A 57,671-nucleotide genomic window follows, 5' to 3' on the forward strand; every position below is an offset into this window, starting at 1 on the left:
CTACGGACCACCGTGCCACTGCTCGCCGACGAGTACCGACGCAACCGCACCACCGGCGGTTTCATCATCATCGACGAGACCACGAACCGCACGGTCGGCGCCGGCATGATCGTCGAGGCCGGCTGAGTCGGTCGCCGGTCGGTCAGTCCGACCGGTTGCCGACCGACAGGCTGGTACGGGCGGCGAGGCGACTCCAGATCCGGTAGCCGAGCCAGCGGACCGCCGGGGCGGCCCGGCGCTGCAGTTGGCGCCAGCCGCGGAAGGCGAAGACCAGGTAGCCCGGGACGAGCAGCAGCCAGCCGAGGACCGGGACGAGGCTGCCGAGGACCAGCCCGGCGGCGACGGCGAGGCTGAGTAGCAGGCAGGTCAGGACCGGGGCGGACCGCGCCTGTCGGCGGAGTTGCCCGCGCAGTGGTGCCGGCTGTCGCCGCCAGGTCAGTGCGGCCCAGCCGGCGACGGCCAGCGGCACCGCCACCGCGACGGCCAGCCGGGCGGGCCGCCGCGCGTCGCCGAGTGCGTCGCCGAGCAGCGCGAACAGCAGCAGGTGTCCGAGACCGACCAGGGCCAGCATGTCGAACAGCCGCCAGCAGAGGGCGGCGACGATCGCCTGGTACGTCGGCGCGGCGGCGTCGGCCCGCTGCGGGTCGACGGTCAGCGCGGCGGTGAACTGCCGGGCGGCCCGCCCCGCCCGGTCCTGACCGGCGTCCAGCAGCGCGAGCTGGCGCAGCGCCGGCTCGTACCCGGGTTCGAGGGCGAGGGCCTGCCCGCAGGCGGCGCGGGCGGCCCGGAGCCGGCCCATCCGGGCGTGCAGCCGGGCGTCCAGCAGGTGCACCTCGGGCACCTGCGGGGCGAGTTCCAGGGCGGTGTCGGCGTGCCGCCGGGCGAGGACCACCCGGGTCGGGTTGCCGAGGGCGAGCAGTGCCTCCGCCAGCAGCCCGTGCGCCGACCAGGAGCGCGGGTTCTGCTCCAGCGCGCGGTGGGCGGCGCTGGCCGCGTGTTCCGGGTGGCCGGCGGCGAACAGGATCCGGGCCTTCTCGGCGAGCAGATGCTCCTGGGCGGTGGCGACACCGAGCGCCCGGTCCACCAGACGCATGGCCTCGGCGAGCTGACCGAGTTCCCGGTGGCACCGGGCCAGCTGGAGCATCACCCCGACGTGTTCGGGCCGCTCGGCGAGCAGGCCGCGGAGCAGGTCGGCCGCCTCGACGTACCGGCCGACCTGGGCCAGCGCCAACGCCCGCTGTTGGACGGTCACCTCGGTGTCGCTCACGTCGCCTCCCCCGGTCCGGGCGACACCCTATCGATCACGGGCGACACCCGTGCACAGCTGCCCGACCGGCCGCCAACCCGAACCGGTCGTCAGGCCAGGCGTTCGACGCCGGGGCCGGGGAGGGCGGTGAAGCAGTCGGGGGCGGCGAAGCCACGCTCGGCGTACGCGTCGGTGACGGCGGAGGTGACGGTGCCGGTGGCCGCCGCGTCGACCAGGGCGAGGACGCAGCCGCCGAAGCCGCCGCCGGTCATCCGGGCACCGTACGCCCCGGCGGTCAGGGCCGCCTCGACGGCGGTGTCCACCTCGGGCACGGTGATCTCGAAGTCGTCGCGCATCGAGGCGTGCGAGGCGGTGAGCAGCGGCCCGATCTCGGTCAGCCGGCCGGTGCGGAGCAGGCCGACGGTCTCCCGCACCCGCTGGTTCTCGGTCACCACGTGCCGGACGCGTCGACGTACCACCGGGTCGTCGAGCCGGGCGAGCGCGGAGTCGAGCTGGTCGACGGAGATGTCACGCAGCGCCGGTACGCCGAGCGCGGCGGCGGCGGACTCGCAGGCGGCGCGGCGGGCGGCGTACTCGCCGCCGACGTGCCGGTGCGGTGCCCGACTGTCGATCACCAGGATGGCGAGCCCGGCGGCGTCGAGGTCGAACGGCACGTGCTCGACGGCGAGCGAGCGGCAGTCCAGGAAGAGCGCGTGGTCGGCCCGGCAGCGGATCGCGGCCGACTGGTCCATGATCCCGGTCGGTACGCCGACGTAACCGTTCTCGGCCCGCTGGGCCAGGCCGGGGCGGTCCGCCACCGGCACGGTGAGTTCGCCGAGGTCGAGCAGGGCGGCCTGGACCGCCGCCTCCAGCGCCGCCGACGAGGAGAGCCCGGCGCCGAGCGGCACGTCGGAGGCGATCGCCAGTCGGGCGACCGGTACGTCGAGGTCCGCCTCACGCAACGCCCAGACCACGCCGGCGACGTACGCGGCCCAGCCGGTGACCCGGCCGGGCTCGGCGGCGTCGGCCCGGCCGAACGAGACCCGCTCACCGGCCTGCTCCGACCAGACCGTCCAGCGGCGTCCGGTGTCCGGGGCGGCGGCGACGACGGTACGCCGGGGCAGCGCGAAGGGCAGCACAAACCCGTCGTTGTAGTCGGTGTGCTCGCCGATCAGGTTGACCCGGCCGGGCGCCGACCAGACGCCGGCGGGCTTCTCGCCGTACGCCTCGACGAAGCCGGCGGTGGCGCGAGCCGTGACCGACGTCTCCGACCAGCCGGTCGCGGCCTGTTGCTCTGTCACGGCTACCCTTCCATGATCGTTCGTTGCTGACCGGATCGGTTTGTCTGGTTCCGGGGCGGTGGGGTCCGGGGCGACTGCCCGGAGCATTCCACCATGTTCCGCCAATTCTGAACAGAGCCGCACATCGACCCGTGACCGGGTACCCCCGGGTTGCCGGCGCCGGACGCCGCGGCTGTCTACCATTTCTGACATGCGGGAGTCCGGCAGTACCGGGCCCCGGCGCAGGCCGCCGGGGCGCCCACGAAGGCAACCAGGGCCGCTGGCCCGCGGCCTGGCCCGGGTCGTGGTGCGGGCCGCGGACGCGTCGACCCGGTTGGTGACCGCGCTGCTCGGCGCGAGCCCGACCGCCGGCCGGGAACGGATCAGCGAGGCGGAACTCCGGGATCTGGTCGCGGCCAACACCCTGCTCGATCCGGTCGAGCGGCGGATCATCGACGAGGTGCTGGTCTCCGGGGCCAGGATGGTCCGCGAGGTGATGATGCCCCGCACCGAGGTCGTCTTCCTCGACGCCCGGCTCTCCCTCAAGGAGGCCGCCCAGGTCGTCCGGACCGAAACCCACACCCGGTATCCGGTCGTCGACGGCACCCACGACGACGTGGTCGGCTTCGTGCACCTGCGGGACGTGCTGCTGCGGCCCGAGGACGACCCGTACGGGACGATCGGCGAACTCCGCCGCGAGGTCAAGACGGTACCCGGCACCAAACGGGTGCTCGCCACCCTCACCGAGATGCGCCGGGAGGGCCACCACCTCGCGGTCGTCGTCGACGAGTACGGCGGCACCGCCGGGATCGTCACCCTGGAGGACCTGATCGAGGAACTCGTCGGCGAGATCCACGACGAATACGACGTCGTACCGGAACCGACTCCGGTGGGCCGGCCGGCGGAGGTGGACGGACGGCTCAACCTCGCCGACTTCGCCGAACGCACCGGGGTTGTCCTGCCCTCCGGCCCGTACGAGACGGTCGGCGGGTTCGTGATGGCGGCGCTGGGCCGGCTGCCGGTCACCGGTGACGAGATCACCGTCCCCGGGGAGACGGTGACGGCCGCCGTCCCGGCCCGGGGCACCGGGGGTCCGGACAACAAGCGGTCCGAGGGGGGCTGGCTGTTGCGGGTGTTGGCGGTCGAGGGACGGCGGGTGGCCCGGGTGGCCGTCGTCGGGGTTCCCGGGCCGGAACATCCGGTCAGCGTGCCCGCAGCCCGTGGCACCGGGGTCGACAACAGCGGAGGACCGGCCGGCTGAGCGAAGACCCCGGGCGAGTTCCCGTACCCGGATCGTCACGTCGTCCAGTTCAGCCCCCCGATCCGGTGCGACGGTAACGGGCAGGTCCGACCCGGCCACCAGGTGGGCGGGGCAGCGGGCCGGGGAGCGCCGTGGCGGGGGCGACCCGGGCTGCTCAGTTGATCTGGAGTTTGCGCCAGGTGGCACCGTCGGAGGAGTAGGCGGCCCAGTTGGTGCCGAAGAGGTCGTAGGCGACGTACCCGGCCGGGGTGTGGGCGAGCCGGCCGACGCTGGGCAGGCTTCCGCCGGCCCGGGTGAAGGTGGCGCCGTCGTCGGAGCTGACGTACCAGTGCCGGTCGCCGCCGGTGAGCAGCAGCCGGCCGTCGAGCAGCGGGACCGCCGCCCCGGCCAGCCGGTCCGGCCCGCCGGTGGCGGCCACCCGGGCGAAGCTGCGGCCGCCGTCGGCCGAGTGGTACAGCGCCCGCAGGCTCCGGTCGGCGCCGAGGACGGCCGCGTACGCCTGACTGCCCAGGCCGGTCACCTCCACGGTGCCGGTCGCCCCGGCCGGGACGGCCGCGCCGGGCAGTTCGACGGTGCGCCAGTGTGCCCCCCGGTCCCGGGTCATCGCGACGGCCGGCCGCCCGTCGCGGACGCCACCGGCCCACCAGGCACCGTCCGGGGTGGCCGCCGGGGCGACCCAGCAGATGTCGAGGCCGGGTCGGGCCGGCGGGACACCGGCCCGGGGCCGGTCCGGTTGCCAGAGTTCCACGCCGAGACCGCACCGGCCGCCGCCCGGCCCGACCCGCAGTTGGCTCTGGGCGGTCGGCGCAACGGGGCCGTCCGCGGTTCCCGGGGCGACGGGAGCCCAGGTCTGGCCGTGGTCGGTGGAGGCGTACCCCCGGTCGGTTCCGGTGACCAACAGTCGCCCGTCGGCGAAGACGCTCAGGTCCAGGTCGGCCCGTCCGGCGCTGTCCGGCGGCAGCGCGACGTGCTGCCAGGTCAGCCCCCCGTCCGAGGTCCGGGCGACGGTGGCCGGGCAGGGGGTTGCGGTCGGGCAGCCGGCCAGCAGCCAGCCGTGGTCCGGGTCGAGGAACTCGACGTCGGCGATCGTGCCGGGGACGTACTCGACGCCGGGGTCGGTGAGCCCGTTGATGGTGAGGCCGGCCCCGGAGTAGACCGGCCCGCCGGTCGGCGTCGGCACCGCGTCCGGCGGCGGTTCGGCGACCGGCGGCGGAACACGGTCCGCCGACCAGGGTTGCAGGACCAGCCCGACCGCGACCAGTACGGAGAGCAGCGCCACGCCGCCACCACCGTTGGCCAGGGCCCGCCGACGCCGACGGCGGGCGGTCGCCCGGTCGTGGATCCGGGCGAGCGGCGGCTGGTCGATGCTCTCCAGCAACTCCGTCCGGCCCCGGGTCAGCCGTACGTCGAGGGGTGTCTGCCGGTCAGCCATGCCGCACCCCGGTTGGCCCCGCCCGGCGTACCCGGTTCGCCGGCCCGGTCCGGTCCGGTGCCGGTTGTCGATCGCCGGGCCCGGGCCGCTCGTCGAGCCCGTGGTAGTCGCCGAGCCGGGCGGCGAGTGCGGCCCGCCCCCGGGACAGTCGGGACTTCACCGTCCCGGTCGGTACGCCGAGCAGGGCCGCCACCTCCTCGACCGGCAGGTCGGCGAAGTAGTGCAGCACGATCACCTCCCGATAGCCGACGGGCAGTCCGGCCAGTGCCTCGCGCAGGTCGGTGCGTTCCGGGCCGGGCGCGGTGGCGACCAGGCGGTTCAGCGGACGGTCCCGGAGCAGGATGGTGTCCAGCAGTTGACGCCGTCGCCACCGTCGCCGTACCACGTTGACCGCGACGGTCCGCAGCCACGCCTCCGGGTTGTCCACGTCGGCGAGCCCGCGTGGCCGGGCGATCGCCCGGGCGAACGCCTCCTGCACCACGTCCTGCGCCTCGGTCAGGTCGGTGGTGAACGCGTAGACCTGCGCGACCAGCCGTCGGTAGCAGGCGTGGTACAGCTCGCCCATCGCCTCGTCCACCGCCGCCCGGTCGGTGCCGCGTCCGTCCCGGTCCCGTGCCAACCGCTGTCCTCTCCGGTCGGGCCGTTTCCGCCCCCGGTGACGTCCGGGCCGGACCCGGCGGGCTGCCCGTGCCCCGACCCGGCCGGCCGACCGTCGTCCCAGGGTACGAGTCGGGACGGCGGGGCCCGGTTCCCGGCGGTCCGGGGAAGTCGAGGCGACCGGGTACGAGTCGGGACGGCGCGACCGGGTTCCCGCCGTCCGGGGAGTTGGTGTGACCGAGCCGGATTTGGCACAGGGCGGTCGGGACAGGCTCCCGGGCGTGCTGTCAGAATTGCCGGCATGTCCGACGTTCCTGCCCGGCCCCGGGTGTTCTCCGGCATCCAACCGACCGCCGACTCGTTCCACCTCGGCAACTACCTCGGTGCGGTACGCAACTGGGTGACGATGCAGGAGACCCACGACACCTTCTACTGCGTGGTCGACCTGCACGCGATCACTGCTGGGCACGATCCGGCGACGCTGCGTCAGCGGACCCGGCTCGCCGCCGCGCAGTTGCTCGCCGTCGGGCTGGACCCGGAGCGGTGCACCCTGTTCGTCCAGTCCCAGGAGCCGGAGCACGCGCAGCTCGCCTGGGTGCTGAACTGCATCACCGGGTTCGGTGAGGCGAGCCGGATGACGCAGTTCAAGGACAAGTCGGCGAAGCAGGGCGCGGACCGGTCGAGTGTCGGGCTGTTCACGTACCCGATCCTGCAGGCCGCCGACATTCTGCTCTACCAGGCGGACGCGGTACCGGTCGGCGAGGACCAGCGGCAGCACCTGGAGCTGACCCGGGATCTGGCGCAGCGGTTCAACAGCCGGTTCGGGGCGACCTTCACCGTGCCGGCCCCGCACATCGTCAAGGACACCGCGAAGATCACCGACCTGCAGGACCCGACGGCGAAGATGTCGAAGTCGTCCTCGTCCCCGGCCGGGATCATCGAACTGCTGGACGAGCCGGCCCGGTCGGCCAAGAAGATCAGGTCGGCCGTCACCGACACCGGACGCGAGATCATTTTTGATCCGGAGCAGAAGCCGGGGATCTCGAACCTGCTGACCATCTACAGCGCGCTGACCGGCCGGACCATCGACGACCTGGTCCAGGCGTACGACGGCAAGGGGTACGGCGACCTGAAGAAGGACCTGGGTCAGGTGGTGGCGGAGTTCGTCGAGCCGATCCGGCAGCGGACGCACCACTACCTGGACGACCCGGCGCAGCTCGACAAACTGTTGGCGGTCGGCGCGGAGAAGGCCCGCGCGGTCGCCGCGGCGACGCTGCGCCAGGTGTACGACCGGATCGGTTTCCTGGCCGGCGTACGACACGACTAGCCGGACACGACGTCGTTCGTCGGGCCGGCGAGCCGTCGACGTGGCGGCCCGGCCGGGGACGGGACGTCACCGGCGGACGTGGTTTCGCCGGTTGGCACCGCCGGCCGGCGGAGTGTGGAGCAGAGGGGTGGTTCTCACGGACGGATCGGTGGATCCCGGCACTCCGATGACCCGGGTCGGGATCGCGGTGGACCTGCCGGAGCCCTGGTGCGGGATCCTCACCCGGCGACGGGCCGAGGCCGGTGACCCGCAGGCGGTGTACGTACCGGCCCACCTGACGCTGCTCGGGCCGACCGACATACCGGTGGCCAGCCTGCCGGCGGTGGAGCGGCACCTCGCCGCGGTGGCCGCCGCGCACCAGCCGTACCTGCTGCACCTGCGCGGGACCGGTACGTTCCGGCCGGTCACCGACGTGGTTTTTGTGGTGGTCGCGGCCGGGATCAGCGAGTGCGAACTGCTGGCGGGCGCGATCGGAGCGGCACCGGAGCTGCGGCGCGAGAGCCGCTTCCCGTACCACCCGCACGTCACGGTCGCCCAGGACGTCGCCCCCGAGGCGCTGGACCAGGTGTACGAGGACCTGGCCGACTTCTCCGCCGTCTTCAAGGTCGAGAAGTTCACCCTCTTCTCGCACCACGGGGACGCCCGCTGGCAGCCCCGTCGGGACTTCCCACTCGGCGGCTGACTCCGTCGGCTGCCCCCGTCGGCCGGTTCCGGCGCCGCACACCCCGGCCGGATGCGGCTTCCCGGTCGCGGCTCCCCCCGAAGCGTGGGCGGATGGGCAAGGATGACGGCGTGAACGCCGTGGAACGGGTGCTCGCCGACATCGACCGCCGGCTGACGGAGCGCCGGCGACGGTCGCCGTGGTTCGACACCCTGGCCCGGGCGGTCGGCCGTTACACGGATTTGCTCGGTGGCCGGCTGGCGGCGGCGATGGCGTACTACGGCTTCTTTGCCGTCTTCGCGCTGGGTCTGGTCTCGTACACGGTGCTCGGCACGCTGCTCGGGGACAGCGCGGAGAGCGGCCAGGTGATCGTGGACTTCATCCACCGGAACCTGCCGTTCGTCGACCCGGAACAGATCCGGCAGGCGAGCAGCCGCCCGGGGGTCATCGGCCTGATCCTGCTGGTCATCACCGGGATCGGCTGGGTGGAGTCGATCCGTTCCTCGCAGCGGTTGATCCACGGGCTGGACCAGCACCCGGGCTACTTCCTGATCCGGCAGCTCATCGACCTGGCGATCCTGCTCGGGATTTTTGTCCTGCTCGCGCTCTCGCTCGGTGCGGTGGACGTGCTGGAGTCGGTGCTGAGCGGGTTGCTCGGGGCCCGGTCGGTCGTCCTCCAGATCGCCAGCTGGTTCATGGCGTTCCTGGTGAACGTGCTGCTCGCCGCGGCGCTGCTGCTCGCCGTACCACGGCTGCGGATGAGTTTCCGGCGCTGGTTGCCGCCGGTCCTGGTGGTGGCGCTCGGCATCACACTGCTCAACTCGGTGGGCCGTTACTACGTGCTGCGGTGGGAGCGCAATCCGGCGTACACGGTGGTGGCTGGTGCCGTCGGTCTGTTGATCTACCTCTATCTGCTGAACCAGTTGCTGGTCTTCGGGGCAGCTCTGGCCGCGACCGGTCCGCAGGGGCGGGTCCTGGACCTGGCCGGCGGCGAACCGGTGATCGACCCGGCGGACCCGGAGCGCCGTCCGTCGGGCGAGGCGCCTGGGCGGCGGGACGACGACGCGGAGTGATCAACACCGCGAGAAGCGATCTCGGGGTGCTATTCCGGCAAAAGGTACGAACTGCCGAGGTGTCACCGGCATGATGAGCCCGTGGGTGCACTCGTGACACTGGAACTGCCGGACGACTCGCCGATCCTCGACCTGCCCTGGATCATCACCTTCGGGCCGCTCGACGACGCGGACGAGTGGGAGCCGGTGGTCTGCGGTCCGTACGAGCGTGACCACGCGCTGGCCCTGGCTGAGTCGGTGGTGGCCGACGAGGAGCTGATGGCGGTGGTCGAGCCGCTGCTGCCGAAGGTCTCCGCCGACGAGATCCGGGCCGAGATCACCACGGCGCAGCGGGCCGCCGAGGAGGAGGCGGCGCAGTTCGACGACGCCGCACTCTACGGCGACTTCGAGGACCTGATCACCGAGTCCGACGTCGGCGAGTCCACCCGGCGGCCGGCGCAGCCGCAACAGCCCCCGTCCGAGGCGGAGGTCCGCGCCGGGTTCGGCCGGATCGCCGCCCTGCTCACCGGGAACCGCTGACCGGCCGCGTCGCCGGTCACTCCCGGCCGGAGGCGCAGGCGCCGGGATGTCGGGCGGGTCTGGTGCAGCGGCGGCCGCCGGGTCCGTCGATCCGGGCGTCACACCAGATCCGGGTACGTCGTGACTGGTCGTCCTCCGGCGGCAGGGTCACCTCGCCGAAGTCGAGTACGTCAACATGCCGCAGCGAGTCCCGCAGTGCGGCGACCGGACCGACGGCGGCGACGTACGAGGTGAGCGTGGTCGGCAGGTGGATCACCCAGCGTGGCCCGGTCGCCAGTGGCCCCCGTTGCGGGGCGCCTGGTCTCGGCCGTGCCGCCCTTGCTGTTCGGGCTGCCGGTTCTGCCGTGGCGGGTCGGCGAAGCGGCAGCCGGTGTGCCGGGTGGCTCGGCGGCGCGGACGGCTAGGCGGCGGCCGCGACGACGAGCCGTGAACCGGGCCGCGCCGGTCAGACGGTGGTGGCCGTCGCGGCGAGGAGCTGGGCGAGCTCGACCGGCCGGGTGAGCATCGGCCAGTGCCCGGAGTCGATGTCGACCAGGTCGAGGTGCTTGGCCCTGGCGAGTTCGGGCAGGTCGCCGGCGTTGATCCAGTCCTGCGCCTGGGCGGGGGTGAACTCGGGGCAGACGAGGGTGACCGGTACGTCGTACCGTCGCTCGTCGGACAGCCGTACCACCCCCTTGGTCACCGTCTCCGGTACGGGGTGTGCGGCGGTGGCGAACGCCTGCCGGGCCTGCTCGTCGAGATCGGCGGCGTCCGGCCCCTCGAACGGGCCCCAACCGGGGAAGGGCACCACACCGTTCTCCACGGGGAAGAAGTCGGCGTAGCGCTTTCCGTCGGCGGCCGGGAATCCGCCGATCATGGCGACCCTGGCGATCCGCTCCGGTCGTGCGTCGACGGCCAGCCAGGCGAGCCGGCAGGCGGCGGAGTGCCCCACCACCATGGGCCGCTCCGGCGCCGCGTCCACGGCGGCGAGCACCGCCGCCACCTGGTCGTCGAGGGTGGCCGACGTCGATCCGTCCCCCTGGCCGGGGAGGGTGACCGGCACCGGGCGGTGGCCGAGTTTTTCGAGTGCCGGCACGACGTCGTCCCAGGCGGATCCGTCGAGCCAGAGGCCGGCGATGAGCAGGATGTCCATGATTATCGGTCTTTCTTCTGTGGGTTGGCCCGGTCGCGGCACACGCTAACGCCAATTCCGGACGATCCACTGCCGGATTTTCGTCCGCATCGACTACGGTTCCCGGGGTGTCCACCGAGTTGAGTCCCACCGCGCGGGCGCTGCGTACCCTCGAGATCCTGCAGAACCGCCCCGGCACGACCGCCGAGGAACTCGCCGGGCGGCTCGGTGTCACCGAGCGGGCCGCGCGGCGCTACGTCGGGATCCTCCGGGAGGCCGGCATCGCCGTCGAGTCCGCCCGGGGCCGCCACGGCGGCTACCGACTTCGGCGCGGGACCCGGCTGCCGCCGGTCGTCTTCTCCCAGGACGAGGCACTCGGCCTGGTCATGGCGGCCCTCGACGGACATCCGGGCGCCGGCGACGTCGACAACCCGGTGGGGGCCGCCCTGATCAAGGTCATCCAGGCGCTGCCCGAGAGCGTCGGGCGGCAGGCCGCCGCGCTGCGGGAGTACGCGTCCGCCGCACCCGACCCGTACTCGGCCCGGCCGGATCCGGCGACCACGGGTGCGCTGGTCGCCGCCGTCGCGGCCCGCCGCCGGGTGCTGGTCGGCTACCGCACCGGAGCCGGTGACGAGTGGGAGTCCGAGGTGGAGCCGTGGGCGGTGGTGACCCGGCACGGGCGCTGGTACCTGCTGTGCCACTCCCGTCGCGCGGACGCGGTCCGCACGTACCGGATCGACCGGATCCGCACGGTCCGGCAGACCCCGGAGGAGTTCACCCCGCCCGTCGACCTCGACCCGGTGATGGTGCTCGAGGAGCACCTGGGTACCGGGTGGCCGTTCGCCACCCGGGTGGTCTTCGACGCGCCGGCGACCGAGGTGGCCCGGTGGGTCCGGCCGCCGATGGGCCGGCTCGAACCGTCGGGGAACGGGTGCGTGCTGGTCGGCAGCACCAACAATCCGACGATGTACGCCCAGGAGTGGCTGGCGGGCCTGCCGTTCGCCTTCCGGATCGAGGGCGGGCCGGAGCTACGGACCGCGTTCGCGGCGCTCACCGCGCGGTTCGCCGCCGCCCTGGGCGACCCAGGTCAGGGCTGACGGAACCAACCGGCCGCGTCGACCGGCAGCAGCGGGCTGTCCCCGTCGCCGTCGACCAGGGCCGCGCTGGTGACCACGGGTACGCCGTACCCGCCGGTCGGCACCGGGGTACTGCCGAGGTTGACCACGCAGACCAGCTCGGGTCCGCCGGCGGTGCCGACCCGGCGGAAGGCGAGCACGTCCGGCTCGGTCGCCAGCCACTCCACCCGGGCCGTCGCCGGCAGTTCACGCCGCAGCCGCAACGCCGTCCGGTAGAGCTCCAGGGTCGACTCCGGCCGTCCGGTCTGGGCGGCGACCGAGAGGGCCCGCCAGGTCACCGGCGCCGGCAGCCAGGCCGGTGCGCCACCGTCCGGCCCGAAGCCGTACGGCGGCACGTCGCCACTCCATGGCAACGGCACCCGGCAGCCGTCCCGGCTCTGCCCGGTACGCGGGAACGCCGGGTCCTGGCGCAGCTCGTCGGGGAGGTCGAGCACCTCCGGCAGCCCGAGTTCCTCCCCCTGGTAGACGTACGCGGCCCCGGGCAGGGCGAGCATCAGCAGGGCGGCGGCCCGGGCCCGGCGCAGCCCGAGGGCGCCGTCGCCGTACCGGGTGACGTGTCGGGGCTTGTCGTGGTTGGACAGCACCCAGGTGGTCGGCGCGCCGACGATCGCCGCCTCGGCGAGCGCGGTGTCGACGACCTTGCGGAACGAGTCGGCGGACCAGGTCGCGTCCAGGAAGTCGAAGTTGAACGCCTGGTGCAGTTCCTCCGGTCCGACGTAGCGGGCGAGCCGCTGCGGGGTCTCGGCCCACGCCTCGGCGACCGCCATCCGGCCGCCCGGATAGCTGTCCAGGATGGGCCGCCAGGCGCGGTAGATGTCGTGCACCTCGTCCTGGTCGAAGTAGGGGAGTTGGCCCCGGCCGAGCAGTTCGATCTGCGGCTGCCCGGTGGTGAGTCTGCCGAAGCCGACGTCCGGCAGCCCTTCGGCCTTGATCATCCCGTGGGCCACGTCGATCCGGAACCCGTCCACCCCACGGTCCAGCCAGAACCGCAGGATCTCCTCGAACTCGGCGCGGACCTCGGGGTGCCGCCAGTCCAGGTCGGGCTGGGCCGGGTCGAACAGGTGCAGGTACCACTGGCCGTCCGGGACCCGGGTCCAGGCCGGACCGCCGAAGATGGACTCCCAGTCGTTCGGCGGCAGTTCGCCGGCCTCGCCCCGGCCGTCCCGGAACAGGTAGCGGGCCCGTTCCGCCGAGCCGGGCGGACTGGCCAGGGCCGCCTGGAACCAGGGGTGCGCGTCCGAGGTGTGGTTCGGGACGAGGTCGACGATGATCCGCAGGCCCAGCGCGTGTGCGTCGCCGATCATCGCGTCGAAGTCGGCGAGGGTGCCGAAGAGCGGGTCGACGTCGCGGTAGTCGGCCACGTCGTAGCCGCCGTCGACCATCGGGGAGCGGTAGAACGGGGTCAGCCAGAGCGCGTCCACCCCGAGGTCCCGCAGGTACGGCAGTCGACTCCGGATCCCGGCCAGGTCACCGACGCCGTCCCCGTCGCTGTCCGCGAAGCTGCGCACGTAGACCTGGTAGACGACGGCGGACTGCCACCAGTCGTCGGCGGACCGGGTTGGCGGGGGGTGCAGGCTCATCAGGGCTGTTCCGTTCCTCGTCGATGCAGGTGCAGTTGCCGCAGCGCGCCGACCCGCGGTGATCGCCAGAGCAGGATGCCGCGCGGACTCTGCAAGAGTCAAGCAAATCTTGCGCAAGGCAGATCGGTGCCGCCGGCGGCTCAGACCGGCAGTGCCAGCTCCGGGGAGGACGGCCGGGGCACCGCCGGGTCGGTGCTTCCAGCCGGACCCGGGGCCTGCCGACCCAGGCCCGGTACGACCGCGGTGGAACCACGGACCACCAACTCGGGGCGGAAGGTGTACTCCGAGTGCGGCGCGGCGTGCCCGTTGATCTCGTCGACCAGGGCGCGTACCGCGGCGACCGCCATCGCGGTCACCGGCTGTCGCATGGTGGTCAGCGGCGGATCGGTGAAGGCCATCAGCGGCGAGTCGTCGTACCCGACGACGGAGAGGTCGGCGGGAACGGACAGGCCGCGCTGCCGGGCCGCCCGGATCGCGCCGAGCGCCATCAGGTCCGACCCGCAGACCAGGCCGGTGACCCCCCGGTCGAGCAGCCGGGCGGCGGCCACCTCGCCACCCTCCACACCGAACAGCGAGAGTTCGGCCAGCTCGTCCAGCTCCTCGTCGGCCAGGCCGAGCAGCCGCTTCATCGCCGCCTTGTAACCGGCGACCTTGCGCTGCACCGGCACGTACCGGGCGGGGCCGGTGATCAGCCCGATCCGGCGGTGGCCGAGCGCGACCAGGTGGGCGACGGCGAGTTCACCGGCCTCCCGGTCGTCGCAGGAGACGAAGGGCGCCGGGATGTTCGGCACGTACCCGTTGACCAGTACGACCGGCAGTGGTCGGGCGATCAGTGTCCGGTACCGGGCGTGGTCGGCGGAGGTGTCGGCGTGCAGCCCGGAGACGAAGACGATCCCGGAGACCTGCCGGTCGAGCAGCATCTCGACGTACTCGTCCTCGGTGACCCCGCCCGGGGTCTGGGTGCAGAGCACCGAGGTGTAGCCGGCCTGGGCCAGTCCGGACTCGATGACCTGGGCGAAGGCCGGGAAGATCGGGTTCTCCAGCTCCGGCACGACCAGCCCGACCAGGCCGGCGCTGCGCTTGCGCAGCCGGGCCGGCCGCTCGTAGCCGAGGACGTCGAGCGCGGTCAGCACGACCTGCCGGGTCTCCGGCGCCACCCCGGGGCGGTCGTTGAGCACCCGCGACACCGTGGCCTCACTCACTTCGGCCTGGGCGGCGATGTCGGCCAGTCGTGCACGCATGGCCGCACTTTAACTTATCGGCAAGTTCTTGCGTAGAGGCTGCAAGCTCTTCCATTGGCTGCAACGTCTTGCTAACGTCCCGGCAACACGCAGCCCCACGTCCCGGCACCACGCAGCAGTCCAGGCAACCTCGCAGCAGCGGTGGTTCATGAACGGCAGCGGCGCGGTCCCGACGCCGGATGGAACAAGTCAAGAGTTTCCCCCACCCGGCCGGTCGCCGCGAGCGGCGGGCCGGACATGATTGACAGGAGTACCGATGCGCATCCGTACCGCGGGTGTGGTCGCCGTCTTCGCCCTGGCGCTGGCCGCTGCCGGCTGTGGCGGTGACGGCGAGCCCGCCACCTCCGAATCCCCGAAGGCCACCGGCGGCAAGCTGGTGATCTGGGCCGACGACAAGCGCACCGCCGCGCTCAAGCCGTTCGCCGAGAAGTTCGGCCAGGACAACGGCGTGACCGTCGAGGTGCAGGCGATCGCCAACGACGTCCTGCAGACCAACTTCGTCACCGCATCGCAGCAGGGCAGCGGTCCCGACGTGGTGGTCGGCGCACACGACTGGATCGGCAACCTGGTCCAGAACGGCGCCATCGAACCGGTGCAACTCTCCGCCACCCAGAAGAACGCCTTCAACCCCGCCGCGATGAAGGCGGTCACCTTCGGCGGCCAGACGTACGGCGTGCCGTACGCCATGGAGAACCTGGCGCTGATCCGCAACACCGCGCTGGCGCCGGAGGCCCCGGCGACCATCGAGGACCTCGTCGCCGCCGGCAAGCGGCTCAAGGCCGAGAAGAAGGTCAGCGAGGTGCTCTGCCTGCAGGTCGGGCAGAACGGCGACGCGTACCACATCTACCCGTTGTACAGCTCGGCCGGCGGCACCCTCTTCGGCACCACCGGGGACGGCGACTACGACCCGAAGAACCTCGGGGTCGGGACCCCGGAGTCGGTCGCCGCGTTCAAGAAGATCGCGGCGCTCGGCGAGAAGGGCGAGGGGGTACTGAAGCGCTCCATCACCCCGGAGAACTCGATCTCGCTCTTCACCGGCAAGAAGTGCGCCTACCTCGTCTCCGGCCCGTGGGCGACCAGCGACGTCAAGAAGGCCGGCCTCAGCTACGACGTCACCCCGGTCCCCGGGTTCGCCGGCGCCGGCCAGGCCCAGCCGTTCATCGGGGTGCAGGCGTTCTACGTGGCGGCCAAGGGGCAGAACAAGGCTGTCGCGCAGGAGTTCGTCGCCAACTACGTCTCCACCCCGGACCTCGCGGTGGCGCTCTACCAGGCCGACCCGCGCCCGCCGGCGCTGACCGCCGCCCTCGACCAGGTCAAGGGAACCGACCCGGACCTGGCGAAGTTCCTCGACGCCGGCCGCAACGGCGCCGTACTGCCGGCGATCCCGGCGATGGCGGCGGTCTGGGACCCGTTCGGCAAGGCCGAGGCCGCGGTGATCGGCGGCGCCGACGTGACCAGCACGATCACCTCCGCCGGCAAGACCATCGCGGGTCAGATCAAGTAGCCAGGCGATGGAGAACCGTGAGTTCAGTGCGGGGTCGGCCGAGCCGGCCCCGCACCACGGGACGGAGCCGGGCCAGACCACCGGCGGCCCGTCGGCCGGCGGCTTTGCCGGCACGTCGGCGGGCGGTCGGCGCGGGGACGCGTCGACCTCGCTGACCGGGCTCCTCGTCAAGGTGGTCCTGCTCGGCCTGACCCTCGGGATCGCCGCCTGGGCGGCCTTCCCACTGGTCGACGCCGAAGCGTGGGTCGGGCTGGCGATCCTGGTCGCCACCACCGCCGGCCTCGGCTACCTCTACCTGACCCGGCGGCACATCCCGGCGAAGTACCTGGTGCCCGGCACCCTCTTCCTGCTCGCGTTCCAGGTACTGCCGGTGCTGTACACGGCGAGCACCGCCTTCACCAACTTCGGCGACGGCCACCGGGGCAGCAAACAGGACGCGATCGTCGCGATCCAGACCGCCTCGGTGACCCAGGTGCCGGGCTCCACCGAATACAGCCTCGCCGTCGCCACCACCGGCGACCCGGCGACCGGCGCACTGGTCTTCCTGGTCACCGACCCGGCGACCGGCGCCGTCTCGGCCGGCGACACCGCCGGACTGCGCCAACTCCCCGCCGACGAGGTCACCGTCGGCCCAGGCGGCCGGGTCACCGCCGCCGAGGGTTACACCCTGCTCAGCATCGGGCAGGCCGGCGCGCGCAGCGAGGAGATCACCAACTTCGCCGTACCGACCGCCGGCGGCGCGATCCGCTCCTCGGGACTCTCCCGCGCCTACGAGGGCCGGGCACTGCGGGCGTACGACGCCGGGTGCGACTGCGTCCGCGACCGCGAGAGCGGCAAGACCTGGACCGCCGACGAGGAACTCGGCGCGTTCGTCGCCGCCGACGGGGAACGGCTGGCCCAGGGCTGGCAGGTCGACGTCGGCCTGCAGAACCTGACCCGGGTGGTCACCGACCCGGACATCTCCGGCCCGTTCCTGCGTACGCTGCTCTGGAACCTCTTCTTCGCGGTCGCCTCGGCCGGCGGCACCTTCGCCCTCGGACTGCTCTGCGCGCTGGTGCTGCACTCGCCCCGGATGCGGGGCCGCAACCTCTACCGGGTGCTGCTGATCCTGCCGTACGCGATGCCGTCGTTCGCGATGCTGCTGGTCTGGCGGGACATGTTCAACGCCGACTTCGGTCTGATCAACAACCTGTTCGGCTGGCACGTGGACTGGTTCGGCGGCACCTGGTCGGCCCGGGCGGCGGTGATCCTGGTGCAACTCTGGCTCGGGTTCCCGTACATGTTCCTGGTGGCGACCGGCGCGTTGCAGGCGATCCCGGCCCAGCTCACCGAGGCGGCCTCGGTAGACGGGGCGTCCCGCTGGCAGTCGTTCCGCCGGATCACCCTGCCGCTGCTGCTGGTCGCGCTCTCCCCGCTGCTGATCGCGTCGTTCGCGTACAACTTCAACAACTTCAACGCGATCTACCTGACCACCAAGGGTGCGCCGTTCCCGGCCGACAACAGCACCATCGGGGCGACGGACCTGCTCATCACGTACACCTACCGGCTCGCCTTCGGCGGGCAGGGCGCCCAGTACGGCTTCGCCGCCGCCATCTCGATCTTCATCTTCGCGCTGGTCGCGGTCATCTCGGCGGTGACCTTCCGGCGGACCCGGCAGCAGGAGGAGGTCTACTCGTGACCACAGCGCCCCCGGCCGACCACACCGTCGCCACCACCGGTCCGGTCCGGCCGTCCGCCGCCACCCGCCGACCCCGCCGGTCGTGGCTGCGCCAGGTCGGCTGGCGGCACCTGGTGGCGCTGCTCGCCGTCGGGTTCAGCCTCTTCCCGATCGTTTTTGTGGTCTCGGCGGCGGTGAACCCGCTCGGCACGCTCAGCTCGACCGGGCTGGTGCCGACCGGTGGAGTCTCCGGGGAGAACTTCGTCAACCTCTTCGACCGGACCGCGTTCGGGCGGTGGTTCCTCAACTCGGTGCTGATCGCCGGGGTGGCGGCGGCCGCCTCGGTCTTCCTCTCCGCACTCGCCGCGTACGCCTTCTCCCGGATGCGGTTCCGGGGCCGCCGGGTCGGGCTGCTGTCGCTGCTGCTGATCCAGATGTTTCCGCAGTTCCTGGCGATCGTGGCGATCTTCCTGATCTTCAGTACGGTCACCGACCTGTGGCCGGAGGTCGGCTTCAACACGCCGTTCGGGCTGATCCTGGTCTACCTCGGCGGTGCACTCGGCGCGAACACCTGGCTGATGAAGGGCTTCTTCGACACCCTGCCGAAGGAGATCGACGAGTCGGCCACGGTGGACGGTGCCACCCACGCCCAGATCTTCTTCCGGATCATGCTGCCGCTGGTGACGCCGATCCTGGCGGTGACCACACTGCTCTCCTTCATCACCACGGTCAACGAGTTCCTGGTCGCCAGCGTCTTTCTCACCGACACCGGGTCGAAGACCCTCGCCGTCGGCATGTACGGGCTGATCGAGGGGGAACGGAACAACAACTTCGGTCTCTTCGCCGCCGGTACGCTGCTGACCGCCGTCCCGACCGTGCTGCTGTTCCAGTTCCTGCAGCGCTACATCGTCTCCGGGCTCGCCGCCGGGGCGGTGAAGGGATGACCGACCCCGGTCGGCGGCCGGACGGGCACAGCCTGCTGCACCTGCCGCACCACGACGGCTCGGCGACGTACGTGCCCGAGCAGGCCCCGGCGCTCGGCGACACCGTTGTGGTCTTCGTCCGGGTGCCGGCGGTCTCGCCGGTCCGGCGGGTCTTCGTCCGGACCACCCCGGACGGCGAGCCACACTTCGCCGCCGCCAGGATCGACCGGCGCACCGACCACGAGGTCTGGTGGCGGGCCGAGGTGCAGGTCCGCAACCCGGTCACCACGTACCGGTTCCTGCTCGACGAGCCGGGCGGCAACCGGTGGCTCACCGCGCTCGGCGTGGTCGGGCACGACGTACCGGACAGCACCGACTTCCGGCTGGTGGCGTACGAGCCGCCGCCGGCCTGGGCGCGGGACGCGATCGTCTACCAGATCTTCCCGGACCGGTTCGCCCGGTCGTCGGACGCTACCCGGGGCGCCGGAGCGGAGTTGCCGGACTGGGCGATTTCGTGCGACTGGGCACGGACCCCGGTGATCGGGCGCGGGCCCGAGACGCCGTACCAGTACTACGGCGGTGACCTGGACGGGATCACCGAACGGCTGGACCACCTGGACCGGCTCGGGGTCAACACCGTCTACCTGACCCCGTTCTTCCCGGCCCGCTCCACCCACCGCTACGACGCGACGAGCTTCGACCGGGTGGACCCGCTGCTCGGCGGCGACGCCGCACTGGCCCGGCTGGCCGACGCGGTGCACGCCCGGGGCTGGCGGCTGCTCGGCGACATCACCAGCAACCACACCGGCGACGGGCACGAGTGGTTCGTCGACGCATCCTCCGACCGGCACGCGCCGGAGCGGGAGCTGTACTACCTCGACGACGTCACCGGCGACTACGAGTCCTGGAAGGGCGTCAAGACGCTGCCGAAGCTCAACTGGGGCAGCACCGAACTGCGTCGCCGGTTCACCGAGGGGCCGGACGCGGTGCTCCGGCGCTGGCTGCTCCCGCCGTACGGACTCGACGGCTGGCGGGTCGACGTGGCGAACATGACCGGTCGGCGCGGCCGGGACGCGTACACCCACGAGGTGGCGGCGCTGCTGCGGGCCGCCGTGGTGGGGACCCGCCCGGACGGGTTGCTGGTGGCCGAGCACGGCCACGACCACACCGGTGACCTGGATCGGGACGGCTGGCAGGGGACGATGAACTACACCGGGTTCACCGATCCGGTGTGGAGTTGGCTGCGCGCCGACAACAGCGGGACCGGCGATGCCGGGGCGGGTGCTGCCGGGGTTGGTGACCTGCCGAACTTCCTCGGGGTGCCGGGCGGGATCCGCCGGCGGGACGCCGGGGCGGTGGTCGCGACGATGAACGCGTTCCGGGCGCTGGTGTCGTGGCGGTCGTACGTCCACTCGTGGCAGCTGCTCGGCTCGCACGACTCGGCCCGGATCCGCACCGTCGTGGGGAGCGCCGCCGGTCAGGAGGTGGCGGTCGGGCTGCTGGCGACGATGCCGGGCACCCCGATGATCTTCGCCGGGGACGAGCTCGGGCTCGACGGGGTGAACGGCGAGGACTCCCGTACCCCGATGCCCTGGCACCGGCTGGAGAGCTGGGACGAGGCGACGCTCGGGGCGTACCGGTCGCTGCTCGCGCTGCGTGCCGCCGAGCCGGAGCTGCGGTACGGCGGGCTGCGCTGGGCGTACCTCGACCCCGACACGTTGGTCTTCCTCCGCGAGGCGCCGACCGGGGCGCTGCTGGTGCTCGCCCGGCGGGTCGCCGGAGTGCCGGTACGGCTGCCCGGCCTGCCGATCGCCGGGTACGCCCCCAACCGGTACGGCGGCGCCCCGACCCTGCGTGCCGACGGCGACGGCGTGGTCACCCTGCCCGGCGACGGCCCGACGTTCCAGGTGTGGCGACTGTCCTGAGTTGACGGTTGTCAGCGGGGCTGACCCGACCGGCCCTCACCGGGCCGGCGGGGCGAGGACCTCGCGCATCCGGCTGACCTCGACGGCCTGTTCGAAGGCGATGTTGCGGGCCAGTTCCCGGATCTGCTGGTTGACGCCGCTGGTCAGCACCTCCTGCGCCATCGCGATGGCGCCCTCGTGGTGTGCGGTCATCATCTCCACGAACCGGCGGTCGAAGTCGGTGCCGGTCATGCCGGCCAGCGCGGCGATCGCCTCCGGGGTCTGCATGCCGTGCATGGCCCCGGGGTCGTGGCCGGTGTGCCCCTCCGGGACCGGGAAGCCACGGTCCCGCAGCCAGCTCCGCAACACCTCCACCTCGGGCTGCTGCGCGGACCTGATCCGGTCGGCGACGGCGATCACGCCGGCGCTGCCGGCCCGCTGCGGGACCAGAGCGGCCATCTCCAGGGCCTGCTCGTGGTGGGGGATCATCATCTGGACGAAGCGGAGGTCGGCGGTGTTGTGGGTCGGTCCGGGCCCCGGGGTCACCTGGCCGGGGTCGAGCACCTGGGCCGACTCGCCGGGCCGGCCGGGTTGCAGGATCGGGGCGCTCGGGTCGCCGGTCGCCGGTGGGGTGGTCGGTGCCGCCGCGCTCGGCGTGGTGGTGGTCGGGCGTGCGGTTGGCGCAGCCGGCTCGTCCGAGGCGCCGAGGAGCAGGGCCGTACCACCGGCCAGCAGCACCGCGACCACCTCGACGAGCACCACGAGCGTCAGCGCCCGCGAGCGACCGTCCCGGATCCTGCTCTTCGGCAACACCACAGCGCGACTCCCGTCCGCCGCCGGCCGGTTCGCGGCGTAGCCGGGGCTTTCTCAAGATCGTATGTTGCGATCCCGGTGGTTGGCCGATGTTAGCCCGGCCGGTTGTGGACCGGAAGCGTCCTGCCCGGTGGGGCGTCGAGGTCAGCGGGCCGGGCCGGCGTGCCCGACGTGCTGGTCCAGCATGGCCCGTAGCCCGGTGAGGTAGGTCTGGCGGTCCGGCCCGGCGGAGAGCAGCCGTTGCAGCGCGTATCCGGGGAGCAAGCCGAACAGGACCGCGCCCACCGCCTCGGGATCCGCGTCCGGGGGCAGCTCGCCGGCCTCCCGGGCGCGTCGGGCGAGGGTCACGAAATGGCCGCGGAACCCGGCGTACATCCGGGAGACGAAGTCGGCCAGCGCCGGGTCGCGCAGCGATTCCGACCAGACCTGTACGGCGAGCCGGAACGCGCCGTCCGGTCCGAGCTGGGAGTCGACGAACTCGAGCGCCCGATCGGCCACCTCCAGCAGGGGCGGTGGGTGCTCGGCCGCGGCGAGTGCGCCGAACAGTTCGTCCGCGCCGTCGAGGACGGACTCGGCGATCGAGGTGACCAGTTCGTGCTTACTGCGGAAGTACCGGTAGACCGCGCCGACGGAGAGTCCGGCCTCGTTGATCACGTCCTGCATGGACGTGGCGTGGAAGCCGTTGCGCAGGAAGCAGCGCCAGGCGGCGTCGAGGATCTGTTGCCGTCGGGCGGCCAGGTGTTCGTCGGAGACGCGTGGCACGCCACACATTGTAAAACGAGGATTCGTTCTTGACGCGTCGATGCCTCCGGGAGGAGCCTGGAGCTTAAAAGAGCGAGTATTCGTTTTAGAGGAGTCCGGAGATGATCCGACCCACCCGTCCCCGATCACCGTTGGCGCTGGCCGCGCTGGTCGCCGTCGCAGTGGTCCTGCTGCAGTCGCTGCTCGTACCCCTGTTCGCCGGTCCCGCCGCCAACCTGGCCCCGCGCGACCTGCCGGTCGTGGTCGCCGGACCGGCACCCGTCGCCGACCAACTCGCCGCGCGGTTGGCCGCCGCCGCCCCGCCGGGCAGCTTCACGGTCATCCGACTGCCCGACGGCCCGGCCGCCGACCGGGCGCTGCGCGACCGCGAGGCGTACGCCGCCCTCGTCGCCGGCCCGGACGGACCGGCCCTGCACACCGCACCCGGAGCCAGTCCCACGGTGGCGGCGCTGCTCAGCCAGGCCGTCGGGCAGCCCCCGACCGGCGCCCCTGTCCGAGTGGTCGAGGTCGTCCCCGCCGATCCCGACGACCCTCGGGGCGGTGGCTTCGCCGCCGGGTTCCTGCCGCTCGCGCTGACCAGCCTGCTGGCCGGAGCGCTGCTCACCCTGCTGGTCGCCGGCCGGACCGCCCGGCTGCTCGGGCTGTTCGGCTTCGGGCTGCTGGCCGGTGTCGCCGGGCCGCTGGTGCTGCAGGGCTGGCTCGGCGTGCTACCCGGCGACCCGCTGCGCAACGGTGCGGCGATCGCGCTGACCACGCTGGCGATCGCGGCCACCGTGACCGGGCTCGGCAGCGCACTCGGTCGGCCCGGACTCGGCCTCGGTGCAGTCCTGGTCTTCCTGGTCGGCAACCCGCTGTCCGCGGTCTCCGCCGCGCCGGAACTGCTGCCGCAGCCGTGGGGCACGGTCGGGCAGTGGCTGCCGGTCGGTGCCGGCGGCACCCTGCTGCGGTCGACCGGATTCTTCGACGGGGCCGGGGCGACCGGACCGATGCTGGTCCTGGTCGGCTACGCCGGGCTCGGGCTGCTGCTCACCTGCGTCGCGCGGACCCGGCCGGTGCCGGACGGCCCCGGCACCGGACGCGACCGCCAGGGACCGGCCCGAGCCGGTCGGTGGGCGGGCCTGGGGGGCCGGGGCCGGATCGCCCGCGACGGGATCAAGCCTGACCGCCCAGAGCGGGTGATCCGGCCCCGGACCCGGCCGTTCCCGTTGGCGCGGGACGGGCCGGATCGGCCGTGGCCCCTGTTCCGGGCGGGCCGGTCGGTGGCGGATGGGGCAGGATGGGCGGCGTGGAACCTCTCCGACTGATACTCCTCTACGCGCACCTGATCGGTTTCGCGCTGCTGCTCGGCGGTGCGGTCGGGCAGTACGTCACCGGCCGGCTGCGGATCAATCCCCTGATGCTCTGGGGTGCGGTCATCCAACTGGTGACCGGGCTCGGCCTCGCCGCGCCGCTGCGGGACGGCGACGAACCGTCGCCGGCCAAGCTGGCCACCAAGCTGGTGATCGCACTGATGATCTTTGTGATGGTGTTCTTCTCCCGTAAGCGCGAGGTGGTCAACAAGGGCCACTTCCTGGCGATCATCGGCTTGACCCTGGTCAACGCGGCGGTCGCGGTCTTCTGGCGCTGAACCCCGGGCGGTACGTCGACCAGGGCCGGACTCATCGGCCCTGGTCGAGGTCATTCCGGGGGCCCCTGTTGGTCAACTGCGCGTCACCTGCGGCCGGCCGGAACAGGCGGAAAAGGGACGCTCCGGTGGACCTGGTCCGGCATCGGGCGGGTCACGAAGTGATCTCGCGCACCCCGAAGTTACGTAAGGGTAACGGGCGTTCAACAGTCAGGCACGATTGTCGGCCGGTGGACTGGTGCGGGCGTACGCTCCCGTCCGTAACGTGGGACGCCGGCGGCAGCGCAGCAGGCCGGCACAAAGGGCAGCCACCGCAGTGGGCGGTGTGCAATGGGAAGGAGACCGTCTTGCGCACTGCGCGTGGGATGCGGATCGTCGGGGTACTCGCGGTAGGCGGGCTCGCGCTCGGTGCCGCCGCGTGTGGCCAGGCTCCGGAGGAGAACAACGCCGGCGGCACGGCGGCCGAGAAGTACACCGCCTGCATGGTCACCGACGTCGGGGGCATCGACGACAAGTCGTTCAACACCTCGGCGTGGGCCGGTCTGGAAGCGGCGAAGGCCGCCGACAGCAATATCGACATCAAGTACGTGGCGTCCAAGGCCGAGGCCGACTACGAGCCCAACCTGACCCAGTACGTCAACCAGGACTGCGACTTCATCCTCGCCGTCGGTGGGCTGATGGGCAACGCCACCTCCAAGATCGCCAAGGCGCACCCGGACCAGCAGTTCGGCATCGTCGACGCCAAGCTGCCGGAGAGCAACGTCTTCCCGATGCAGTTCGACACCGCGCAGGCCGCCTTCCAGGCCGGCTACCTCGCCGCCGGGATGACGAAGACCGGCAAGGTCGGCACCTACGGCGGCATGAAGATCCCGCCGGTGACCATCTTCATGGACGGTTTCGCGGACGGCGTCGCCTACTACAACCAGGCCAAGGGCAAGAACGTCCAGCTGCTCGGCTGGAACAAGGCCAGCCAGAACGGCTCGTTCACCAACGACTTCGTCAAGCAGGACGAGGGCAAGAAGATCAGCGACACGCTGGTCGCCCAGGGCGCCGACATCGTCATGCCGGTCGCCGGCGCGGCGGGTCTCGGCACCACGGCGGCGGCCCAGGCGGCCGGCGGCAAGTACTCGGTGATCTGGGTCGACGTCGACGGCTGCGAGAGCACCCAGAACTGCGCGGCGCTGCTCACCACCGTGGTCAAGAACATCAAGGACGCGGTGAAGGACGCGGTGGTGACGGCGGCCAAGGGCGAGAAGCTGGCCCACGACCCCGGCTACCTCGGCACCCTGGCCAACAACGGCGTCTCGCTCGCCCCGTACCACGAGTTCGACAGCAAGGTCCCGGCGGAGCTGAAGGCTGAGGTCGAGAAGCTCAAGACCGACATCGCCGCCGGCACCGTCAAGGTCAGCTCGGACGCACAGCCGAAGTAACACCACCGGGTCGGCCGAACCGGTGGTCACCGGCGGCCGACCGGGCCGGCGTTGAAAAGGACGATCCGGCCGCTCCGACCCTGGTGGGAAGCATTTTCCACCGGGCCGGGGCGGCCGGTTTTCACGCCACCCACCGGACGGCCGAACAGGCCGTCACGACCGCCGAACGGTCCCCTGTCAACCGGGCCTACCAGCAGCTAGGCTGCAGCATCCCCCCGCACTCCCTGGAGGTTGCGCTGAGACTCGAACTGCGCGGCATCACCAAGCGGTTCGGTGATTTGGTCGCCAACGACCACATCGATCTGACGGTGGAGCCCGGAGAGATTCACGCGCTGCTCGGGGAGAACGGCGCGGGCAAGTCGACCCTGATGAACGTGCTGTACGGACTCCTGCAGCCGGACGAAGGGGAGATCCTGGTCGACGGCCGACCGCTGCGGGCCAAGGGCCCCGGCGACGCCATCGGCGCCGGCATCGGCATGGTGCACCAGCACTTCATGCTGGTCCCGGTCTTCACCGTGGCCGAGAACATCATGCTCGGCGCGGAACAGGTCCGGGGCGGGCTGCTCGGTTTCCTCGACCGGCGGCGGGCCCGGCGCCAGGTGGCCGAGGTGTCCAGCCGGTACAACCTGCGGGTCGACCCGGACGCCGTCGTCGAGGACCTGCCGGTCGGCGTGCAGCAGCGGGTCGAGATCGTCAAGGCCCTCACCCGGGACGTCGACCTGCTGATCCTGGACGAGCCGACCGCCGTGCTGACCCCGCAGGAGACCGAGGAACTCCTCACCGTCATGCGGGCGCTCAAGGAGACCGGCAAGTCGATCGTCTTCATCACCCACAAGCTCAAGGAAGTGAAGGCGATCGCGGACCGGATCACCGTGATCCGCCGGGGGCGGACCGTCGGCACGGCCGACCCGGACGCGAGCGAGGACGAACTCGCCGCGCTGATGGTGGGTCGTACCGTCAACCTCACCGTGGAGAAGGCCGCCGCCGCGCCGGGTGCCCCGGTGCTGGAGGTCGAGGGCCTGGTCGTCGACGACGACCGGTCGGTCCGGGCGGTCGACGGCGTCGACCTGACCGTACGGGCCGGCGAGGTGCTCGGCATCGCGGGTGTGCAGGGCAACGGCCAGACCGAGCTGATCGAGGCGCTGATGGGCCTCCGGCCGCTGCTGAGCGGTTCGGTGACGCTGGCCGGGGAGCGGATCGACGGCTGGCCCACCAAGCGGGTGCTCCGGGCCGGCGTCGGGTACGTTCCCGAGGACCGCAGCGTCGACGGCCTGGTCAAGGAGTTCAGCGTCGCCGAGAACCTGGTGCTGGACATCTACGACCAGCCGCCGTTCGGGGCCGGACTGGTGCTCAGGCCGGAGGCGATCGCCGCGTCGGCCCGGGAGCGGATCCCCGAGTTCGACGTCCGGACCCCGTCCGCCGACGCACCCGTCGGGACCCTCTCCGGCGGCAACCAGCAGAAGGTGATCATCGCCCGGGAGATGTCTCGGCCGCTCAAGCTCTTCGTGGCCGCCCAGCCCACCCGGGGCGTGGACGTCGGCTCGATCGAGTTCATCCACCGCCGGATCATCCACGAGCGGGACATCGGCACCGCCGTACTGCTCGTCTCCAGCGAACTGGACGAGGTGATCGGCCTCGCCGACCGGGTCGCCGTGATGTACCGGGGCCGGATCATCGGCGTCGTCGGTCCGGAGACGCCCCGTGAGGAGATCGGACTGTTGATGGCCGGCGTGACCGGCACCGAGGCGACCGGGTCGGCCGCCGAGGGGGCGGGGTCTGCCGACCCGGCCACGTCGCCGGTCGACGGGGCCGAGTCCGCCGAGGTGACCGAACCGGCCGTCGAGGGGGCCGGCCGCACCGACGTTCCTGGTAGCGAGGAAACCCGATGACCGACGTCAACACGCCCGGGGTACCGTCCCCCCGGGAGAACCCGGACGGCGCTGGCCCCGACACCGAGAAGGTGACCGGGACCGGAGCCGACACCGAGCAGGTGACCGGCACCGCCGAGGCCACCGGCACGGCGGATCAGGCCGGTGCCACACCGGCGACCGACGACGGCACCGAGCCCGCCCGGCGCGGCGGGGACGCCCCGCTGACCGACCGGGACGGCGGCGCCTCGCTGCTGCTGAAGCTCTTCGTCCGCAACCTCTGGTCGGCGAACACGGTGACCGTCACCGTGCTCGCCATCGTGCTGGCGATGGTGATCGGGGCGATCCTGATCATCATCTCCGACCCGGACGTGCTGCACACCTTCAGCTACTTCACCGCCCGGCCCTCCGACGCGCTCAACGCGAGCTGGGCGGTGGTCAGCGACGCGTACGCCAACCTGTTCAAGGGCGCGATCGTCGACCCGGCCGCGGTCACCGGCTGGATCAACGGCACCAACGGCTGGCAGCCGGTCTTCGCCCCGATCTCGGAGACGCTCACCTACACCGCCCCGCTGGTCTTCACCGGTCTGGCGGTCTCGCTCGCCTTCCGGGGCGGCCTGTTCAACATCGGTGCCCAGGGCCAGGCGACGATCGGCGTGATCCTGGCCGCGCTGGCCGGCTTCCTGCTGCCGCTGCCGCCGGTCGTACACCTGGTCGTGGCCCTGGTCGCCGGTGCCCTCGGCGGTGCGGTCTGGGGCTTCGCCTCCGGCTTCCTCAAGGCCCGGACCGGCGCGCACGAGGTGATCACCACGATCATGCTCAACTACGTCGCCACGTACTTCCTGGCCTGGATCATCATGCAGCACGGGGTGCACGCGCCGGACCGGACCGACGCGATCAGCCGCTCCGTCGACGGCTCCGCCCAACTGCCCCGACTGCTCGGCGGCGACCTGCGGGTACACCTCGGCATCGTGCTGGCGGTCGGTGCCACCTGGGCGATCTCCTGGCTGCTCAACCGCTCCACGTTCGGCTTCGAACTGCGGGCGGTCGGCGCCAACCCGGAGGCGGCCCGGACCGCCGGGATCAGCGTCGCAAAGACGTACGTCCTGGTCATGGTGATCGCCGGTGCGCTCTCCGGCCTCGGCGGCGCGAACATGGTGCTCGGCAGCACCGCCACCGCACTCACCCCGCTGGTGGTCGCCCAGATCGGCTTCGACGGCATCCTCGTCGCCCTGCTCGGCCGGGTGAAACCGTGGGGCGTCGCGCTCGCCGCACTGCTCTTCGGCGCCCTGCAGGCGGGCGGCAACCGGATGCAGTCGTACGCCAGCGTCTCGCTGGAACTGGTCACCGTGCTGCAGGCGCTGATCGTCATCTTCATCGCCGCACCGGCACTGGTGAAGGCGATCTTCGGGCTCCGGGCCGCCCGGGCCGCCCGACTCCAGACGAGCATGGCGAAGGGCTGGTGACACACTCCATGTCCACGATGACTGTCGAGGACGTCGCGGTCACCGTACGACCGGGCTTCTGGACCCGCGACCGTAAGGTCGGCGCCGGCGCGATGCTGCTCGGCCTCGTCGCCGCGGTGCTGTTCGGCGCCCTCGCCACCGGCGCGGACGCCCGGTTCACCCTCAGCGAGGACGCCGGTGGCGCCTCGGTGGCGATCAACGGGACCGTCGGTGCGATCCTCTTCGGACTCGTCGCGGCGGCGGCCGGGGCGGCCCTGCTGGCCGGGCTCTCGAAGCGCTGGTTCACCCCGCTGCTCGGCGTCGCCGTGGTCGGCGTGGTGCTCTCGTTCCTGTGCTGGCAGGTCTCGGCCGCGCCGCCGGACCAGAACTTCATGCCGCTGGTCAACATCGTCCGGGGCACCTTCATCCTCGCCCTGCCGCTGATCTTCGGTTCTCTCGCCGGCGTGCTCTGCGAGCGGTCCGGCGTGGTGAACGTGGCGATCGAGGGGCAGCTGCTGATGGGCGCCTTCGCCGGCGCCCTGGTCGGCACCATGGCGGCCAGCGCCTGGCTCGGTCTGGTCGCCGCCGCGCTCGGCGGCGCGCTGATCTCGCTGCTGCTGGCGGTCTTCACCATCCGGTACCTGGTCGACCAGGTCGTGATGGGAATCGTGTTGAACCTCTTCGCGGTCGGCCTGACCGGCTTCCTCTACGAACGGCTGATGCAGCCCGACGCCGCGAAGTACAACCAGCCGCCGAGGTTCGAGGCGTGGCCGATCCCGGTCCTCTCCGACATCCCGGTGCTCGGCCCGGCGCTGTTCAGCGGCAACATCTTCCTCTACCTGGCGCTGATCCTGGTGGTGGTGATCCACGTCGCGCTGTTCCGGACCCGGTGGGGGCTGCGGACCCGGTCGGTCGGCGAGCACCCGACCGCCGCCGACACCCTCGGGGTGAAGGTCCTGGCGCTGCGCTACCGGAACGTGCTGCTGGCCGGCATGGTCGCCGGGGTCGGCGGCGCCTCCTACACCCTGGCGCTCTACACCTTCACCAAGAACATGATCGGCGGAAAGGGTTTCATCGCCCTCGCCGCGCTGATCTTCGGACGGTGGAGCCCGACCGGCGCCCTGCTGGCCGCGCTCTTCTTCGGCTTCGCCGACCAGCTCGGCACCTACCTCAGCGCGATCAACAGCACCATCCCCAGCGAGTTCCTCGCCATGCTGCCGTACCTCGCCACCCTGCTCGCGGTGGCCGGGCTGGTCGGCAAGGTACGGGCCCCGGCCGCCGACGGCAAGCCCTACATCAAGGGCTGACCAGCGGCGGGGCAGGATGGTGGCGTGACGATGGAGATTGACTGGGTGACGCTGCGGGCCGCCGCGACCGAGGCGATGCGGCACGCGTACGCGCCGTACTCGAACTATCCGGTCGGGGCGGCGGCACTCGTCGACGACGGCCGGATCGTGGTCGGCTGCAACGTGGAGAACGCCTCGTACGGCGTCACGCTCTGCGCCGAGTGTGGACTGGTCTCCGCACTGCACGCCTCCGGTGGCGGAAAGCTGGTCGCGTTCTCCTGTGTCGACGCGAACGGCGCGCCGCTGATGCCCTGCGGCCGGTGCCGGCAACTGCTCTGGGAGCACGGTGGCCCGGAACTCCAGGTAGAGGCGGAACCCCGGCCGCTACGGATGACGGAGCTGCTGCCGTACGCCTTCGGGGCGGAGGACCTGGCGGCGATGGCGACCTCGGCGAAGGTGCCGAGCGTGCCGGAGGCGTTGGCGGCCTGGCGGGGGCGGGGCACCGTTTTCCTGCACCCGGACGTCTCCGGCGGCCGGCAGATCTGGACCGGCTACTGGGAGCGGGCCGCCGGTGACGCCGAAGGTGCCCCGACCGGGGTGCTGGAGGAGGCGCCGACCTGGACCGACGTCGCCGAGGCGATCACCTGGGCGCAGGCCCGTACGCCCCGGGTGGTGGTGGTCGACGCGGACGGCGCGATGTTCTGGGCCGGCGAGGGGGAGCCGCCGGCGGAGATCCCGGCGCGCTGGGTGGGCTGAGCCGCCCTCCCCGGCTCCGAGGTGGGGCCGGGGGCGACCGTTCCCGGCTCCGGGCGGTCAGGCTTGATCCCTGCGCCGGGCACGGTCGCCCCCGGTCCCCGGGCGGCCCGGGAAGTCGGCTGCCGTCCGGTTCAACCATGAGGAAGAGGAAACAACGGTGAAAACGTACGCCGCGGTCGACGTGATCCGGACCAAGCGGGACGGTGGGGTGCTCTCCGACGGTCAGATCGACTGGGTGGTGGACGCGTACACCCGGGGGCAGGTCGCGGACGAGCAGATGTCGGCGCTGGCCATGGCGATCCTGCTGCGCGGGATGACTCCCGCCGAGATCGCCCGGTGGACCGCCGCGATGATCGCCAGCGGGGAGCGGCTGGACCTGTCCGGGGTCGCCCGGCCGACCGTGGACAAGCACTCCACCGGCGGCGTCGGCGACAAGATCACCCTGCCGCTGACCCCGCTGGTCGCGGCGTGTGGGGCCGCGGTACCGCAGCTGTCCGGGCGGGGGCTCGGGCACACCGGCGGCACGCTGGACAAACTGGAGTCGATCCCGGGGTGGCGGGCGACGTTCGGCAACGACGAGTTCATCCGGCAGCTCGGCGAGGTCGGCGCGGTGATCTGCGCGGCCGGGGAGGGGCTCGCCCCGGCCGACCGCAAGCTGTACGCCCTGCGCGACGTGACCGGCACCGTGGAGGCGATCCCGCTGATCGCGAGCTCGATCATGAGCAAGAAGATCGCGGAGGGGACCGGGGCGCTGGTGCTCGACGTGAAGGTCGGCTCGGGTGCGTTCATGAAGGCCGAGTCGGACGCCCGGGAGCTGGCCCGCACCATGGTGGAGCTCGGCACCGCACACGGCGTACGGACGGTCGCCCTGCTCACCGACATGTCGACCCCGTTGGGGCTGGCGGTCGGCAACGCGGTCGAGGTGACCGAGTCGGTCGAGGTGCTCGCCGGCGGCGGTCCCGCCGACGTGGTGGAGCTGACCCTGGCGCTGGCCCGGGAGATGCTCGCCGCGGCCGGGCTGCCGGACGCGGACCCGGAGCGGGCGCTGCGTGACGGCCGGGCGATGGACGTGTGGCGGACCATGGTCCGGGCCCAGGGCGGGGACCCGGACGCCCCGCTGCCGGTCGCCGCCGAGGTGGAGGTCGTCCGGGCCGACCGGGACGGTTTTGTCTCCGCCGTCGACGCGTACGGCATCGGGATCGCGGCGTGGCGGCTCGGTGCGGGCCGGGCCCGTAAGGAGGATCCGGTCAGCGCCGCCGCCGGCGTGGTGCTGCACCGCCGGCCCGGTGACCCGGTCCGGGCCGGTGACCCGCTGTACGAGCTGCGGGCCGACGATCCGGCGCGGATTCCGGCGGCCCGGGCCGACGCCGAGGCGGCGGTGCTGGTCTCGGCGCAGCGGCCGACCGTGGCGCCGCTGGTCATCGACCGGATCGCCTGACCGCGTCGCCCGATCGCCTGGCCGCCCCGACCGGACCGGCGATGGTTGCCGACCGGCCCGGCCGGCATCGTCGACGGTGGGCGGGGCGGCCGGTGCGGGTCCCCGCCGAGCGGCTATTCTCCGTCGCCCGGGGGACTTCCACCGGGCCCGGTTCGACATCGGTCCGGGCAGCCACCCGGGGTCACGTCGCGGCCGCACCGGACGGACCCTGACCCGACAGGACCTACCGCTGTGAGCGTGCCCGTTCCCGACCCCCAGGCGGTCCGTGCGGCCAACGTGGCCGAGTTGAGCCGGCTGGGTCTGCCGCTGCCTCCGGAACAGTTCCCGCTGGTGTGGGAGCCGGGGGACACCGTCGAGTTGCGACCCACCGGCGAGCTCGAGGCCCGCGTCGCCGTTCTGCACCTGGTGCTGGCCCGGTGCTTCGGGATGTCGGCCGAGACCGGGATGGGGTGGCTGCTCGGCTCGCACCTGGTGGAGTTGGTCACGCCGCCGGAGTGGCAGTTCGTGGCGGGGGACCGGGGGGACCACCGGTCGTTCGTCCTGCACCACGACGCGGTCTTCGCGCTGGCCTGGGTGCTCGGGCTGAGCCGGCACCTGGACCCGACCGCGCCCTCCGACGACCGGCTCATGGTGCGGCTGCCGAACCTGCCCGCCGGGGAGACCTTCAACGAGTGGCGGGCGCGCTCCCTGGCGGCGCCCCGGGACGCGGTGGAGGTCGCCGGCGTGCTCGACCTTTACTACTGCCTGGACTGGGCGTACCTGGAGGCCGAGCGGCAGGGGCTCCGGTTGCCCGGCATGATCGACAGCAACGCGATCGGGCAGCGGCGGTGGGCGCTGGAGTGGGCGGTCGTCTTCCGGGGGCCGTTCCACGATCCGCCGGCCGGCTGGGAAGAGGTCGACCTTTCGACCTGATCCCGTCGGTCGACCTGATCCTGTCGGTCGACCTGATCCCGTCGGTCGACCTGATCCTGTCGGTCCACCTGACCCCGGCGCCACCGGCCCGGCTGTCCGGGGCGGCGGGTTGTCCCGAGGGGCGGGCTGTCCGGGGGGCGGGATGCTCAGCGGGGTCGGTAGACGGCGATGCGGACCGCGGCGGTGACGGTCACCGGCTCGGAAAGCGCGTCGATCCGTGCGTCGAGCGGTTCCGGGGCGGTGTGCCAGGCGCTCGGACCCATCCCGACCAGGGTGCGTACCTCGGCCCGGGTGAGCCGCAGCGTGTCGCGTCGTATCGTGACGGGCCCCGGCGTGAAGTAGGGCGTCAGGCTGTCGGCGACCCGTTCCTCCTTGGCCGGGTCGACCCGGAGCAGGGCGAGCGCGTCGACCAGTTCGCGCAGGTGGTCGGCGGCCGGGGTGACCACGAGCAGCCGGCCCCGGGGATGCAGCACCCGCCGGAACTCCGCGCCGTTGCGTGGGGCGAAGACGTTGAGCACCAGATCGGCGGCGCCGTCGGCCAGGGGGAGCCGCCGCCAGGTGTCGCAGAGTACGGCGCCGGCCCGTGGGTGCGCCCGGGCGGCGCGGCGCAGCGCCGGCTTCGACACGTCCAGGGCCAGGCCGGTGGCGCCGGGCAGGGCGTCGAGCACCGCGGCGAGGTGCCAGCCGGTGCCGGCTCCGGCGTCGACCACCAGTTCTGGGTACGCCGTCCGAGCGCCGTCTGCCGGCCCGGTGGCGGGGGCGGCCGGTGTGGTGGCGAGCTCGGCGAGGGTGGTCGAGATGAGGTCGTAGTGGCCGGCACCGAGGAACTCGTCCCGGGCGGCCACCATCGCGGCGGTGTCCCCCGAGTGCGGGGCCCGTCCCACCGTCAGGTTCACGTACCCCTGCCGCGCGACGTCGAAGCTGTGCCCGGCCGGACAGCGCAGCGCGGTGGCCCCCGACGCGGCACCGGGCGGCACCGGGGCCAGCGGTTGACCGCAGAGCGGGCAGCGGAGGTGCCGCAGGATCTCGGGAGGCACCAGGCCACGATAGTGGCGCCGGAAGCGACGCCGGCCCGGACCCGGCGTCGGTCGGCGGCAGGGTGTGTGCCGGTGCCGGCCGACCGGCGCCGGTGGTGGTGCCGGGGACGTGGCGGTACGGGGGTCCGCCGGGGGTGCCGGAGGTGGGCCACTAATGTCGGCACATGGCGGTAATCGGTTACGAAGACATCGTCAGGGTGCCCAAGGCGTTGCTGCACGACCATCTCGACGGCGGGCTGCGCCCGGCGACCGTGGTCGAACTCGCCGACGCGGTGGGGCACCCGCTGCCGACCACCGATCCGGAGGAACTCGGCCGGTGGTTCGTCGAGGCGGCCGACTCGGGGTCGCTCGAACGGTACCTGGAGACGTTCGCGCACACGGTCGCGGTGATGCAGACGGCGGAGAGCCTGCGTCGGGTCGCCGCCGAGTGCGCGCTCGACCTGGCCGCCGACGGTGTGGTCTACGCGGAGGTCCGGTTCGCCCCGGAGCAGCACCTGGAGCGGGGGCTCAGCCTCGACGAGGTGGTGGAGGCGGTGCTGGCCGGATTCGCCGAGGGTTCCGCCGCCGCCGCGGCGGCCGGGTCGCCGATCCGGATCGGCACCCTGCTCACCGCGATGCGGCACGCCGCCCGGTCCCAGGAGATCGCCGAACTCGCCGTTCGGCACCGGGACGTCGGGGTGGTCGGGTTCGACATCGCGGGCGCCGAGGCGGGCTTCCCGCCCACCCGGCACCTGGACGCCTTCGAGTACCTCCAGCGGGAGAACTTCCACTTCACCATCCACGCCGGCGAGGCGTTCGGCCTGCCGTCGATCTGGCAGGCGATCCAGTGGTGCGGCGCGGACCGGCTCGGGCACGGCGTACGGATCGTCGACGACATCACCGCCGGCACGGAGCCGGTGCTCGGCCGGCTGGCCGCGTACGTCCGGGACAAGCGGATCCCGCTCGAACTGTGCCCGTCGTCAAACGTCCAGACCGGGGCGGCGCCGTCGATTGCCGAGCATCCCATCGGGCTGCTGCGTGACCTTCGGTTCCGGGTCACCGTCAACACCGACAACCGGTTGATGAGCGGCACCTCGATGTCGCGGGAGATGGCCCTGCTCGTGGAGGCGTTCGGCTACGGCTACGCGGAGCTGCAGTGGTTCACAGTCAACGCGATGAAGAGCGCCTTCATCCCGTTCGACGAGCGGTTGGCCATCATCAACGAGGTGATCAAACCGGCGTACGCCAAACTGCTGTCCTGATCCGTCGGCGGGTTGTCCGAGAAGTTGACGGCCCTTCGGGTGGCGTCGGTACCGGTCCGGTCAGGACGGCCTGGCCGGCCGGTCGCCGGATGGTCCGCACGGAGTGCGTAATCCGGCACTTCGGCCTTGTTGTCGGGGCCGGCGGGCGATGGTCGCCCTGCCGACGGCGGTGTCGAATCGTGCGGCGGCAAGCGACCGGCCGGCCCCGGCTCATTGGATGGACGCGGGGGCGTAGGGTGGCACGGGTTCCGGTACCGTTCGATGCGTTGCGGTGCGGGACCTCGGATCAGGGATCGGGCACGATTTCCGGATCCGAACCGCGGTGACCACGGGGGACGTACGCAGAAACAGTTTGTGACTACGCTGGGTGACACCAAAAAGACGGACCGCTGTCAAAGCGCGGGAACATTTCGGTGCGCTCCCGGTTGGTGACAACCTGGGCTTTCTCTTTGAGTTGTGGCGTGATGGAATCTCGGAGGTCCGACCCGGCCGGGTCGGTTGTTCAGCGGTGCCCTCGATCCACCGCAGGGTGCTGGATGGGAAGGCGGTGACGTGAGCAAGCGGCCCAAGGGACCAGGAACGGTCCTGTCGCGTCTCCGCTCGCCGATCAGTCGGCTCCGCGACATGCCGATCTGGTCGAAGCTCGGGCTGATCATGATCGCGCCGACCATCGCGGTCGTGGTCGTCGGTACGACGGGGATCATCGACCACCTGGAGCGGCTCGAGAACGCCAGTCGCGCCGACCACCTGGCCGCACTCGCCCAGGTCTCCGGCGAGCTCGTGCACGACCTGCAGGACGAGCGGGCCGGCGCGGTCCTGCTGCTCGGCGCCCGCGCGGAGGCACCCCGACAGAAGTACCTGCAGACGTACAACGAGGTACACAAGCGCGTCGACGGCGCCAAAGGGCCGTACTCCGAGCGCCGGGCCGAGCTGGACGACCTGCCCGCCAACTTCGACGCCCTGCTGGGCCGGATCGACCAGGGGCTCAACGACCTGCCCGGCACCCGCAGCCAGGTCATCAACGAGAAGCTCAAGCTGACCGACGCCGCCCAGTCGTACGAGGGGCTGATCAACGAGCTGCTCGACCTGCGGGACCTGGCGTCGCAGCTCGCGGGTGACACCAACCTGGGCGACCGGATGCGGGCCGCCGCCGCGACCTCGCGGGCCAAGGAATACCTGTCGATGCGCCGGGTCGTCGTACACCGCGCGCTGATCGACAACCGGCTGACCCCGGTGCTGCGGACCGACTACATCGCCACCGAGACCGGCCAGCAGCAGGCGCTGCAGAGCTTCGAGGCGGTCGCCAGCCGGGACGAGTCCGAGTTCTACGAGCAGGTGGTCGCCGGCGCCGACCAGCGCGAGGCCGACACCTACAGCGGCTGGATCCGCGGCAAGACCAACGAGACGATGTCGGACGCCCCGTTCGACGCGGACGACTGGGACGCCGCGATGGTCGGCAACGCCCAGCTGATCCGCGAGGTCGAGGCGAAGCTCGACGGTGACGTGCTCAAGCAGGCCGGCGCGCTGCGTGACGACGTACGCCAGCAGGTCTTCGGCGAGACCGCCCTGCTGCTCAGCATGCTGCTGATCGCGATCCTCTTCGCGTACCTGGTGGCCCGCTCGATGGCCCGGTCGCTGCGGGAACTCCGGCAGGGCGCGCTCGCGGTCGCCGAACACGGTCTGCCACACGCGGTCTCCCGGCTCCGTGACCCGCAGTTGACCGCGCAGATGTCCCCGGTCCAGGTCGCCAACCAGATCGCCGAGCCGCTGCCGGTCCGGAGCAAGGACGAGTTCGGCCAGGTCACCGAGGCGTTCAACGCGGTCCACCTGGAGGCGGTCCGGACCGCCGCCGAGCAGGCCGCGCTACGGTCCTCCGTCTCGACGATGTTCGTCAACCTCGCCCGTCGGTCCCAGATCCTGGTCGACCGGCTGATCGGGCACCTCGACCGGCTGGAGCGCGGCGAGGAGGACCCGGACCGGCTGGCCGAGCTCTTCCAGCTCGACCACCTGGCCACCCGGATGCGCCGCAACGACGAGAACCTGCTGGTCCTCGCGGGTGCCGACTCGACCCGCGTGCAGCGCGAGCCGGCGGCCCTGATCGACGTGCTCCGGGCCGCGCAGTCCGAGGTCGAGCACTACACCCGCATCGAGTTCGGGATGGTCGACCGGGACATCGAGGTCCAGGCACAGGCGGTCAACGACCTCGTCCACCTGGTGGCGGAGCTGTTCGACAACGCCACCGCCTTCTCCCCGCCGGATTCACAGGTGCTGGTCGAGGCCCGCCGGGTCGGCGACCGCGCGACGCTGTACGTCGAGGACCGTGGTATCGGCATCACCGCGGAGCAGTTGCACGACCTCAACGAGCGGCTCGCCAAGCCGCCCGCGGTGGACGTCACCGTCTCCCGGATGATGGGTCTGGTCGTGGTGGCGCGGCTGGCGTCCCGACACGGTGTCCAGGTCGAGCTGCGTCCCGGCCACGAGCGCGGGACCGTCGCAGATGTGACACTGCCCGCGGCGATGCTGATTCCCCGGGCGCTCGCCGGCCGGGCCGGTCAGCCCGGGGCCCTGCCGGCCGCGCCGACACCGCAGCCGCCGGCACAGCGTCCCACCTTCGGTGGTGCCCCGCTCGCGCTGGAGAGCGGCGGCGCGTCGTTCACCCGGCCCGCGGAGACGCCCTTCTCTCGTCCGGCGGAGCCGGATCCCGCTCCGCCGGCCCGGCAGTACGAACCGGTCACGAACGGTGGTGGGCGCTCCAGCACCCCGCCGAACTCGGTGCGGAGCATGCCGGCCTGGTCGGACCTGACCGGCGCGCGGACGGGTCTGAACGGGGGCGGGGGCGACCCCTTCACGCCGCGGATCCCGGACGGGCGCGAGGTGGAGCCGCTGCCGCAGCGTCGTGCCACCGAGCAGGGCGCGGAGAGCAGCCCGGCCACCGACACCACCACGATGTCGGGGTTCACCATCCCCCGACAGCGGCAGAGCACCCAGGAGGCGGCGCAGTCCGCGGCGCAGTCGGCCCCGCCGCCGCTGGCGGTTCCGCCGGTCTCCGCTCCGCCGGTGCAGGCGACGCCGACCCCGCAGGCCTCGATAGCACCGCCGGCCACGTCGTCGGTGTCGCCGTTCAGTGCCCCGCCGGCCCCGGTGTCGGCGTTCAACGCCGCGCCGCCGGTCCCGCAGCCCGCACCCACGCCCACGCAGGTGCCCGGCGCCGGTGCGCCTCCGGCGTGGCCGCCGGTCAACACCCCCGACCGGGAGACGACCGCGCCGCCCGTACCGGAACGGTTGGCCGCCGCGCTGGACATGACGGCGGAACTCCCCAGGATGCCTCGGCCCGCGGCCGAACCACCGGCTACTGTGGAGGCTCGACCGAAGTTCGCGGACGAGACCATGGAACTGCCGATCTTCCGCGAGCTGGAGTCGGCCTGGTTCCGCACCCGCCGGACCCCCGAGGAGGCCAGCGCTTCGCCCAGTGGTGCCGCGTCCGCCCCGTCGACCAGCCAGGTCGCCACGGTGGAGGGTGCCGGCCAGGACGCGGAGCGGACGTCAAGCGCACCGACAGGTAATGCAGCGATGGTGAACGTCTCGGCACCGGTGGGGCAGGATCCCACCACCGGCCACAGCAATGGCGCTGGTCGAGCGGGCGAGGCGGTCGGCGGCGGCTGGCGTACGGCGGCCGATGACGGTTGGCGGGCAGCGATGGCGGCCACCTCGGCGGCCAAGGCGCCCGACGCCCCGACCACGTCGACCGGTCTGCCCAAACGGGTGCCGATGGCCCAGTTGGTTCCCGGGGCCGTGGAGAAGCCGACCACCTCGGTGCAACGTCGTACGCCGGAGGCGGTACGAGGACTGCTGTCCGCGTACCACCGTGGGGTGCAGCGTGGCCGCACGCACCCGACGGACGACCAGTCGACCGGGCAGATCGATCTGGGCCCCGCGAACGCAAGCGGCCAGAAGGAGCATGAAGGATGACATCTACGCAGGATCTCGGTTGGCTTCTGGCCAACTTCGCCGATCGTGTGCCCGGCGTCGCCCACGCGATCGCCGTCTCCGCGGACGGCCTGCTCCTGGCGGCGTCACGGGACCTGCCGCGCGACCGGGCGGATCAGCTCGCCGCCATCGCGTCCGGCCTGGTCAGCCTCACCCAGGGAGCGGCGCGCTGCTTTGAGGGTGGGGCGGTGTTGCAGACAGTCGTCGAGATGGACAATGGATTCCTGTTCCTGATGTCCATCTCGGACGGGTCGTCCTTCGCGGTGCTCGCCGCCCGGAGCTCCGACGTCGGGCAGGTCGGCTACGAGATGGCATTGCTCGTCGACCGGGTGGGTGACGCGTTGACGCCGCCGCCCCGGGCCGCGGCGGGGATGCTGAGCTAGGCGGTACCCGGCTGGTGTGTGCTGCCAGCTGGTGCGACGACAATGGAACGACGACGAACTCCATGGTGTGAGTCTCAGCTACGGCGAGAAGGGGGTGAACGGCGATGATGGCCGAACGCGACGAGCCGACCGGCGCGCTGGTACGGCCATACGCCGTCACCCGCGGTCGGACCCGGCCGAGGCTCGACATCGCGCTGGAGGCGCTCGTCGAGACCACGGTGCGCGGTCGGTCCGCCGGTAACGGCAATGGTGGCCAGGGCCGGGAGCATCAATACATCGCCGCGCTGTGTGATGGTCGACTGCAGTCGCTCGCGGAGATCGCGGCGCGGATGCAGTTGCCGCTCGGAGTAGCTCGGGTCCTGATCGCCGACATGGCCGCAGACGGCCTGGTGGCGGTGCACGAGCCGACGATTCTGGACGACTCAAACGACGCGGTGGGCACTGAACTGCTGGAGAGGGTGCTGAGTGGACTTCGCAGGCTCTGACATGTCGCACCGCCCAACCCCCGGGCGCGTGACATCGGCGAAGATCGTCATCGCCGGTGGCTTTGGCGTCGGCAAGACGACACTGGTTGGCTCGGTCTCGGAAATCACGCCGTTGACCACCGAGGCGATCATGACGTCCGCCGGCGTGGGTGTCGATGACACGCGGCAGGTTCCGGGAAAGACGACCACCACGGTCGCCATGGACTTCGGTCGGATCTCGATCGACCGGGATCTGATCCTCTACCTGTTCGGTACCCCGGGCCAGACGCGGTTCTGGTTCATGTGGGACGAGCTGGTGCGAGGGGCGATCGGTGCGGTCGTGCTGGTGGACACCCGCCGGCTCGCCGACTGCTTCGCGGCAATCGACTTCTTCGAGCACCGTCGGCTGCCGTACCTCGTGGCGATCAACTGCTTCGACGGTATGCAGTACCACGACCCGCAGGATGTGCGGGACGCGCTGGCCATCTCCAACGACGTACCGGTCGTCGCCTGCGACGCCCGGAACCGGGAGTCGACCAAGCACGTCCTCATCTCGCTGGTCGAGTACGTGCTGACGATGCGTCGGTCCCGCGCCGTCGCGCCGGCCTGACCGAGGCGGACGTTCCACCGTCGCGCCGGGACCCACGTCCGCGGCCGGCGCCATCCGTCGTGTCCCGGTCCAGGCTGTCCCGGCCCGGCACGTCACCACAGCCACCGGTGTGGCCGATCCGCGCCACCGGTCGCTGACCGCTGCCCGCCGTCCGGGTGGAGGCAACCGGCCGTCGCGCCGGGCATCCTGCGGGCCACCGTCGCTTCCGGACGTACGCCGTGTGGCCGTCCGGACCCGCGGCCGCTCTCTCCCGTCCAGCCGGGACGGACGCCGCTGTCCGACCGGGACGCTCCCGGTGTCATCTCCCGCGACGGGGTGCGCCGGCGAGGGGCACCCGCCAGGGAACGCGAACGACCACGGTCCGCTTCGGACGTTGCCCGCCTCCCCACGGTCGCACCGGGACAGCGGCGGCCTCCGGATCCGGCCCGGCCGGTCAGGGGGATGTCCAACAGACCCGGCCCGTAGCCGGCGAGACCCGGGCCGCAGTCGGCGGGGTGGTCAGGAGACCCGGCTCCAGGCCCCGTTGGACACGGTGAAGACACCGAGGAAGTCCGGCGCCATCCCACCATGCCAGATCGGCGAGAACGAGTACGCTCCGGCGATGCCCTCGACGACCTGGGTGGCCAGATAGGCCCGGATCCGGCCCCGGTCGACGCTCTTGCCGAGTCGTGCCGCGTCGGCGATCAGTCGTACCGCGTCGGCGCCGTAGGGGGCGAAGCCGCTGAACGCGCCGTGTTCGTGGATGTACCGGTAGACGAAGTCCCGCCGGGCCAGCCCGGCCGTGGTGGTGTTGGTGAGCGACGAACCACTCAACGAGATGGGGTGTACGGCGTACGCGCCCTCGACGGCCGGGGTGTTCCGCTCGTCGAGGAGCTCCTCGCTGACCGCACCGGCGTCGAAGAAGAGGGCACCGGTGTAACCGGTGTCCCGGACCGCCCGGGCCGCGGCACCGGCGAACGGGGAGGTTCCCCAGATGATGACCGCGTCGGGGGACTGGACGACAACCCGTTCGGCCGCCGGGCCGCAGTCGGCACCCTCGGCACGCGGCAGTCGGGCGGTGGCGACCAGGGTGCGGTCGTTGCTCTCCAGGGCCGCTGTGACGGCTCGTAGGCCCGAATCGCCGTGCGGCCCTGCCGCAGCCAGCAGTCCGACCCGCTGGAGCTTCTGCGAGCGGATCAGCGCGCCCAACGCCCGGGCCATGTCGCGGGCGTCCGGGGCGAGCTTGTAGATGTAGGTCCGCTCGGAGAGCGGCGTGGTGAGGTTGTCGGCGGCGGCGAAGGAGATGAACGGCACCTGGTGCTCCTCGGCGGCCGGGATGATCCGCAGCGAGGTCTCGGCGAGGCAGCCGCCGACGATGGCGTGCACGTTCTCGCGGGTGGCCAGCTCGGCGGTCTGGTCCGCCGCGACCCGGGGGTTGCTCTTGTTGTCCCGGATGACCAGCCGGATGGTGCGGCGTAGGTTGCCGACCGGGACCTGTGCCTCGTTGAGCGTGTCGGCCATGATCCGCAGCGAACGCTCCTGGAGCAGGCCCATGAACCGTCCGACGCCGGTGAGTTCGAGGTTGGCCCCGATCACGAGTTCGGGGTTCTCGGGCCGCCGGACCCCCGGCACCTCGGTCCGACCACACGCGGCGAGCAGGCTGGTGGCCGCCGTCGCCAGTAGGCCGCGTCGGCTGAGCGTCCAACTCCCGACTGCCTGTCCAGCCATCCGCTGCCGCCCTTCGTGCCTGGTCACCGGTGTCGTCCGGGGTCCCGCCGGTATGGTCCCGATCGTCGCAGTGTGTCGTCAACTCTGTGCAGTGTGGCGAGAAACACCAGGTGAGAGTGGCTTTCGGGCTGATTGGACAGTCAGTTGAACGGTGTTGGCCGGATCGGTGCCGGCAGTGGTCCAACCGGTGGATGCCAATGCCGTGATCCGGGCGGCGACCACCGCCACTCCCTGATCGCCGGCCATCGGGAGGTCCCCGGCGCGGCGGGGATGTCGCGTACGCGGAACGGGCCGGCACCGACGATTGTCGTCAGCACCGGCCCGGCTGGGTCTCGGCCCGGATAGTCCGGGGACGTGGATCAGGAGCGGTAGCCCGCCGAGCGGTACTCGTAGTCCGGCGTCTCCGCCCGGTCCTCGTGGTCGCGGCTGAAGTCCCATCCGCCGGCCGCCTCGCGGCCCGGGCGGCCACCGACCGCGTAGCCGCCGATCTCCTGGCCCCGCCGCCAGCCCCGGAAGTAGCCGGTGGTGTGCTCGGCGATCCGGGCCGCGTCCCGGACGATGCGCAGCGGTCGCTCGTCGCGCAGCGGCGAGCCGGGCACCAGGTTGGCCTGGGGGACCCGCTTCGGCAGCCCGGCGCCGGTCGAGGCACCGACCGAGGGCTTGGCGGCCTGCTCGGCGGCCCGCCAGCCGCTGTCCGCGGTGGACGACCACTCGACCTCGTCGTCCTCGGCGTGACCGGTGAACCACGCCGACCGTGCGGCGGCGAAGATCAGCAGGTCGCCGTCGCCCTCGTCGGCGACCGGCGGGGGGCCGGGCTCGACGGTGCGGCGGGCGGCGGGCGGCGCGGTCTGTTCGGTCCGGACCGGTTCCTCCTCGGCCCGCCGCAACGGCGGCTCACCGCCGGAGAGCCCGTTGTGCCGGGTCCGCTCGGCCACCGACGGTTCGACCAGACGCAGCGCGGGCGGTTCCGGTGGCAGGTCGTCGGCCTGCCAGGGCGGGGTCACCCGACCGTCGGCCGGCGCCGCACTGGTGGGCCGGTTTCCGGGTACGTCCCGATCGGCGGCCTGGTCACCGGCGTACCCCGGGTAGCCCGGACCGCCGGCCCGGTCGTCCTGCTCGTCGCCGGAGTTGACCAGCGGCCAGTTCGCCCGTGACCCGGGTGCCGGAGCCGGCTCCGGCCGGGCGGCGGGTACGGAGACGGTGAGCCCGGCGGCCGAGATGGTGCCCGGCCGTGGCTCCCCGTTGGTCTTCGGTCGGGGTGGGACCACGGTCGGCCGCTGCCGCTCGTTGCGGGCGCTGTTGATCGCCGCGGTGGTGAGTGTGGCCCGGAACGGCTCACCGGCCTCGGCCGGCGGAATCGAACCGCGCTGGCTGGGCGGGATCGGGGTGATGCCCGGCGGCGGGGGTGGCGGGGCGGAGACCGGACGGTTGGCTCCGGTGTCGCCCTGCCAGGCCGGTGGCGCGGAGGACGGCGGCGCGGTGCGGGGCTCCCGGGGCGGGCCGGAGACCGGCGCGGCGGTCGAGTGTGACGCGGCGGGTGCCAGCGGTGGCGCGGACGCGGGAGTGATCGGCGACGGTGCGACCGGTGGCGGTGCGACCGGCGCGGGAGCGACCGGCGGCGGCCCCAGCGGCTGTGGGCTGGCCGGCGTGCCGTTCGCCGGTACCGGCTGGTGCCGGCTCCGCCGGCCCAGGCCCGGCGCCGGCTCGCGTTCCGGTGTCGACCCGGCGCGCGTTCCGGGAACGGCTGGTGCGGCGGGCTCGACGGCCCGTCGACCGGCCCGGCGCGCGCCGGCCGGCGGCGAGCCGACCCGGGCGGCCAACGTGGCGACCAGCGCGTCGCAGCCGGCGTCGCAGGCGCGTACGGCGGCGACAGCCTGGCGTACGGTCTCGGCGGACGCGGCGGTGAACGCCTTGTTGGTCGCGGGAGCACGCCGTGGCGTCTCCGCGACGGCGACGCGTAGCGCGGTCACGGCCTCGGTGAGGGCGCCGGCCTCGGCGACGCCGTCGGCGGCGAGGTGGGCGGCGACGGCGTCGGCCGTCGCGGCCGCGTCCCGGGCACCGGCGCCGGTCAGCATGCCCGGCTCGGGCAGGGCGTCCAGCACCGCGAGGGAGACCGGCTCGGCCGGGTCCGGGTAGGCCCGCAACGCGGCCGGGTAGAGCTCCCGGAGCACCTCGCGCAGGGCCACCGCGGCGGCGTGCCGACCGTTCGTGAGAGCCGCGTGGGCGGCGAGGACCGGTGTGAAGGTGGACAGGTCGCGGGAGGGCGGCAGGGTGGTCGCGGAGAGGGCGCCGGCCTGCAGCGCCCGGGCGAGCCCGACGGCCCGGCGTACGGCCGGCGGCGACTCGCGCTCCTCCGGCGAGTCGTCGTCGGCGAACCGCTCGGCGAAGTCGTCGACCAGATCGTCGTCCGCGATGGCCAACGGACGTCCCGCCGCGTTCAACAACGTGGTGACCGCGTGGTCGTCGCTGTCGGTCGCGACGGCCGCGCCGCTCGGTCCGCTGCCCCGTTCCACGAGCACCGTGACCAGCCGGGCGTAGCCGGCGGGGTCGTCGGTGATCTCGCAGACGTGAAGCAGCCTGCCTGCGTCGTCAACCACCGCGGAGGTCAGCGTCGCGCCGGCCGGAGCCGGCCCGCCCGCTGAATCCGCAGAGGCCAGACCGCAGTACACCCGCACGAGCGCCACGGCGTCGTCCTCCTCCCGAGACACAGGGGTGTGCCAAAGACTGATGCTCCCTGGTTAGGGGTCAGTCGCGCCAGTCCACAGCGGCAGAGATCTTGCCGATAATCGTGCGCCACCCGAGACTTGCGGTTTGTGCCCCGATTTTCTTGAGACGCCGCCGCCCCCGGAAGCCGCCCAGGCCGCCGCTGACGGTCGCCCGGAGCGCCTCGTCGAGGTCGTCCAGGCTGGAGCCGGGCGACAGCATGTCCAGTACGGCCGGCAGACGTAGAGCGTACGCCAGGTCCCTGGAGACCTCGCCGGCCTCGATGAGCAGGGTGGCGTCCCACACGTCGTGTCCGCCGCGCAGATTCTCCACCACGAGGTCGAGCTCGTAGGAGTCCTCGTCGAGCGGGACGATGTCCGCCGGCTCGACCCGCTCGACGAGCTCGTCCCAGGTGTCGAGCTGGGCCAGGTCGTGCGGGGCGCCGGAACGGATGAAGGTGACGAGCCCTTCCGGGCTCTTGAAGAGCAGGAGCTTGCCGCGGTGGGTGAGGAAGGCGGGCACCTCCTCGCCCTCTTCCTCCTCTTCCTCCTCGTCCGCCGTCTCCTCGGCGGACTCGTCGTCGGCGCTGTCCTGCGCGTCCCGACGGCCGGACCGGCTCTTCGCCGCGTCGGAGTCGCCGTCCTCCTCGTCGGCCTCGGCGAACTGCTCGGCGAGCTCCTCGTCGAGGATCACGACGGTCTCGTCGTCCTCGTCCTCCTCCAGCACCGCCCGGGAGCGGCCGGCGAAGAGGTCGTCCTGCTCCCGCTCGCTGATGTCGGTCGGGGTCAGCGCGGTCGAGGGGCGGTAGGCCCGCAGGGTGAAACCGGAGCCGGCGGGCAGGGCGATCTCGACCGGGTCGATCCGGACCGCTTCCCACAACGACCGGTCCGGGTCGGACGGCGTCCCGCTCCGGTCGGTCGCGGCGGTCTCCGTGGACCCGGCCTCGTCCTGTTCCGAGTCGGTGGGGCTGTCACTCTCGACGGGCTCGTTGCCAGGCTCGTCGGTGTCGGGCCGGTGGGACGACTGGCGGGCCACTCTGACCTCCGTGTGCGCTCGGTATGGGCACCCCCGACCCGGCCCGGGTGCCGGCGGATCGGTGACTCTGCGCACACACCCTAGTAGGCCGGTGACGGACGCGGATGCCGGCACCCCGTTGGTTCTCGCCACACCCATTAGTAGGCTTGCTACCTATGAACGCGCAGTCGTTGCACGGTCACCTCGACGCGCTGCTGCTCGCAGTGCTCGAAGGAGGTGCGCAACACGGCTACGCGATCATCGAGGTGCTCCGGGCCCGCAGCGGTGGTGTGCTCGATCTGCCGACCGGGACGATCTACCCGGCGCTGCGCCGGCTGGAGCGCGCCGGTTTTGTCAGCAGTGCCTGGAGCACGGTCAACGGTCGCGAACGCCGTACCTACGAGTTGACCGACGCCGGGCACCGCGCGCTCGCCGGCCAGCGGAGCAGTTGGCGGGAGTTCAGTTCGACGGTGAGCCGGTTCCTGGACGTCCCGCAGCCGCCGTCCGCGCCGGCCTGACACCCGACGTCGGCGGGCCTGACACCCGCCGCCGCGGGCCGTCGGGCGTCGGACCCCCGTGCTCAGCCGCGCGGCGCCGGATAGGCGAGTTCCGCGTCGTGCTGGCGTTGCCACTGGTCGCGGTACCAGCCGGGCTGGTCGACCAGGTCGGCGTGCCGGCCGCGCTGCCTGATCCGGCCCGAATCGAGGACGACGATCTCGTCGTACGCCTCCAGTTCGGACAACCGGTGTGTGACCAGCAACACGGTACGGGTCGGTCCGGCGTACCCGGTGGCGGAGGCGAGCACCCGGTCGGCGGCGCGTGGATCGAGACCCTCGGTCGGCTCGTCGAGCAGCAGCACGTGGGTTGGCGCCGAGAGCAGGGCCCGGGCCAGGGCGAGCCGCTGGCGTTGGCCGCCGGAGAGCTGACCGCCGTCCTCGCCCACCACCGTCTCCCAGCCGGCCGGCTGTTGACGTACCCAGTCGAGCAGGCCGGCGGCTCCGGCGGCGGCGGTCAACTCGTCCTCGGTCGCGGTGCTCCGGCCGAGCAGCAGGTTCTCCCGGACGGTCGTGTGGAAGACGTGCGCCTCGGCGAGCAGACCGCTGACCGCCCGGGACCGCCGTTCGGCGGGCAGGGCCGCCAGGTCGGTGTCGTCGACGGTCACCCGGCCGGCCTCCGGTCGTACCGCCCCGGTCAGTACGCCGAGCAGCGTGCTCTTTCCCGCCCCGCTCGGGCCGACCACGGCGATCCGGCGTCCCGGCGGCAGTTCCAGGCTCACCCGGTCGAGTGCGGGGGGTGCGTCCGGCCGGTACCGGACGGTCACCTCGACCAGCCGGCAGCCAGCCCGCGCGGTCTCCGACCCGCTCCGGTCGGATGCGGTGCCCACCCGCCCGGTGGCCGGGCCGGCACCGGCGGACGGCGCGTCGGCGGGGCGGGGCTCGGCGGGGCGGGGCTCGGCAGAATCCGGTTCGGCGGTGGCGAGGCCGTCGGGGTCGGCGAGCAGTTCGGCCACCCGGTCCAGCCCGGGACGCAGCTGGGTCCACTGCCGTGCGGCACCGACCAGCGCCAGCGCCGCCTCGACCGCGGCGAGGGTGCCGACCGCGAGCACACCGACCAGAACTCCGCCCACCTCCGCCCGGAGCGCCACCACGACAACGGCGGCACTGGTCGCGCCGGACAGCAGTACCCCGAGACCGTCGACCGCCCAGCTGGCGGCCGCCATCCGGCGTTCCAGCCGGGCCAGTTCCCGGGCCCGGGTGGCCGCCCCGTCCAGGGCGGCCCGGCTCGCGCCGAAGGCGGCCAACTCGGCCGCCCCATGGGTGAGGTCCACCGCGTCCACGGCGAGGGCCCCTCGCAGCGGTGCGACCAGGGCCGACGTACGCCGGGTGAGGACCGTGGCCAGGACGGGCAGCGCCACTCCGGCGAGCAGCAGGCCCCCGGCGAGCGCCAGCGCGGCGGGACCGGAGACGAGGGCCGTGCCGCCGATCGCGAGGCCGGCCACGACGGTCGCGGCGACCGCCGGAACCAGCACCCGCAGCAGCAGGTCCTGGACCGCCTCCACATCCGAGACGAGCCGGCTGAGCAGGTCGCCGGAGCGTTGCCCGGCGGTGGTGCGCCCGGCCGAGGCCAGGGTGGCGAAGACCCGGGTCCGGACCTCGGTCACCACCCGCAGTGCGGCGTCGTGCCCGGCCAGCCGTTCGGTGTAGCGGAGCAGGCCACGGCTGATGGCCAGGGCCCGGACCGCGACGATCGCGACGGTCAGGGTGTCCAGCGGCGGGCGGCCGGCGGCGCTGATCAGCAGCCAGGTTGCGGTCGCCATCAGGACCAGCCCGGCGAGTTCGGTGCCGGCGGCGAGCAGGCCGGCGCCGACCAGCCGACCCAGGTACGGGCGGCTGAGTCGCCAGATCACACGTTCCGCCCGCAGCGTCCGCGCCGGGCGTGCCGGGCTGTCTCCGGTCCGTCCCGTCATGCCGGCCTGCCTTCCGGAACCAGTCCGGCCGGGGACGTCTGTGGGACCGTGCCGGGTGTCGGTTCCTCGACGACCAGGCCGTTCGTCACCCGCAGGACGCGGTCCACTCCGGCCAGCAGCGTCGGTCGGTGCGCCACCAGCAGGGCGGTACGCCCGACGACAAGTCGACGGGTCGCCGCGAGTACGGCCGCCTCGGAGGCGCTGTCGAGCCGGGCGGTGGGCTCGTCGAGCAGGACGACCGGTGCGTCCCGCAGGAAGGCCCGGGCCAGCGCGACCCGCTGCCGTTCCCCGCTGGAGAGTCCGTGTCCCCGCTCGCCGAGTCGGGTACCCAGACCCTCCGGCAGCCGGGCCACCACCTCGTCGAGGGCGGCGGCCCGGACCGCCGCCCGGACCGCTCCGGTGTCGGCGTCCGGCACGCCGAGCCGGATGTTGTCGGCCAGCGAGGTGGCGAACAGATGGGCCCGCTGGGGTACCCAGGCCAGCCGGCGACGCCACTCGTCGAGGTCGAGTGCGGCGAGGTCGACGTCGTCGACGGTGATCCGTCCGCTGGTCGGAGCGACGAAGCCGAGCAGCAGGTGGAGCAGGGTGCTCTTGCCGGCGCCGCTCGGGCCGACGATCGCGACCCGCTCGCCGGGTCGGATGGTCAGCGAGACCTCCCGGAGCGCGGTGGTCCGCTGGTACTCCACGGTGACCGCCTCGAACCGGATCACCCCGACCGACCCCGGCCGGTCGTCGGGCGTCGGCGCCGACGCCGAGCGGCCGTCCGGCGCCGGCGCCACGGTCGGCGCCGGGAGACCGTTCGGGGGCGCCGTCGGCGACGGATCGGGGGACGTACCGGGCGTGTGGGTGGCGCCGTCGGCGTCCGCCGGGTGCAGCAGGGTCAACGCCTCGTCCAGCGCGGTCAGCCCCTCCTGACTGGCGTGGAACTGGCTGCCGGCGGCCCGCAGCGGCAGGAACGCCTCGGGGGCGAGCAGCAGCACCAGCAGCGCGGTGCGCAGGGAGAGTCCGCCGTCGAGCAGCCGCAGGCCGATCGGTACCGCGACCAGCGCCACCGAAAGGGTGGCGACGAGTTCGAGGACCAGTGCGGAGAGGAAGGCCACCCGCAGCGTCCGCATGGTCGCGACCCGGTGCTGGTCGGCCATCCGGCGGACCACCGCCACCTGGGCGCGGGCCCGGCCGAAGACGCGCAGCGTCGGCAGCCCGGTCACCATGTCGAGGAAGTGACCGCCGAGCAGGCTGAGTCGCCGCCACTGCCGTTCCGTCGCGGCCTGTGCCTGCCAGCCGAGCAGGGCGCCGAAGATCGGGATCAACGGCAGGGTCACCGCGATGATCAGGGCGGAGCTCCAGTCGGCGTACGCCAGCTGGGCGAGCACCGCCACCGGCACCGTGACGCCCAGCACCAGCTGCGGCAGGTAACCGGTGAAGTACGCGTCGAGCGCGTCGAGGCCCCGTCCGGCCAGGGTGGCGAGCTGTCCGGCCCGCTGTCCGGCGAGCCAGGCCGGTCCGTGCCGGGTCACGGCGCCGAGCAGGTCGGCCCGGAGTGCCGCCTTCACCGTCGCGGCGAGCCGGGACGCCACCAGGCCCCGCGCCCAGACCAGGGCAGCCCGGCCGGCGATGCTGGCCAGGAAACCGGCCAGGGCGGTCCGGTGCAGCTCTCCTCCGGCGGCCGCCGCCAGCACGGTTGCCAGGGTGCCGGCCTGGACCACGACCAGCGCGGCGGCGGCGACGCCGAGCAGGGCGAGTACGCCGAGCTGCGGTCGGGCCCCGGGAACCCGGTGCAGCAGGCGCGGGTCGAAGGGTCGACGGCTCACCAGTGGACCACCGTCCGTTGTCGGGCCGGCGTCGGAAGCACCACCAGCAGGCCGGTTGGAAGCCGAACAGTACCGGCGGCAGCGGTCCGGTCGGCGGGCTCGGTAGCTCCGGCGCCGCCCGGGACGGATGGGTGGCGATGCCCGTTACTACGAGTCGTAGTAAAGGCTACTACGGCTGCCGGCGCAGGCCGGCGAGCCAGCTCACAGCGGAGGCGGTCGGCCTCGGACCCGGCCCGGTTCAGCGCAGGAAGAGCGAGATCGGCAGGCTGACCAGGATCGTCGCCAGCACCAGCGCGGTCACCCCGGGCAGCCGGTTCACCCGCGGCGTCACCAGCAACCGGCGTACCCGGGCGTCCAGGTGCGTGTCGGCGACGCCGAGCGCGCCGGCCGGGGTGATCCGCGACCCGGCGGTCGCGAACCGCAGCAGCGCGGCGGCGAGCGGCGCGTCCGCGTGCTGGTCCCGGGCCTTGTCGTCGGCCCGCATCTCGACCAGCAGGCCGACCGTCTCGTGCGCGGCCCGCACCCACCGGGCCCAGGGCAGCGCCCGGCACAGCGCGGTGAACGGCAGCAGCACCAGGTCGTGCCGCTCGTCGGCGTGCGCCCGCTCGTGGCTCAGCACGGCGGCCAGCTGCGGCCGATCCAGCAGGCTCAGGGTGCCGGCGCTGACCACCACCTGTGGGCGTACCCCGGGCAGGCAGTAGGCGGCGGCGCTCGGGTGGTCGAGGACCAGCGCGCCGGGCGCGGCCGGATCGTCCCGGGCCACCAGGGTGAGCAGGTCGCGGTGCCGACGCTGGGCGCGCAGCGTGCTGGCGATGCTGCGGGCCGTCGTGCCGAGCAGCACCGCGGCCACCCCGAACCCGACGCCGACCAGGGCCAGCTGAGTCACCCCCAGACCGGGCGGCAGCGGACCGCCGTCGAGCAGGTCGGCGCCGAGCGAGCGCAGCGCCGAGCCGGTGCTCTCCCCGTACGGGGCCAGCCCGACCGAGAGCGGCAGGCCGATCGCGGAGAGCCCGAGGGCCAGCCCGACCGCCTGCCAGCAGATGATCGCGATCCGGGGGCTGTGCCAGGTCCACGCCGCACCGAGCCGACCTGACCCGGTGAGCGCCTGCGCGGCCAGGTAGCAGGCCAGGGCGGTGACCGCGAAATGGGCGACGTACGGCATCGGGGGTCAGCCCCGCCGCTCGGGCGCGGGCGGCCGGTCGACGGTGCCGGTGGCCTCCTCGTCGAGTGCGGCCCGCAGGACCTCGGCCTCGGTGCCGGTCACCGACCGGGCGAACCGGACCAGCGCGGCGTCCCGACTGCCGGCCAGGTCGAGCGCGTCGAGCATCAGCCGGGCGATGTGCGCCTCCCGGCTGGCGGCTGGCCGGTACCGCCAGGCCCGACCCTCCCGCTCCCGCTCCACCATGCCCTTGCCGGCGAGCCGGTCCAGCACCGTCATCACCGTGGTGTACGCCAACTCGCGGTCCCGTAGCGCTTCGGCCACCTCACGCACCGTGACGCCGCCGTCCGTACTCCGGTCCCAGAGCACGTCCATCACCGCACGTTCGAGATCACCGAGTCGTGTCACGACGACAAGTCTACTACCCATCGTCGTACGTCGGTTTCCCTGCCGGGGCGGCCCTTCACGACCCACTGAGCCGGATGTCCGCCTGGTCGCCGACGGCCTCGATGTCCCAGCGCTTCCCGAAGGCGTTGCTGCCGGTCAGCAGGATCCGGCCGAGCGGGGCCGGCACCACGGGGTCGAGCCGGACCTGCCCGTCCACCGCGTCGAGCCCGAGCACGGTACGGAGGAACAGCAGCGGTGCCCCGCTGGCCCAGGCCTGCGGGTTGCAGGCGGTCGGATACTGCACCGGTGAGCGTCCCAGGGACCGGTCGTAGCCGGAGAACGCCTCCGGCAGCCGGCCGTTCGAGTGCTTGGCCGCCTCCAGCATCGCCATGACGATCCGGTTGGCCTCCTCCCGGAAGCCGTACCGGGCCAGACCGTGGACGATGATCGAGTTGTCGTGCGGCCAGACCGTGCCCATGTGGTAACCGATCGGGTTGAAGGCCGGGTCGCTGCTGGCCGTGGTGCGGACCCCCCAACCGGAGAAGAGCTGGTCGGACAGGAGCTGGTGGGCCAGGATCCGGGCCCGGTCCGGCGGCACGATCCCGCTCCACAGCAGGTGCCCGAGGTTGGAGGTCAGCGAGTCGATCCGCTGCTTGTCGCCGTCCAGGCCGACCGCGTAGTAGCCGCCCCGGTCGTCGATCCAGAAGTCGCGGTTGAACCGCTCGTACAACGCGCCCGCCTCCGTGCGGAGCCGTTGCGCGAGCGCCGGATCGGCCAGCGGCCCGTCGGCGAGCTCGGCGACCCGCAACTTCGCGTCGTAGCTGTAACCCTGCAGTTCACAGGTGGCGATCGGCAGGTACGGCACGATCCCGTTGGCGAACAGCACCCCGTTCCACGAGTCGCGCCAGCACTGGTTGCCGAGCCCCTGCGGCGAACGGGTGGCGTACTCGACGTAGCCGTCGCCGTCCAGGTCGCCGTACTCGTCGATCCAGCGCAGCGCGGCGTCGAGGTGCTCGCGCAGGGCCACGACCAGCTGGTCGTCGCCGGTCCACCGCCAGTACTCGGAGAGCAGGATCAGCCAGAGCTGGGTGGCGTCGGCGGTGCCGTAGTACCGGCTGTGCGGTTTGAGGCCGAGCTGGGTCAGTTCACCCCGACGCATCTCGTGCATGATCTTGCCCGGTTCCGCGTCCCGGAAGTCGTCCCACTCGGTGGCCTGGTGCGTGGCGAGCATCACCAGCACCCCGTACGCCAGGTCCTGCCAGAAAGCGATCATCTGGTATGCGGTGATCAGCATGTCCCGGCCGAAGATGGTGAGGAACCAGGGCAGCCCGGCCGAGCAGAGCAGCAGTGGATCGTCACCGCGTCCGATCCGCAGCAGCTTCGTCCGGAACTCCGGCTCCTTACGCAGGTCCTTGTAGATCCGCATGGCGACCAGGTCGGAGACCGACCGGTCGTACACGTCCCGCAGCAGTTCGGAACCGTCCCGCAACCGGGGGATCCGGCGACGTACCTCGATCCCGTGGTCCTGCCCCTCGGGCCCGGCCGGCGCGCCGAGGAACACCTCCTCGAACCGGCGCCGGACCGGCGCGGCGTCGAGCGGCCACAGCTCCAGCGGCACCGTGACGTTGCACCGCCACGTCTCGTTCGGCCGCAGTTCGAGGTCCCACACCAGGTCGTCGCCCTCGACCCGGGTGGCCGGCGTGTCGACCCGCACCTCGGCGCAGACCGAGAACCCGCCGTTGGTGTAGCGGAAGGTCAACCCCGAGCCGTCGGCGGCGTGGTCCCGGGTGATCAGTGCCGACCGGTCCCGGACGCTCTCCTTGATCTCGAAGAGGTCGGCGAAGTCGGTGCCGACGGCGAGCCGCAGCCGCACCGGCACCGGTTTCCGTTCGAAGCACTGCAGCACGATGCGTTCGTGCACGTGCTCGCCGATGAACCGGTGCCGGCGGACGCCGACGGTGTTCGCGGCGAGCCCGGGCAGTTCGGCGTTGGCCAGGAAGAAGCTGGCCGAGTAGTCGTGGACCAGGCCGGCGGCCAGGACGAGCAGCGGCGCGTCGTCGAGGGTCAGTTCCCACCGGTTCAGCAGCCGGGTGTCGTGGTGCACCAGGCCGCCGATCGAGCCGGGCGGCACGTCGCCGACCCGGTTGGAGATGAGGAACGACATCCCCTCGAAGATCCCGACCGCGTCCGGCCCGAGGTCCGGCGGCAGGTTACGGACCACCGGGCTGGGGGTCTGGTCGGGCGGGGCGGCCCCCGGCGTCGGGTCCGCCGGGGTGGGCCGGCCCACGGTGTTCGTCACGGCGCCTCCGCTCACCCGGGAACCGTGATCGATCCTAGGTGGGCGAACAGCCTGGTTCAGGGAGAAAACCCCCCTTACACCCCCTTGGGGTGCCAGACGGTCTTGGTCTCCAGGAACGCGGTCATCCGGCCGATGCCCGGGTCGGCGGACCAGTCGACCGGACCGGCCGGCGGGCGCAGCACCCGCTTGAGGTTGCCGGCGGCGGCCCGTTCCAGTTCGGTGGCGAACTCCGGGTCGGTCGCCCCGGTCAGGTCGAGCGCGTTCACGTCCATGTGGCCGGCGAGCCACGACGCGGTCTCGGCCGGTCGGCCGGTGAGCAGGTTCACCACCCCGCCGGGCAGGTCGGAGGTGGCCAGCACCTCGGCCAGGGTCACCGCCGGCAGCGGAGCCGACTCGGCGACCAGCACCACCACCGTGTTGCCGGTGACGATCGCCGGAGCCACCACGCTGACCAGCCCGAGCAGCGCCGGCTCGGCCGGGGCGAGCACGCCGACCACCCCGGTGGGCTCCGGGGAGGAGAGGTTGAAGTACGGCCCGGCGACCGGGTTGGCGTTGCCGTGCACCTGGGTGATCTTGTCGGACCAGCCGGCGTACCAGACCCAGCGGTCGATCGCCTCGTCGACCTCGGCCGCCGGCACCCCGAGCCCGACGAACTGGTCCCGCCGCCCCTCCAGCATCTCGGCGACCCGGTAGAGGATCTGACCCCGGTTGTACGCGGTCGTACCCGACCAGCCCTTCACCGCCGCCCGGGCCGCCAGCACGGCGTCCCGGACGTCCTTGCGGGAGGCGAGTGCCACGTTGGTGCCGCCGTCCGTCGAGTCCACCAGATACGACCGCCCCGACTCGCTGCGCGGGAACTTCCCGCCGATGAAGAGCTTGTACGTCTTGCGTACCGCGACCCGCTCAGACATTGAGGTACGCCTCCAGCCCGTGCCGGCCGCCCTCACGGCCGTAACCCGACTCCCGGTAACCGCCGAACGGCGAGGTCGGGTCGAACTTGTTGAAGGTGTTCGCCCAGACCACCCCGGCCCGCAGCCGGTCGGCCGTCCAGAGGATCCGGGAACCCTTCTCGGTCCAGATCCCGGCCGACAGCCCGTACGGCGTGTTGTTCGCCTTCTCCACCGCCTCGGCCGGGGTACGGAAGGTCAGCACCGACAGCACCGGGCCGAAGATCTCCTCCCGGGCGATCCGGTGTGCCTGGCTGACCCCGGTGAAGATGGTCGGGGCGAACCAGAAGCCCTGGTCCGGCAGTTCACACGGCGGGGACCAGCGTTCCGCGCCCTCGGCGCTGCCGCTGGCGGAGAGTTCCCGGATCCGGTCCAGTTGGGCGGCGGAGTTGATCGCCCCGATGTCGGTGTTCTTGTCCAGCGGGTCACCGACCCGCAGTCGGGCCATCCGGCGCTTGAGCGCGGCGAGCACCTCGTCGTACACCGACTCCTGGACCAGCAGCCGGGAGCCGGCGCAGCAGACGTGGCCCTGGTTGAAGAAGATGCCGTTGACGATCCCCTCGACGGCCTGGTCGATCGCCGCGTCGTCGAAGACGATGTTGGCCGCCTTGCCGCCGAGCTCCAGGGTGAGCTTCTTGCGGGTGCCGGCCACCGCCCGGGCGATCTGCCGGCCGACCTCGGTCGAGCCGGTGAACGCCACCTTGTCGACGCCCGGGTGCTCGACCACGGCCCGGCCGGTCTCGCCGGCCCCGGTGACGATGTTGACCACGCCCGGCGGCAGGTCGGCCTGCTGGCAGATCTCGGCGAAGAGCAGTGCGGTCAGCGGGGTGGTCTCGGCCGGCTTCAGCACCACGGTGTTTCCGGTGGCCAGCGCCGGGGCGACCTTCCAGGCCAGCATCAGCAGCGGGAAGTTCCACGGGATGACCTGGCCGGCGACGCCGAGCGGACGCGGGTCGGGGCCGAGGCCGGCGTGGCCGAGTTTGTCCGCCCAGCCTGCGTAGTAGAAGAAGTGGGCCGCGACCAGCGGGATGTCGACGTCCCGGGACTCCCGGATCGGCTTGCCGTTGTCCAGCGACTCCAGCACGGCCAGTTCCCGGGCCCGTTCCTGGATGATCCGGGCGATCCGGAACAGGTACTTCGCCCGGTCCCGGCCCGGCATCCGGCCCCACACCTCGTCGTAGGCGCGCCGGGCGGCCCGGACCGCGCGGTCCACGTCGGCCCGGCCGGCCTCGGTGACCTCGGCCAGCAGCTCCTCGGTGGCCGGGTTGACCGACTTGATGGTGCCGCCACCACCGGTCTCGACGTCACGATCCTCGCCGTCGACGAACTCGCCGTTGATGAACAGGCCGTACGACGGCTTGAGGTCCACCACGGCGCGCGACTCCGGCGCGGGGGCGTATTCGAACATCGTCAGTCCAGGGTGAAGTAGTCGGGACCGGAGTAGACGCCGGTGGTCAGCTTGGTGCGCTGCATCAGCAGGTCGTTGAGGAGGCTGGAGGCACCGAACCGGAACCGGTCGGGGTGCAGCCACTCCTCGCCCGCGGTCTCGTTGACCAGCACCAGGTACTTGATCGCGTCCTTGGTGGTCCGGATGCCGCCGGCCGGCTTGACCCCGACGACCCGGCCGGTGGCGTCCCGGAAGTCGCGGACCGCCTCCAGCATGACCAGGGTGACCGGCAGGGTCGCGGCCACCGGCACCTTGCCGGTCGAGGTCTTGACGAAGTCGGCGCCGGCCAGCATCGCCAGCCAGGAGGCCCGGCGGACGTTGTCGTAGGTGACCAGTTCGCCGGTCTCCAGGATGACCTTGAGGTGGGCGTCCCCGCAGGCCGCCTTGACCGCGACGATCTCGTCGAAGACCTCGCCGTAGCGGCCGGAGAGGAAAGCACCCCGGTTGATCACCATGTCGATCTCGTCGGCGCCGGCGGCCACCGCCGCCCGGGTGTCGGCGAGCCGGATCTCCAGCGGGGCCTGACCGGACGGGAACGCGGTCGCCACGCTGGCCAGGTGCACGCCGCTGCCGGCGAGGACCGGTGCGGCGACCGGGACCATCGTCGGGTAGACGCAGAGCGCGCCGACCGCCGGACACGACGGGTCGGCCGGGTCCGGCCGCAGCGCCTTCGCGGCCAGGCCGCGGACCTTGCCCGGGGTGTCGGCGCCCTCCAGGGTGGTCAGGTCGACCATCCGGATCGCCAGGTCGATCGCCCACGCCTTGGCGGTGGTCTTGATCGAGCGGGTGCCGAGCATCGCCGCCCGTTGCTCCGCGCCGACCTGGTCCACCCCGGGCAGGCCGTGCAGGAAGCTCCGCAGGGTCGCCTCGGAGCGGCCCACCTCGGAAAGGTCGGACCGCGCCGACGCCGTTGTCGCCGTCATGCGGGCAAGCATACGCACCGGCGCGGCGGTGTGATCTTGGCCATATCCGCGGTGCCGGACGAGGGGCCCGCCCCGACCGGCGGGTCCGGCCCCACCCGGTTACTAGTAGGTTGAGCGACCGTGGACGTACTCGTCGTAGACCATCCCGTGGCCCAGACACGGCTGACCGTGATGCGCGATGCCCGGACCGACTCGGCGTCGTTCCGCGCCGCGCTGCACGAACTCACCACCATGCTGGTGTACGAGGCCGCGCGCTCGTTCCCGGTCGAGACCTTCCCGATCGAGACGCCGGTGACCTC

General features: G+C 72.6%; 48 protein-coding genes (1 of these 48 running past the window's edge). 26 read left to right on the plus strand and 22 right to left on the minus strand.

The genetic code is table 11. The annotated features are described in order from the left end of the window. Positions 1-142 precede the first annotated feature (142 nt). Entirely contained in the window at positions 143-1,267 is a 1,125-nt protein-coding gene (locus tag ABGB21_RS13210) for a tetratricopeptide repeat protein (RefSeq protein ID WP_347677937.1), read from the minus strand. An 89-nt stretch (positions 1,268-1,356) separates the two neighbouring features. Continuing rightward, a complete protein-coding gene (gene galK / locus ABGB21_RS13215) occupies positions 1,357-2,547 on the minus strand; it encodes a galactokinase (protein WP_347653063.1) in 1,191 nt (396 codons plus the stop codon). A 190-nt stretch (positions 2,548-2,737) separates the two neighbouring features. On the opposite strand from galK, the gene ABGB21_RS13220 reads away from it, so the two are divergent. Then, positions 2,738-3,787, plus strand: a complete 1,050-nt coding sequence (locus tag ABGB21_RS13220) for a hemolysin family protein (RefSeq protein WP_347653062.1) — start codon at positions 2,738-2,740, stop codon at positions 3,785-3,787. A gap of 154 nt (positions 3,788-3,941) precedes the next feature. Here the strand turns inward: ABGB21_RS13220 and ABGB21_RS13225 are convergent, their stop codons facing one another. Further along, on the minus strand, positions 3,942-5,219 hold the full coding sequence (locus ABGB21_RS13225) for a hypothetical protein (RefSeq protein ID WP_347653061.1): 1,278 nt from the start codon (positions 5,217-5,219) through the stop codon (positions 3,942-3,944). Next, on the minus strand, positions 5,212-5,838 hold the full coding sequence (locus ABGB21_RS13230; RefSeq protein ID WP_347653060.1) for a sigma-70 family RNA polymerase sigma factor: 627 nt from the start codon (positions 5,836-5,838) through the stop codon (positions 5,212-5,214). The genes ABGB21_RS13225 and ABGB21_RS13230 overlap by 8 nt, the downstream gene beginning before the upstream one ends. 279 nt (positions 5,839-6,117) lie before the next feature. Here ABGB21_RS13230 and trpS point away from each other — a divergent pair, with 279 nt between their 5' ends. The 4 genes from trpS to ABGB21_RS13250 all read left to right on the plus strand — a co-directional run bounded on the left by trpS (position 6,118) and on the right by ABGB21_RS13250 (position 9,396). Then, a complete protein-coding gene (gene trpS / locus ABGB21_RS13235) occupies positions 6,118-7,143 on the plus strand; it encodes a tryptophan--tRNA ligase (RefSeq protein WP_347677939.1) in 1,026 nt (341 codons plus the stop codon). A gap of 166 nt (positions 7,144-7,309) precedes the next feature. Continuing rightward, positions 7,310-7,825 (plus strand): 2'-5' RNA ligase family protein, encoded by a 516-nt coding sequence (locus tag ABGB21_RS13240; RefSeq protein WP_347653077.1) that lies wholly within the window; start codon positions 7,310-7,312, stop codon positions 7,823-7,825. 110 nt (positions 7,826-7,935) lie between these two features. Beyond that, on the plus strand, positions 7,936-8,877 hold the full coding sequence (locus ABGB21_RS13245) for a YihY/virulence factor BrkB family protein (protein ID WP_347653058.1): 942 nt from the start codon (positions 7,936-7,938) through the stop codon (positions 8,875-8,877). A gap of 81 nt (positions 8,878-8,958) precedes the next feature. Continuing rightward, complete coding sequence (locus tag ABGB21_RS13250; protein WP_347653057.1) at positions 8,959-9,396, plus strand: hypothetical protein; 438 nt, start codon at positions 8,959-8,961, stop codon at positions 9,394-9,396. 16 nt (positions 9,397-9,412) lie between these two features. Here the strand turns inward: ABGB21_RS13250 and ABGB21_RS13255 are convergent, their stop codons facing one another. Beyond that, positions 9,413-9,652 carry a hypothetical protein gene (locus ABGB21_RS13255; protein ID WP_347653056.1) on the minus strand — a complete coding sequence of 80 codons (240 nt, stop codon included), beginning with the start codon at positions 9,650-9,652 and terminating at the stop codon, positions 9,413-9,415. A gap of 189 nt (positions 9,653-9,841) precedes the next feature. Continuing rightward, positions 9,842-10,528 carry an alpha/beta hydrolase gene (locus ABGB21_RS13260; RefSeq protein ID WP_347653055.1) on the minus strand — a complete coding sequence of 229 codons (687 nt, stop codon included), beginning with the start codon at positions 10,526-10,528 and terminating at the stop codon, positions 9,842-9,844. Between the two features lie 107 nt (positions 10,529-10,635). Between ABGB21_RS13260 and ABGB21_RS13265 the strand changes: the two genes are divergently transcribed. After that, complete coding sequence (locus ABGB21_RS13265) at positions 10,636-11,604, plus strand: WYL domain-containing protein (RefSeq protein WP_347653054.1); 969 nt, start codon at positions 10,636-10,638, stop codon at positions 11,602-11,604. Here the strand turns inward: ABGB21_RS13265 and ABGB21_RS13270 are convergent. Both ABGB21_RS13270 and ABGB21_RS13275 read right to left on the minus strand, forming a co-directional pair. Further along, the gene (locus ABGB21_RS13270) at positions 11,595-13,223 is read right to left on the minus strand and encodes a glycoside hydrolase family 13 protein (RefSeq protein WP_347677941.1); all 1,629 of its coding nucleotides are present in this window, start codon (positions 13,221-13,223) and stop codon (positions 11,595-11,597) included. The genes ABGB21_RS13265 and ABGB21_RS13270 overlap by 10 nt on opposite strands. Positions 13,224-13,363: 140 nt before the next feature. Further along, a complete protein-coding gene (locus ABGB21_RS13275; RefSeq protein ID WP_347677943.1) occupies positions 13,364-14,464 on the minus strand; it encodes a LacI family DNA-binding transcriptional regulator in 1,101 nt (366 codons plus the stop codon). Between the two features lie 256 nt (positions 14,465-14,720). On the opposite strand from ABGB21_RS13275, the gene ABGB21_RS13280 reads away from it, so the two are divergent. The 4 genes from ABGB21_RS13280 to ABGB21_RS13295 all read left to right on the plus strand — a co-directional run bounded on the left by ABGB21_RS13280 (position 14,721) and on the right by ABGB21_RS13295 (position 20,473). After that, positions 14,721-15,968 (plus strand): maltose ABC transporter substrate-binding protein, encoded by a 1,248-nt coding sequence (locus ABGB21_RS13280; RefSeq protein ID WP_347653051.1) that lies wholly within the window; start codon positions 14,721-14,723, stop codon positions 15,966-15,968. 7 nt (positions 15,969-15,975) lie between these two features. Continuing rightward, complete coding sequence (locus ABGB21_RS13285) at positions 15,976-17,646, plus strand: ABC transporter permease subunit (protein ID WP_347653050.1); 1,671 nt, start codon at positions 15,976-15,978, stop codon at positions 17,644-17,646. Between the two features lie 86 nt (positions 17,647-17,732). Next, on the plus strand, positions 17,733-18,569 hold the full coding sequence (locus ABGB21_RS13290) for a sugar ABC transporter permease (protein WP_347653076.1): 837 nt from the start codon (positions 17,733-17,735) through the stop codon (positions 18,567-18,569). Then, positions 18,566-20,473: a glycoside hydrolase family 13 protein gene (locus tag ABGB21_RS13295; protein ID WP_347677945.1), complete on the plus strand. Its 1,908-nt coding sequence runs from the start codon at positions 18,566-18,568 to the stop codon at positions 20,471-20,473. The genes ABGB21_RS13290 and ABGB21_RS13295 overlap by 4 nt, the downstream gene beginning before the upstream one ends. A gap of 36 nt (positions 20,474-20,509) precedes the next feature. On the opposite strand, the gene ABGB21_RS13300 is transcribed toward ABGB21_RS13295, so the two are convergent. Next, a complete protein-coding gene (locus ABGB21_RS13300; RefSeq protein ID WP_347653048.1) occupies positions 20,510-21,268 on the minus strand; it encodes a DUF305 domain-containing protein in 759 nt (252 codons plus the stop codon). A 141-nt stretch (positions 21,269-21,409) separates the two neighbouring features. Continuing rightward, positions 21,410-22,027: a TetR/AcrR family transcriptional regulator gene (locus tag ABGB21_RS13305; protein WP_347653047.1), complete on the minus strand. Its 618-nt coding sequence runs from the start codon at positions 22,025-22,027 to the stop codon at positions 21,410-21,412. A 101-nt stretch (positions 22,028-22,128) separates the two neighbouring features. Between ABGB21_RS13305 and ABGB21_RS13310 the strand changes: the two genes are divergently transcribed. The 9 genes from ABGB21_RS13310 (at position 22,129) to ABGB21_RS13350 (ending at position 32,786) form a co-directional block, all read left to right on the plus strand. Then, positions 22,129-23,331, plus strand: coding sequence for a hypothetical protein (locus ABGB21_RS13310; RefSeq protein WP_347677947.1), 1,203 nt, complete (start codon positions 22,129-22,131; stop codon positions 23,329-23,331). Further along, the gene (locus ABGB21_RS13315; RefSeq protein WP_347653045.1) at positions 23,313-23,654 is read left to right on the plus strand and encodes a hypothetical protein; all 342 of its coding nucleotides are present in this window, start codon (positions 23,313-23,315) and stop codon (positions 23,652-23,654) included. Before ABGB21_RS13310 ends, ABGB21_RS13315 begins: the two co-directional genes overlap by 19 nt. Before the next feature lie 362 nt (positions 23,655-24,016). Continuing rightward, entirely contained in the window at positions 24,017-25,081 is a 1,065-nt protein-coding gene (locus ABGB21_RS13320; protein WP_347653075.1) for a BMP family ABC transporter substrate-binding protein, read from the plus strand. An 83-nt stretch (positions 25,082-25,164) separates the two neighbouring features. After that, positions 25,165-26,970, plus strand: coding sequence for an ABC transporter ATP-binding protein (locus ABGB21_RS13325; RefSeq protein ID WP_347677949.1), 1,806 nt, complete (start codon positions 25,165-25,167; stop codon positions 26,968-26,970). Continuing rightward, positions 26,967-28,415 carry an ABC transporter permease gene (locus tag ABGB21_RS13330; RefSeq protein ID WP_347653043.1) on the plus strand — a complete coding sequence of 483 codons (1,449 nt, stop codon included), beginning with the start codon at positions 26,967-26,969 and terminating at the stop codon, positions 28,413-28,415. The genes ABGB21_RS13325 and ABGB21_RS13330 overlap by 4 nt, the downstream gene beginning before the upstream one ends. A gap of 8 nt (positions 28,416-28,423) precedes the next feature. Further along, entirely contained in the window at positions 28,424-29,701 is a 1,278-nt protein-coding gene (locus ABGB21_RS13335; protein WP_347653042.1) for an ABC transporter permease, read from the plus strand. 30 nt (positions 29,702-29,731) lie between these two features. After that, positions 29,732-30,436: a cytidine deaminase gene (locus ABGB21_RS13340; protein WP_347653074.1), complete on the plus strand. Its 705-nt coding sequence runs from the start codon at positions 29,732-29,734 to the stop codon at positions 30,434-30,436. A gap of 157 nt (positions 30,437-30,593) precedes the next feature. After that, complete coding sequence (locus ABGB21_RS13345) at positions 30,594-31,874, plus strand: thymidine phosphorylase (protein WP_347677951.1); 1,281 nt, start codon at positions 30,594-30,596, stop codon at positions 31,872-31,874. Between the two features lie 231 nt (positions 31,875-32,105). Further along, positions 32,106-32,786 (plus strand): DUF4272 domain-containing protein, encoded by a 681-nt coding sequence (locus tag ABGB21_RS13350; RefSeq protein WP_347653040.1) that lies wholly within the window; start codon positions 32,106-32,108, stop codon positions 32,784-32,786. Positions 32,787-32,932: 146 nt separating this feature from the next. Here ABGB21_RS13350 and ABGB21_RS13355 read toward each other — a convergent pair whose 3' ends face one another. Further along, a complete protein-coding gene (locus tag ABGB21_RS13355) occupies positions 32,933-33,823 on the minus strand; it encodes a putative RNA methyltransferase (RefSeq protein ID WP_347677953.1) in 891 nt (296 codons plus the stop codon). Positions 33,824-33,987: 164 nt separating this feature from the next. On the opposite strand from ABGB21_RS13355, the gene ABGB21_RS13360 reads away from it, so the two are divergent. From ABGB21_RS13360 to ABGB21_RS13380, 5 genes are all read left to right on the plus strand, one after another. Beyond that, on the plus strand, positions 33,988-35,064 hold the full coding sequence (locus ABGB21_RS13360) for an adenosine deaminase (RefSeq protein ID WP_347653038.1): 1,077 nt from the start codon (positions 33,988-33,990) through the stop codon (positions 35,062-35,064). Between the two features lie 552 nt (positions 35,065-35,616). Continuing rightward, positions 35,617-39,033, plus strand: coding sequence for a nitrate- and nitrite sensing domain-containing protein (locus tag ABGB21_RS13365; protein ID WP_347677955.1), 3,417 nt, complete (start codon positions 35,617-35,619; stop codon positions 39,031-39,033). Beyond that, positions 39,030-39,434 (plus strand): roadblock/LC7 domain-containing protein, encoded by a 405-nt coding sequence (locus ABGB21_RS13370; protein ID WP_347653036.1) that lies wholly within the window; start codon positions 39,030-39,032, stop codon positions 39,432-39,434. The genes ABGB21_RS13365 and ABGB21_RS13370 overlap by 4 nt, the downstream gene beginning before the upstream one ends. 107 nt (positions 39,435-39,541) lie before the next feature. Then, a complete protein-coding gene (locus ABGB21_RS13375; RefSeq protein ID WP_101371820.1) occupies positions 39,542-39,919 on the plus strand; it encodes a DUF742 domain-containing protein in 378 nt (125 codons plus the stop codon). Position 39,920: 1 nt separating this feature from the next. Next, positions 39,921-40,508, plus strand: a complete 588-nt coding sequence (locus ABGB21_RS13380) for an ATP/GTP-binding protein (protein ID WP_347677957.1) — start codon at positions 39,921-39,923, stop codon at positions 40,506-40,508. A gap of 498 nt (positions 40,509-41,006) precedes the next feature. Here the strand turns inward: ABGB21_RS13380 and ABGB21_RS13385 are convergent, their stop codons facing one another. From ABGB21_RS13385 to ABGB21_RS13395, 3 genes are all read right to left on the minus strand, one after another. Continuing rightward, on the minus strand, positions 41,007-42,215 hold the full coding sequence (locus ABGB21_RS13385) for an ABC transporter substrate-binding protein (RefSeq protein ID WP_347677959.1): 1,209 nt from the start codon (positions 42,213-42,215) through the stop codon (positions 41,007-41,009). Between the two features lie 359 nt (positions 42,216-42,574). After that, positions 42,575-44,923, minus strand: coding sequence for a transposase (locus tag ABGB21_RS13390; RefSeq protein WP_347677961.1), 2,349 nt, complete (start codon positions 44,921-44,923; stop codon positions 42,575-42,577). A 37-nt stretch (positions 44,924-44,960) separates the two neighbouring features. Beyond that, positions 44,961-45,953 (minus strand): DNA primase, encoded by a 993-nt coding sequence (locus tag ABGB21_RS13395; RefSeq protein WP_347677963.1) that lies wholly within the window; start codon positions 45,951-45,953, stop codon positions 44,961-44,963. Between the two features lie 155 nt (positions 45,954-46,108). On the opposite strand from ABGB21_RS13395, the gene ABGB21_RS13400 reads away from it, so the two are divergent. After that, positions 46,109-46,450 (plus strand): helix-turn-helix transcriptional regulator, encoded by a 342-nt coding sequence (locus ABGB21_RS13400; RefSeq protein ID WP_347677965.1) that lies wholly within the window; start codon positions 46,109-46,111, stop codon positions 46,448-46,450. A 62-nt stretch (positions 46,451-46,512) separates the two neighbouring features. Here the strand turns inward: ABGB21_RS13400 and cydC are convergent, their stop codons facing one another. The 8 genes from cydC to deoC form a co-directional block, all read right to left on the minus strand. Next, positions 46,513-48,399, minus strand: a complete 1,887-nt coding sequence (gene cydC / locus ABGB21_RS13405) for a thiol reductant ABC exporter subunit CydC (RefSeq protein WP_347677967.1) — start codon at positions 48,397-48,399, stop codon at positions 46,513-46,515. After that, positions 48,396-50,210, minus strand: coding sequence for a thiol reductant ABC exporter subunit CydD (gene cydD, locus ABGB21_RS13410; protein WP_347677969.1), 1,815 nt, complete (start codon positions 50,208-50,210; stop codon positions 48,396-48,398). The genes cydC and cydD overlap by 4 nt, the downstream gene beginning before the upstream one ends. Before the next feature lie 238 nt (positions 50,211-50,448). After that, positions 50,449-51,372 carry a M48 family metalloprotease gene (locus tag ABGB21_RS13415; protein ID WP_347653028.1) on the minus strand — a complete coding sequence of 308 codons (924 nt, stop codon included), beginning with the start codon at positions 51,370-51,372 and terminating at the stop codon, positions 50,449-50,451. Positions 51,373-51,378: 6 nt separating this feature from the next. After that, the gene (locus ABGB21_RS13420; RefSeq protein WP_347653027.1) at positions 51,379-51,777 is read right to left on the minus strand and encodes a BlaI/MecI/CopY family transcriptional regulator; all 399 of its coding nucleotides are present in this window, start codon (positions 51,775-51,777) and stop codon (positions 51,379-51,381) included. A gap of 55 nt (positions 51,778-51,832) precedes the next feature. Next, positions 51,833-54,055: a glycogen debranching N-terminal domain-containing protein gene (locus ABGB21_RS13425; RefSeq protein ID WP_347677971.1), complete on the minus strand. Its 2,223-nt coding sequence runs from the start codon at positions 54,053-54,055 to the stop codon at positions 51,833-51,835. Positions 54,056-54,129: 74 nt separating this feature from the next. Beyond that, the gene (locus ABGB21_RS13430) at positions 54,130-54,966 is read right to left on the minus strand and encodes an aldehyde dehydrogenase family protein (protein WP_347677973.1); all 837 of its coding nucleotides are present in this window, start codon (positions 54,964-54,966) and stop codon (positions 54,130-54,132) included. Then, complete coding sequence (locus ABGB21_RS13435; RefSeq protein WP_347677975.1) at positions 54,959-56,410, minus strand: aldehyde dehydrogenase family protein; 1,452 nt, start codon at positions 56,408-56,410, stop codon at positions 54,959-54,961. Before ABGB21_RS13435 ends, ABGB21_RS13430 begins: the two co-directional genes overlap by 8 nt. A gap of 2 nt (positions 56,411-56,412) precedes the next feature. Next, positions 56,413-57,372 (minus strand): deoxyribose-phosphate aldolase, encoded by a 960-nt coding sequence (gene deoC / locus ABGB21_RS13440; RefSeq protein WP_347653023.1) that lies wholly within the window; start codon positions 57,370-57,372, stop codon positions 56,413-56,415. A gap of 120 nt (positions 57,373-57,492) precedes the next feature. Here deoC and upp point away from each other — a divergent pair, with 120 nt between their 5' ends. Continuing rightward, positions 57,493-57,671, plus strand: the 5' end (the start) of a protein-coding gene (upp, locus tag ABGB21_RS13445) for a uracil phosphoribosyltransferase (protein ID WP_347653021.1). The gene runs 454 nt beyond the window's last position; only the first 179 of its 633 coding nucleotides appear in the window; the start codon lies at positions 57,493-57,495; its stop codon lies off the right edge, out of view.

The sequence above is a fragment of the Plantactinospora sp. B24E8 genome, assembly GCF_039871735.1.
GTDB lineage: Bacteria > Actinomycetota > Actinomycetes > Mycobacteriales > Micromonosporaceae > Plantactinospora.

Bases quoted from the DNA above. Each gene is read 5' to 3' on its own strand.
- ABGB21_RS13220 (WP_347653062.1), top strand. From the start codon at position 2,738: ATGCGGGAGTCCGGCAGTACCGGGCCCCGGCGCAGGCCGCCGGGGCGC.
- ABGB21_RS13225 (WP_347653061.1), bottom strand. From the start codon at position 5,219: ATGGCTGACCGGCAGACACCCCTCGACGTACGGCTGACCCGGGGCCGG.
- trpS (WP_347677939.1), top strand. From the start codon at position 6,118: ATGTCCGACGTTCCTGCCCGGCCCCGGGTGTTCTCCGGCATCCAACCG.
- ABGB21_RS13240 (WP_347653077.1), top strand. From the start codon at position 7,310: ATGACCCGGGTCGGGATCGCGGTGGACCTGCCGGAGCCCTGGTGCGGG.
- ABGB21_RS13260 (WP_347653055.1), bottom strand. From the start codon at position 10,528: ATGGACATCCTGCTCATCGCCGGCCTCTGGCTCGACGGATCCGCCTGG.
- ABGB21_RS13270 (WP_347677941.1), bottom strand. From the start codon at position 13,223: ATGAGCCTGCACCCCCCGCCAACCCGGTCCGCCGACGACTGGTGGCAG.
- ABGB21_RS13275 (WP_347677943.1), bottom strand. From the start codon at position 14,464: ATGCGTGCACGACTGGCCGACATCGCCGCCCAGGCCGAAGTGAGTGAG.
- ABGB21_RS13280 (WP_347653051.1), top strand. From the start codon at position 14,721: ATGCGCATCCGTACCGCGGGTGTGGTCGCCGTCTTCGCCCTGGCGCTG.
- ABGB21_RS13285 (WP_347653050.1), top strand. From the start codon at position 15,976: ATGGAGAACCGTGAGTTCAGTGCGGGGTCGGCCGAGCCGGCCCCGCAC.
- ABGB21_RS13295 (WP_347677945.1), top strand. From the start codon at position 18,566: ATGACCGACCCCGGTCGGCGGCCGGACGGGCACAGCCTGCTGCACCTG.
- ABGB21_RS13310 (WP_347677947.1), top strand. From the start codon at position 22,129: ATGATCCGACCCACCCGTCCCCGATCACCGTTGGCGCTGGCCGCGCTG.
- ABGB21_RS13320 (WP_347653075.1), top strand. From the start codon at position 24,017: ATGCGGATCGTCGGGGTACTCGCGGTAGGCGGGCTCGCGCTCGGTGCC.
- ABGB21_RS13330 (WP_347653043.1), top strand. From the start codon at position 26,967: ATGACCGACGTCAACACGCCCGGGGTACCGTCCCCCCGGGAGAACCCG.
- ABGB21_RS13335 (WP_347653042.1), top strand. From the start codon at position 28,424: ATGTCCACGATGACTGTCGAGGACGTCGCGGTCACCGTACGACCGGGC.
- ABGB21_RS13340 (WP_347653074.1), top strand. From the start codon at position 29,732: ATGGAGATTGACTGGGTGACGCTGCGGGCCGCCGCGACCGAGGCGATG.
- ABGB21_RS13360 (WP_347653038.1), top strand. From the start codon at position 33,988: ATGGCGGTAATCGGTTACGAAGACATCGTCAGGGTGCCCAAGGCGTTG.
- ABGB21_RS13370 (WP_347653036.1), top strand. From the start codon at position 39,030: ATGACATCTACGCAGGATCTCGGTTGGCTTCTGGCCAACTTCGCCGAT.
- ABGB21_RS13375 (WP_101371820.1), top strand. From the start codon at position 39,542: ATGGCCGAACGCGACGAGCCGACCGGCGCGCTGGTACGGCCATACGCC.
- ABGB21_RS13380 (WP_347677957.1), top strand. From the start codon at position 39,921: ATGTCGCACCGCCCAACCCCCGGGCGCGTGACATCGGCGAAGATCGTC.
- ABGB21_RS13385 (WP_347677959.1), bottom strand. From the start codon at position 42,215: ATGGCTGGACAGGCAGTCGGGAGTTGGACGCTCAGCCGACGCGGCCTA.
- ABGB21_RS13400 (WP_347677965.1), top strand. From the start codon at position 46,109: ATGAACGCGCAGTCGTTGCACGGTCACCTCGACGCGCTGCTGCTCGCA.
- cydC (WP_347677967.1), bottom strand. From the start codon at position 48,399: ATGACGGGACGGACCGGAGACAGCCCGGCACGCCCGGCGCGGACGCTG.
- ABGB21_RS13415 (WP_347653028.1), bottom strand. From the start codon at position 51,372: ATGCCGTACGTCGCCCATTTCGCGGTCACCGCCCTGGCCTGCTACCTG.
- ABGB21_RS13430 (WP_347677973.1), bottom strand. From the start codon at position 54,966: ATGTCTGAGCGGGTCGCGGTACGCAAGACGTACAAGCTCTTCATCGGC.
- ABGB21_RS13435 (WP_347677975.1), bottom strand. From the start codon at position 56,410: ATGTTCGAATACGCCCCCGCGCCGGAGTCGCGCGCCGTGGTGGACCTC.
- deoC (WP_347653023.1), bottom strand. From the start codon at position 57,372: ATGACGGCGACAACGGCGTCGGCGCGGTCCGACCTTTCCGAGGTGGGC.